Annotated in this window: 49 protein-coding genes, 1 tRNA gene, 3 pseudogenes and 1 riboswitch (1 of these 54 running past the window's edge); of the genes and pseudogenes, 41 read left to right on the forward strand and 12 right to left on the reverse strand. The window is 41.8% G+C overall.

Going from position 1 to position 57,671, the window contains the following annotated elements:
- The first annotated feature begins 187 nt into the window (after positions 1 to 187).
- Positions 188 to 763, forward strand: coding sequence for a flavin reductase family protein (locus HNQ56_RS10890; protein ID WP_429145661.1), 576 nt, complete (start codon positions 188 to 190; stop codon positions 761 to 763).
- A 19-nt stretch (positions 764 to 782) separates the two neighbouring features.
- On the opposite strand, the gene HNQ56_RS10895 is transcribed toward HNQ56_RS10890, so the two are convergent.
- Both HNQ56_RS10895 and HNQ56_RS10900 read right to left on the reverse strand, forming a co-directional pair.
- Positions 783 to 1,700, reverse strand: coding sequence for a metallophosphoesterase (locus HNQ56_RS10895; RefSeq protein WP_429145664.1), 918 nt, complete (start codon positions 1,698 to 1,700; stop codon positions 783 to 785).
- A gap of 84 nt (positions 1,701 to 1,784) precedes the next feature.
- The gene (locus HNQ56_RS10900; RefSeq protein ID WP_429145667.1) at positions 1,785 to 2,819 is read right to left on the reverse strand and encodes a DUF4474 domain-containing protein; all 1,035 of its coding nucleotides are present in this window, start codon (positions 2,817 to 2,819) and stop codon (positions 1,785 to 1,787) included.
- A gap of 165 nt (positions 2,820 to 2,984) precedes the next feature.
- Between HNQ56_RS10900 and HNQ56_RS10905 the strand changes: the two genes are divergently transcribed.
- The 8 genes from HNQ56_RS10905 (at position 2,985) to HNQ56_RS10940 (ending at position 11,620) form a co-directional block, all read left to right on the forward strand.
- Entirely contained in the window at positions 2,985 to 3,818 is an 834-nt protein-coding gene (locus HNQ56_RS10905) for a P-loop NTPase (RefSeq protein ID WP_429145669.1), read from the forward strand.
- Positions 3,819 to 3,881: 63 nt separating this feature from the next.
- Positions 3,882 to 4,250 carry a NusG domain II-containing protein gene (locus HNQ56_RS10910; RefSeq protein ID WP_429145671.1) on the forward strand — a complete coding sequence of 123 codons (369 nt, stop codon included), beginning with the start codon at positions 3,882 to 3,884 and terminating at the stop codon, positions 4,248 to 4,250.
- A gap of 24 nt (positions 4,251 to 4,274) precedes the next feature.
- Entirely contained in the window at positions 4,275 to 4,763 is a 489-nt protein-coding gene (locus tag HNQ56_RS10915; protein ID WP_429145674.1) for a Gx transporter family protein, read from the forward strand.
- Between the two features lie 148 nt (positions 4,764 to 4,911).
- The gene (locus HNQ56_RS10920; protein WP_429145677.1) at positions 4,912 to 5,688 is read left to right on the forward strand and encodes an ATP-binding protein; all 777 of its coding nucleotides are present in this window, start codon (positions 4,912 to 4,914) and stop codon (positions 5,686 to 5,688) included.
- Between the two features lie 420 nt (positions 5,689 to 6,108).
- Positions 6,109 to 7,197, forward strand: coding sequence for a glycoside hydrolase family 88/105 protein (locus tag HNQ56_RS10925; protein ID WP_429145680.1), 1,089 nt, complete (start codon positions 6,109 to 6,111; stop codon positions 7,195 to 7,197).
- 218 nt (positions 7,198 to 7,415) lie between these two features.
- A complete protein-coding gene (locus HNQ56_RS10930; protein ID WP_429145682.1) occupies positions 7,416 to 8,210 on the forward strand; it encodes a peroxiredoxin in 795 nt (264 codons plus the stop codon).
- Positions 8,211 to 8,291: 81 nt separating this feature from the next.
- A riboswitch (NiCo riboswitch) is annotated at positions 8,292 to 8,380 on the forward strand.
- Between the two features lie 88 nt (positions 8,381 to 8,468).
- Positions 8,469 to 11,087 carry a cation-translocating P-type ATPase gene (locus HNQ56_RS10935; RefSeq protein ID WP_429145685.1) on the forward strand — a complete coding sequence of 873 codons (2,619 nt, stop codon included), beginning with the start codon at positions 8,469 to 8,471 and terminating at the stop codon, positions 11,085 to 11,087.
- 98 nt (positions 11,088 to 11,185) lie between these two features.
- The gene (locus HNQ56_RS10940) at positions 11,186 to 11,620 is read left to right on the forward strand and encodes an RrF2 family transcriptional regulator (protein WP_429145687.1); all 435 of its coding nucleotides are present in this window, start codon (positions 11,186 to 11,188) and stop codon (positions 11,618 to 11,620) included.
- Positions 11,621 to 11,745: 125 nt separating this feature from the next.
- On the opposite strand, the gene HNQ56_RS10945 is transcribed toward HNQ56_RS10940, so the two are convergent.
- Entirely contained in the window at positions 11,746 to 11,940 is a 195-nt protein-coding gene (locus HNQ56_RS10945; RefSeq protein ID WP_429145690.1) for a hypothetical protein, read from the reverse strand.
- A gap of 253 nt (positions 11,941 to 12,193) precedes the next feature.
- On the opposite strand from HNQ56_RS10945, the gene HNQ56_RS10950 reads away from it, so the two are divergent.
- The 7 genes from HNQ56_RS10950 (at position 12,194) to HNQ56_RS10980 (ending at position 17,059) form a co-directional block, all read left to right on the forward strand.
- Complete coding sequence (locus tag HNQ56_RS10950; RefSeq protein WP_429145693.1) at positions 12,194 to 13,009, forward strand: N-acetylmuramoyl-L-alanine amidase; 816 nt, start codon at positions 12,194 to 12,196, stop codon at positions 13,007 to 13,009.
- A 146-nt stretch (positions 13,010 to 13,155) separates the two neighbouring features.
- Positions 13,156 to 14,034, forward strand: coding sequence for a YicC/YloC family endoribonuclease (locus tag HNQ56_RS10955; RefSeq protein ID WP_429145696.1), 879 nt, complete (start codon positions 13,156 to 13,158; stop codon positions 14,032 to 14,034).
- 24 nt (positions 14,035 to 14,058) lie between these two features.
- On the forward strand, positions 14,059 to 14,328 hold the full coding sequence (locus HNQ56_RS10960) for a DUF370 domain-containing protein (RefSeq protein WP_429145698.1): 270 nt from the start codon (positions 14,059 to 14,061) through the stop codon (positions 14,326 to 14,328).
- A 44-nt stretch (positions 14,329 to 14,372) separates the two neighbouring features.
- Entirely contained in the window at positions 14,373 to 14,630 is a 258-nt protein-coding gene (gene rpoZ, locus HNQ56_RS10965) for a DNA-directed RNA polymerase subunit omega (protein ID WP_429145701.1), read from the forward strand.
- Positions 14,631 to 14,824: 194 nt separating this feature from the next.
- Positions 14,825 to 15,490, forward strand: a complete 666-nt coding sequence (gene lepB, locus HNQ56_RS10970; protein WP_429145704.1) for a signal peptidase I — start codon at positions 14,825 to 14,827, stop codon at positions 15,488 to 15,490.
- Positions 15,491 to 15,726: 236 nt separating this feature from the next.
- On the forward strand, positions 15,727 to 16,701 hold the full coding sequence (gene holA / locus HNQ56_RS10975) for a DNA polymerase III subunit delta (RefSeq protein ID WP_429145707.1): 975 nt from the start codon (positions 15,727 to 15,729) through the stop codon (positions 16,699 to 16,701).
- Between the two features lie 273 nt (positions 16,702 to 16,974).
- Positions 16,975 to 17,059 (forward strand) — tRNA-Ser (locus tag HNQ56_RS10980).
- A 194-nt stretch (positions 17,060 to 17,253) separates the two neighbouring features.
- Here HNQ56_RS10980 and HNQ56_RS10985 read toward each other — a convergent pair.
- Together HNQ56_RS10985 and HNQ56_RS10990 are read right to left on the reverse strand one after the other, a co-directional pair.
- Positions 17,254 to 18,573: a tyrosine-type recombinase/integrase gene (locus tag HNQ56_RS10985; protein ID WP_429146424.1), complete on the reverse strand. Its 1,320-nt coding sequence runs from the start codon at positions 18,571 to 18,573 to the stop codon at positions 17,254 to 17,256.
- 118 nt (positions 18,574 to 18,691) lie between these two features.
- Positions 18,692 to 18,925 (reverse strand): helix-turn-helix domain-containing protein, encoded by a 234-nt coding sequence (locus HNQ56_RS10990; protein ID WP_429145710.1) that lies wholly within the window; start codon positions 18,923 to 18,925, stop codon positions 18,692 to 18,694.
- A 731-nt stretch (positions 18,926 to 19,656) separates the two neighbouring features.
- Between HNQ56_RS10990 and HNQ56_RS10995 the strand changes: the two genes are divergently transcribed.
- From HNQ56_RS10995 to HNQ56_RS11065, 15 genes and pseudogenes are all read left to right on the forward strand, one after another.
- Complete coding sequence (locus HNQ56_RS10995) at positions 19,657 to 20,640, forward strand: virulence RhuM family protein (protein ID WP_429145712.1); 984 nt, start codon at positions 19,657 to 19,659, stop codon at positions 20,638 to 20,640.
- Positions 20,641 to 20,832: 192 nt separating this feature from the next.
- Positions 20,833 to 22,860: an NACHT domain-containing protein gene (locus tag HNQ56_RS11000; RefSeq protein WP_429145714.1), complete on the forward strand. Its 2,028-nt coding sequence runs from the start codon at positions 20,833 to 20,835 to the stop codon at positions 22,858 to 22,860.
- 105 nt (positions 22,861 to 22,965) lie between these two features.
- Positions 22,966 to 25,446: a hypothetical protein gene (locus HNQ56_RS11005; RefSeq protein ID WP_429145717.1), complete on the forward strand. Its 2,481-nt coding sequence runs from the start codon at positions 22,966 to 22,968 to the stop codon at positions 25,444 to 25,446.
- Positions 25,447 to 25,617: 171 nt separating this feature from the next.
- Entirely contained in the window at positions 25,618 to 27,744 is a 2,127-nt protein-coding gene (locus HNQ56_RS11010; protein WP_429145720.1) for a P-loop NTPase, read from the forward strand.
- A gap of 14 nt (positions 27,745 to 27,758) precedes the next feature.
- Positions 27,759 to 28,283: a hypothetical protein gene (locus HNQ56_RS11015; protein WP_429145722.1), complete on the forward strand. Its 525-nt coding sequence runs from the start codon at positions 27,759 to 27,761 to the stop codon at positions 28,281 to 28,283.
- 414 nt (positions 28,284 to 28,697) lie between these two features.
- Positions 28,698 to 30,116: a hypothetical protein gene (locus tag HNQ56_RS11020; protein WP_429145725.1), complete on the forward strand. Its 1,419-nt coding sequence runs from the start codon at positions 28,698 to 28,700 to the stop codon at positions 30,114 to 30,116.
- A gap of 100 nt (positions 30,117 to 30,216) precedes the next feature.
- Positions 30,217 to 30,462 (forward strand): hypothetical protein, encoded by a 246-nt coding sequence (locus HNQ56_RS11025; RefSeq protein WP_429145727.1) that lies wholly within the window; start codon positions 30,217 to 30,219, stop codon positions 30,460 to 30,462.
- Positions 30,463 to 30,600: 138 nt separating this feature from the next.
- The gene (locus HNQ56_RS11030; protein WP_429145730.1) at positions 30,601 to 31,263 is read left to right on the forward strand and encodes a hypothetical protein; all 663 of its coding nucleotides are present in this window, start codon (positions 30,601 to 30,603) and stop codon (positions 31,261 to 31,263) included.
- Between the two features lie 91 nt (positions 31,264 to 31,354).
- Positions 31,355 to 31,480, forward strand: a pseudogene (gene rhuM, locus HNQ56_RS11035) (RhuM family protein); the annotation flags it as partial.
- 140 nt (positions 31,481 to 31,620) lie between these two features.
- On the forward strand, positions 31,621 to 33,501 hold the full coding sequence (locus HNQ56_RS11040) for a KAP family P-loop NTPase fold protein (RefSeq protein ID WP_429145733.1): 1,881 nt from the start codon (positions 31,621 to 31,623) through the stop codon (positions 33,499 to 33,501).
- Positions 33,502 to 33,515: 14 nt separating this feature from the next.
- Complete coding sequence (locus HNQ56_RS11045) at positions 33,516 to 34,217, forward strand: hypothetical protein (protein WP_429145735.1); 702 nt, start codon at positions 33,516 to 33,518, stop codon at positions 34,215 to 34,217.
- Entirely contained in the window at positions 34,201 to 35,640 is a 1,440-nt protein-coding gene (qatC, locus tag HNQ56_RS11050) for a Qat anti-phage system QueC-like protein QatC (protein ID WP_429145738.1), read from the forward strand. The genes HNQ56_RS11045 and qatC overlap by 17 nt, the downstream gene beginning before the upstream one ends.
- On the forward strand, positions 35,633 to 36,355 hold the full coding sequence (locus HNQ56_RS11055; protein ID WP_429145740.1) for a TatD family hydrolase: 723 nt from the start codon (positions 35,633 to 35,635) through the stop codon (positions 36,353 to 36,355). The genes qatC and HNQ56_RS11055 overlap by 8 nt, the downstream gene beginning before the upstream one ends.
- A 310-nt stretch (positions 36,356 to 36,665) precedes the next feature.
- Complete coding sequence (locus HNQ56_RS11060; protein WP_429145743.1) at positions 36,666 to 36,908, forward strand: AbrB/MazE/SpoVT family DNA-binding domain-containing protein; 243 nt, start codon at positions 36,666 to 36,668, stop codon at positions 36,906 to 36,908.
- Positions 36,909 to 36,914: 6 nt separating this feature from the next.
- Positions 36,915 to 37,229 carry a type II toxin-antitoxin system PemK/MazF family toxin gene (locus HNQ56_RS11065; RefSeq protein ID WP_429145745.1) on the forward strand — a complete coding sequence of 105 codons (315 nt, stop codon included), beginning with the start codon at positions 36,915 to 36,917 and terminating at the stop codon, positions 37,227 to 37,229.
- A 279-nt stretch (positions 37,230 to 37,508) separates the two neighbouring features.
- Here HNQ56_RS11065 and HNQ56_RS11070 read toward each other — a convergent pair whose 3' ends face one another.
- Positions 37,509 to 37,931, reverse strand: coding sequence for a tyrosine-type recombinase/integrase (locus tag HNQ56_RS11070; protein ID WP_429145748.1), 423 nt, complete (start codon positions 37,929 to 37,931; stop codon positions 37,509 to 37,511).
- 368 nt (positions 37,932 to 38,299) lie between these two features.
- The gene (locus HNQ56_RS11075; RefSeq protein WP_429145750.1) at positions 38,300 to 39,238 is read right to left on the reverse strand and encodes an Ig-like domain-containing protein; all 939 of its coding nucleotides are present in this window, start codon (positions 39,236 to 39,238) and stop codon (positions 38,300 to 38,302) included.
- A gap of 311 nt (positions 39,239 to 39,549) precedes the next feature.
- Here HNQ56_RS11075 and HNQ56_RS11085 point away from each other — a divergent pair.
- The 5 genes and pseudogenes from HNQ56_RS11085 to HNQ56_RS11105 all read left to right on the forward strand — a co-directional run bounded on the left by HNQ56_RS11085 (position 39,550) and on the right by HNQ56_RS11105 (position 44,954).
- Positions 39,550 to 40,123 (forward strand): annotated as a pseudogene (locus tag HNQ56_RS11085) (N-acetylmuramoyl-L-alanine amidase).
- A complete protein-coding gene (locus HNQ56_RS11090) occupies positions 40,116 to 40,274 on the forward strand; it encodes a peptidoglycan-binding domain-containing protein (protein ID WP_429145758.1) in 159 nt (52 codons plus the stop codon). Before HNQ56_RS11085 ends, HNQ56_RS11090 begins: the two are co-directional and overlap by 8 nt.
- A 508-nt stretch (positions 40,275 to 40,782) precedes the next feature.
- Positions 40,783 to 40,932: a hypothetical protein gene (locus HNQ56_RS11095; protein ID WP_429145761.1), complete on the forward strand. Its 150-nt coding sequence runs from the start codon at positions 40,783 to 40,785 to the stop codon at positions 40,930 to 40,932.
- Between the two features lie 93 nt (positions 40,933 to 41,025).
- Positions 41,026 to 43,389 (forward strand): SIR2 family protein, encoded by a 2,364-nt coding sequence (locus tag HNQ56_RS11100; protein WP_429145764.1) that lies wholly within the window; start codon positions 41,026 to 41,028, stop codon positions 43,387 to 43,389.
- A 347-nt stretch (positions 43,390 to 43,736) separates the two neighbouring features.
- Positions 43,737 to 44,954 (forward strand): annotated as a pseudogene (locus HNQ56_RS11105) (IS256 family transposase).
- Positions 44,955 to 45,029: 75 nt separating this feature from the next.
- On the opposite strand, the gene HNQ56_RS11110 reads toward HNQ56_RS11105, so the two are convergent.
- The 5 genes from HNQ56_RS11110 to HNQ56_RS11130 all read right to left on the reverse strand — a co-directional run bounded on the left by HNQ56_RS11110 (position 45,030) and on the right by HNQ56_RS11130 (position 52,377).
- Positions 45,030 to 46,439, reverse strand: a complete 1,410-nt coding sequence (locus tag HNQ56_RS11110) for a M56 family metallopeptidase (RefSeq protein ID WP_429145767.1) — start codon at positions 46,437 to 46,439, stop codon at positions 45,030 to 45,032.
- Positions 46,432 to 46,827, reverse strand: a complete 396-nt coding sequence (locus HNQ56_RS11115; protein ID WP_429145770.1) for a BlaI/MecI/CopY family transcriptional regulator — start codon at positions 46,825 to 46,827, stop codon at positions 46,432 to 46,434. The genes HNQ56_RS11110 and HNQ56_RS11115 overlap by 8 nt, the downstream gene beginning before the upstream one ends.
- A 706-nt stretch (positions 46,828 to 47,533) precedes the next feature.
- Complete coding sequence (locus HNQ56_RS11120) at positions 47,534 to 48,763, reverse strand: ATP-binding protein (protein WP_429145773.1); 1,230 nt, start codon at positions 48,761 to 48,763, stop codon at positions 47,534 to 47,536.
- Positions 48,764 to 49,048: 285 nt separating this feature from the next.
- The gene (locus HNQ56_RS11125; protein ID WP_429145776.1) at positions 49,049 to 50,575 is read right to left on the reverse strand and encodes a response regulator; all 1,527 of its coding nucleotides are present in this window, start codon (positions 50,573 to 50,575) and stop codon (positions 49,049 to 49,051) included.
- Positions 50,576 to 50,589: 14 nt separating this feature from the next.
- Positions 50,590 to 52,377: a cache domain-containing sensor histidine kinase gene (locus HNQ56_RS11130; protein ID WP_429145779.1), complete on the reverse strand. Its 1,788-nt coding sequence runs from the start codon at positions 52,375 to 52,377 to the stop codon at positions 50,590 to 50,592.
- Positions 52,378 to 52,703: 326 nt separating this feature from the next.
- On the opposite strand from HNQ56_RS11130, the gene HNQ56_RS11135 reads away from it, so the two are divergent.
- The 5 genes from HNQ56_RS11135 to HNQ56_RS11155 form a co-directional block, all read left to right on the forward strand.
- A complete protein-coding gene (locus tag HNQ56_RS11135) occupies positions 52,704 to 53,666 on the forward strand; it encodes an ABC transporter permease (RefSeq protein ID WP_429145782.1) in 963 nt (320 codons plus the stop codon).
- A gap of 14 nt (positions 53,667 to 53,680) precedes the next feature.
- Positions 53,681 to 54,598: a carbohydrate ABC transporter permease gene (locus HNQ56_RS11140; RefSeq protein WP_429145784.1), complete on the forward strand. Its 918-nt coding sequence runs from the start codon at positions 53,681 to 53,683 to the stop codon at positions 54,596 to 54,598.
- A gap of 73 nt (positions 54,599 to 54,671) precedes the next feature.
- Positions 54,672 to 56,471, forward strand: coding sequence for a type 2 periplasmic-binding domain-containing protein (locus HNQ56_RS11145; RefSeq protein WP_429145787.1), 1,800 nt, complete (start codon positions 54,672 to 54,674; stop codon positions 56,469 to 56,471).
- A gap of 292 nt (positions 56,472 to 56,763) precedes the next feature.
- Positions 56,764 to 57,231, forward strand: coding sequence for a metallophosphoesterase family protein (locus HNQ56_RS11150; RefSeq protein ID WP_429145789.1), 468 nt, complete (start codon positions 56,764 to 56,766; stop codon positions 57,229 to 57,231).
- A 221-nt stretch (positions 57,232 to 57,452) separates the two neighbouring features.
- Positions 57,453 to 57,671: the beginning of a hypothetical protein gene (locus HNQ56_RS11155; RefSeq protein ID WP_429145792.1), read on the forward strand. It continues 924 nt past the right edge of the window; 219 of the gene's 1,143 nt are visible here — the first part of the coding sequence; it begins with the start codon at positions 57,453 to 57,455; its stop codon lies beyond the right edge, outside the window.

Below are 57,671 nucleotides of genomic sequence, written 5' to 3' on the forward strand. Positions count from 1 at the left end.
GCAAGCTGCATAAAGTCTGAACATTGACAACTGAATAACTGCCAGGTATTGAATTTTCAAGGTGCATAGCTAAAATTTATGTGCGAAGTTTGAGTAAATAAATTTTAGCTTGACATACAGCCGGTACAGGATGTCATAATGATGTTAAGGCATTTAGATAAAAAAGATAGAATGGAGATAGAATTAAATGACAGAGAAAGAATTCTGGAAGCCCGGCAATATGCTGTATCCCATTCCGGCTGTTATGGTAAGCTGTGGCAGCCCGGAGCATAAGGCCAATATAATAACCATTGCATGGGCGGGGACGGTGTGCAGCAGTCCGGCCATGGTATCCATATCCATCCGCAAGGAACGGTATTCCTATGATATCATTAAGGAAAGCGGGGAATTTGTCATCAACCTGGTAACCAGGGAGCTGGCAAAAAAGGCGGATTATTGCGGGGTTCGTTCCGGAAGGGATGTGGACAAATTTCAGGAGATGAAGCTGACGCAGCTTCCCGGAACCGAGGTGTCGGCCCCGGGGATTGCTGAGAGCCCGGTCAATATTGAGTGCAGAGTGAAACAGATTATTCCTCTGGGAACCCACGATATGTTCCTTGCCGAGGTGGCGGGAGTGACGGTGGACAAGCGTTATATGGATGAGAAGGGGCGGTTCCACCTGAACAGTGCGGGGCTGGTGGTCTATTCCCATGGTGAGTACTACAGCCTTGGAGAGTTGCTGGGCACCTTTGGTTATTCGGTCAGAAAGAACCGGAAGCGTTAAAGGCCTTGCTGCTGTGTTGTTAATAATCTGATACAGCGGCCTTGAAATAATCGTTAAGGCGTACCGGAGCTTCTAAAACCTCACGTCCCACATACAGGGAGCGGTCGGGCTTGGTCATCACCGCCCATTTTACAAGGGATATGCTTCCGGCCCGGATCTCAAGGGCCGTGATGCATCTTGGATGAACGCAGCTTCCGTCATTAAAATACGGAATATCCCCGGGTTTGGGAAATACGGGGCGGTGGGTGTGACCGCAGATCAGCATCTGGCTGTGATCTCTGGCAAAGTTCATGAGATTTTTCTCGATGTTGTTCTTCCTCTTATTATTCTTGGAGGTACTGGTAGGGTCCTTGATCCCGATCAGTTCCAGGGGACGCCATAGATAACGCACGAGAAAGCGGGATATTTTCCACATGGTATCATTGAGAATATCGCCCTGATGTCCATGGGCCAGAAAAATCCGGTTGTTGTTAGGACGGTACTGGAGGAGTAGGCCTTCTGTAATCTCGATGCCGGGGAAAAGAGGAATTCTGGAATCGGTGCTGTCGCAATAGAAAGAATGACATTTTGTCTGGGTGTACCGGGGATCCCGTTTCACGACATCGTGATTTCCGTAAAGCATGAACAGACGGTTATCCTGATAAAACAGGGACATAAGCCAGAAGGCATCACTGTGAGCCTGGACAATATCCACCATGCTTCTGTTTTCCCACAGCTCATCACCGTCCCCCAGCTCGATGTAAGTATAGCCATTCTCATAATAGTGGTATAATGCGGCAAAGAACAGATTCTGGTTGTTGGAGAAATTATCTCCCCAGCTGCCGTTGCCCCGGTGACAGTCGCTCATGATTACAATCCGGGAGCTTTCATCAAAGGTAATGGTTCTGGCGGTAGCCAGGACTTGGGATAAACGTGTTGATGTGGACAAGAGATACACTTCCTTTTTATGATGGGATTTGCGGCGTTTTCGAGGAAGAGGCGGTGGGCATCCCCTTCCTCGCACGATGCCTCGCGTACGGTGTCAGGCACCGCCTTCACCGTTGTCAGTTGTGTCATGCTTCAGATATTTTTGAAGGGTAAGAAAGGAATCGAACACGCCTCTGGACTTACCCGGGTTTAAGAGCTGTCTGTACATGAAAGGTGCTTCCTTGCGTATGATCTCCAGCTTATCCGGGGTGTCGCTGTAGGCTTCTGTAAGAAGCTGGTAAGAAGAACAAAGGGATTCGTTGTTGCGCTGCATGATGAACTCGGTCAGAGCGGTTCTGGTCAGCGGTTGTTTTGTATGGGGCTGGTCAAAGCGTACAATTACCCGGCTGCCCTGTACAAGATATTCGTGATCCCGGTAACCGGCTCTAACCAGTGCCTTGACAAAGGCATTGGCCATCCGGCGGTCATATAAATCCAGTGTAATGTCCATGGACAGCTCCGAGGGATTGGAAAACTCGCCTAGTTTAAAGCCGGTGAGCCACCAGTGATAGCCGCTCCGGGTAAACAAAATATTGCCGTTTTTCTTAAATATAAAAGACATATTAATGCAATCCTCATCCTCCACACAGTAATAAAAGGTTCCGTTAAATATTCCGGGGATCTCCAGGTCAGGGCCGGTGGTGTAGTAGATTCCCACCTCTCCTCCGGTATTCATACCATACTGCCCTTTCCAGAATTCGATCAGCCAATGGCGGCCATTATATTCAAAACGGATCGGTTCGCAATCTATAATCATACTCATGGCTGCGCTGGCCTCATCATAAAGCCTGCAATAGCCCATTTCCCTTTGCCAGGGATACATCAGGGAATAGAAGATATCCTGGTAAGGTTCATAGGCAAAGCCGAAGGGCTTTAATTCCTGGTTCAATTCTGCGATGCGATCCGGGACATTTCCCAGAAGCTCGGTTACCGGGCGGGTTACTTCGCGGTTTCTGTTCCTCTGTATCCTGCGTACGCGGGAGATAACGGATATCAGCAGAACAAGAATTAAGCCGACGACGATAAGCGCCGCCGCATGCTCGGTCAGAAAAGTAACCATGCCGACAGCGGGGAGTAATGTAGCTTTCATCAATGGAATTTGCATATTTTCAGCTCCTTTTCTTAAGCTATATACCATCATATTCAGAAAACCCCCGCATGTTAAAGGAAATAAGGATTGACATCTGATTATTTAAGGGTATAATTACAAAGCAAACAAATAATGATTGAAGTTTATGGGAAAGGGTGATATAGAATGAGTGATTGTAACAATAATTGCAGCAGCTGCGCATCAAAATGCGGGGATCAGAAGCCGAAGAATGAGTTTGCCGTAGAGCCCCACGAGCTGAGTAGCATCAGAAAGGTCATCGGTGTAGTGAGCGGTAAGGGCGGAGTGGGAAAATCCCTGGTTACCTCCCTGATGTCGGTCAATATGAGCCGGAGGGGGTATCAGACCGCAATTCTGGATGCGGATATTACCGGACCCTCCATCCCGAAGGCCTTCGGTCTGAAGGAAAAGGCTTCCAGCAGCGAGATGGGTATCTTTCCGGTTAAGACGAAGACCGGCATTGAGGTAATGTCCATTAATCTGCTTCTGGCTAATGAGACGGATCCCGTGGTGTGGCGGGGACCGATTATTGCCGGAACGGTAAAGCAGTTCTGGTCGGATGTAATCTGGAATGATGTTGATTTCATGTTTGTGGATATGCCTCCGGGAACCGGGGATGTGCCGCTGACGGTATTCCAGTCCCTGCCCGTGGACGGCATCATCATCGTAACCTCACCCCAGGAGCTGGTATCCATGATCGTCTCCAAGGCGGTGAAAATGGCGGAAATGATGAATGTTCCGATTCTGGGACTGGTTGAGAATATGTCTTATTTTATATGCCCGGATTGCGATAAGCAGCATCCCATCTTCGGGGAGAGCCATATTGAGCAAATTGCGGCGGAGCATGGAATTGACCTGTGTGCCAAGCTGCCGGTGAATCCGAAGCTGGCTGCGGCCTGCGACCGCGGTATGATTGAGCTCTATGAAGGTGATTGGCTGGATGGTCTTGCGGACCGTCTGGAGCAGAGGTGGAAGCAGTAAGACAGGGCAGGATTGGCGAATCGCCCGGCAGGCGGGCATAAAGGGAAGGCATGTTTAGTCGGTATGATAAAAAGAAATGATTTTATTTTGATCGGTGTGGTCCTGGTTTTGGGACTGGCTATGATTGTATACCTGAATCTGACGAAGAAAGAGGGCAGTAAGGTTGTCATCACCGTGGACGGTAAGGTTTATGATACTCTGCCCCTGGAAGAAGATACTGTCTTCACAGTGACGGGAAAGGACGGAACTCGTAATACCTTTGAGATCAAGGATGGATATGTGGATATGCTGGATGCCAGCTGTCCGGATAAAATATGCGTTGACCACAGTAAGATCCACTATAATAATGAAACGATAGTATGCCTTCCCAACAGGGTGGTGCTGGAGATTACCGGTGCCGAGGAGAACGAGGTAGATGCGGTTACTAACTAGAGTGCGGAAGGAAGAGAGGGTATCATGAGATCAAAAAAGATAGCGACCTATGGTCTGCTTATAGCCCTTGCATTTATTCTGAGCTACATTGAAAGCCAGTTTCCGCTGTCAGGCATGGTCCAGGGAATGAAGCTGGGCCTGGCGAATCTGGTGGTGATTACCGCGCTGTATAAATTAGGGGCAAAGGAAGCGTTTGCTCTTTCCGTTCTGCGTATTGTGCTGGTCAGCTTCACCTTTGGCAGCCCCTCCACCTTAATGTTCAGTCTGGCGGGAGGGCTGCTCAGCTGGCTGCTCATGGTGATCTTCCAGAAAGGAAAGCTGTTCGGTATGGTTGGAGTAAGCATTCTGGGCGGAATCTCGCATAATATCGGGCAAATTGCAGTTGCAATCGTTGTTGTGGAGAATTTGAATATCGTTTATTATCTGCCGATTCTATTGGTGTCAGGGGTGGTTGCCGGCACCTTGATCGGAATTCTGGGAGCCATGCTGGTGAAACGGCTGGTTATCCTCTGAAAGAAAAAAGCTTGTTAAAATGTAGCTGTGGCTACACACTTATGTTCCAAACAGAGATATAATTCGTACAGCAGGAAAGAACGTAAGCGGTAAGAGCAAGCTTTTTGCAGATAGAAAAGTATTCTGATGTTTCAGAGGAGGATAATAAATGATACGTAAAATTATTAAAATTAATGAAGATTTGTGTAACGGCTGCGGTTTATGTGTGAATGCGTGCCACGAATCCGCAATTGCGCTGGTAGATGGAAAGGCGAAGCTCCTGAGAGATGATTATTGTGACGGCCTGGGCAATTGCCTGCCGGTATGCCCCACTAATGCCATCAGCTTTGAGGAAAGAGAAGCGCTGGAATATAATGAAGAAGAAGTCAATCGTAATATAGCCATAAAGAAAGCGGCTGAGGAAAAGCAAAGAGCAGCGCAGACGGGAAATGCGTCTAAGACTCCGGCTCATCCCCAGGGCGGCTGTCCTGGTTCCAGAGCCATGAGCCTGAACAGGGAATCAGCTCCTCTGGCATCTGCAGCATCGGCACAGGCAGCTGCGATGCCGGCAGAGATGCCTTCCATGCTTCGTCAGTGGCCGGTACAGATACAGCTGGTTCCGCCCAACGCACCCTATTTTCAAGGTGCCAACCTGCTTATTGCGGCAGATTGTACGGCCTATGCCTTCGGCAATTTCCATCAGTTTATGAAGAATAAGATTACACTGATCGGCTGTCCGAAGCTGGATGATGTGGACTATTCCGTAAAGCTGACCCAGATTCTCAGTGCAAATGATATTAAGAGTCTGACGGTAATCCGCATGGAGGTTCCTTGCTGCGGCGGTATCGTTCAGGCGGTGAAAACTGCCATGGTAAACAGCGAGGTAATGATCCCCTGGAGAGTGATTACCATCGGAACCGACGGCACGATTTTAGAGGATAATTAATTCCGGCGGGTTTCCCGAGCATTGTTGACAAGACATACCTTGACAGCAAGGTATACTTCCCAGAATTGGAGTCCGCGGGTTTTATGGTAGAAAAATTTGTTGAAATGGACATTAATTCGGCGATTCAATATTCAGCAAGTATATATGTCAGAAAACCTTAAAAGAAGGAGTTTTAGGGAAGGCAAACGGAATATGAGAATTAAGGGGCTGTTATAAAACGAAGTTTTGTAATGGCTTTTTTTCTGTGGCGTTTTCTGAATTATGGAAAAAACTACATATTTTGAAGCCGAATAGACAAGAATTCCGCGAGTTTTTATGATATGATTTATTCAAATAAAAGGAATTCTGAAAAGCTAAACGAGGAAAGAACGGTATGGTCTGCGTACATGGGAAGAATTTTGAAGCGGAGGAAGAGACAAGATGAAGAATAATAAGGAACCGATTGACTATGCGAAAGCATCCTGTGACACGATGATGAGAAAATTCAAGGCGGAGGAGCTGCCGCCGGCAGGGCGCTTTCATTACCACCAGGGCGTCTTTCTGTCAGGGGTCTGCAAGGCCTATGAATTATCCGGGGAAGAACGCTATTTTGACTATGTGAAAGCTTGGGTGGATTCCATTCTCGATGAAGACGGGGAGATCAAGAACTTTGACCGGGGGCAGCTGGATGATATCCAGCCGGGGATTCTCTTATACCCCCTGCTGGACAGAACGGGAGATAAGCGCTATCAGAAGGCATTGGATACGCTGCTGCCGATCATCTTGAATTTTCCCAGGAATTCTGCGGGCGGCTTCTGGCATAAGCAGGGATATCCCAACCAGATGTGGCTGGACGGACTCTATATGGCGGGTCCCATCAGCGCGGAGTATGCCAGGAGGTATCAGAAGAAGGAATATCGTGAACTGGTAGTGGAACAGGCGCTTCTTATGGAGGAAAAGACGAAGGATGCCCGAACCGGTCTGCTGTACCATGCCTGGGACTGCTCGGGGAAAACAAATTGGGCAGATCCGGTCACCGGGAGGTCGCCTGAATTCTGGGGACGTTCCATCGGCTGGGTGCCGGTAGCGGTGCTGGATGACCTGGACTTTATGAACAGCAGTGACCCTGGCTATGAGGAATTAGGTGCACTGGTTAGAAATCTGATGGAGTCGGTATGCCGCTATCAGGCGGACAATGGGCTGTGGTATCAGGTGGTCGATAAGGGAGGGGAAGCCGGGAACTGGCAGGAGGTATCCTGCAGCTGCCTCTTCACAGCGGCACTGTGCAAGGGGGTGCGAAAGGGTATCCTGGATAGCTCTTACCTGGAGCAGGCACAGAGAGGCTTTCAAGGTGTTATTGACAGCCTGGAATGGGACGGAGGGAATCTGATGGTAGGAAAGGTGTGCATCGGCACCGGAGTGGGGGATTATAAGCATTACTGCGATCGACCGGTATCCGTTAATGACCTTCATGGAGTGGGCGCATTTTTGATTATGTGTGCGGAGGCACAGCAGGCTCTTTGTTCATGATCTGCCATATGGTTTCCCTCCTGTGACACCTGGCGCCAAGAGAAGAATATCCTGTAAAGATTAGTTACGTGACGGTGTAGCAGATCGGCTCCCTTGTCATATCTTTATAGTACAGAAATGTAATATGTGCTTCTGCAATGGGTGTACAATGGGTGCGCGGCTTTTTATAATGCATTACAGAAGCATAATGCGTGTTCCTGTAATTGAGGAGGGATACTATGGAAATAGAAAAAATGAACCGTATGCCCTTAATCGGAGATACGGCCCCTGGATTTCATGCGGTCACAACCCAGGGTGAGATAGATTTTCCTGCGGATTACCGGGGGAGCTGGGTGATACTGTTCAGCCATCCGGCAGATTTTACGCCGGTATGCACCACGGAATTCATGACTTTTGCCTCTATGATGAATGAATTTAAGGAACTGAATACGGAACTGGTGGGATTGTCCATTGATTCTCTTTATTCCCATATTGCCTGGCTGAGGAAAATCAGAGAGCTAGTATGGAAGGATCTAAAGCATGTGGAGGTCACCTTTCCATTAATTGCGGATATTTCTATGGATATAGCGAAGCAGTACGGGATGCTGCATCCCGGCAGTTCCGCCACAGCCACCGTTCGGGCGGTCTATATCATCGATCCCAGCAGCGTGATACGCGCGATTCTATATTATCCGGCATCCACCGGACGGAATATGCAGGAGCTGAAAAGAATTATAATCGCTCTTCAAAAGGCGGACTGTGAGCAGATTGCAACTCCCGCAAACTGGCAGCCCTGCGATGATGTCATTCTGCCCCCTCCGGGGACCTGCGGTGCGGCAAGGGACAGGGTGGCACAGGTCTATGAAGATCAGTACTGTCTGGATTGGTTCTTGTGCTTCCGGCAGTCGGGGTGTGCCCCCTGTGAGGGAAGACAGCCAATGGCAGGCAGCACTTCCTATGCTGCTCCTAAGCTGGAAGGAGCGCCTTACCCTTCCGCCTATTCAAATCATACCAGAAGTTACCGTGTTCCGTAATAAATACCGGAAGATGAGGTAACCATGTGCCGCCATCTGCATAAGATGAAGCAGAGGAAAAAATCACCTTGCACTGCAAAGGCAGTACAATCTGATCAGGCGGCGATCCAAATATGGCGTGCAGCCGGGCTGAAATTCAGCAGCAGGAATAATAGACCTGTGGGACAGAGTGTGTAATAAAGACATGTGTCCCACAGGTATTTTTCTGCCCTGGAACAATGCTGCCTATGCTTTGTCCTAAGCTGGGAGGTAACGTAAATGACGGATCAGACCGGATTAACGGAACAGGAAGCAGAGGAACGAAGGAAGCGCTTTGGTAAAAATGAAATTACCGCAAGACAGGGGAGAAGACTTCTTAAGCAAATAAAGTATCTGTGTTCGGAACCGATTTATTTATTGCTGGCCGGTTCTGCTATCCTCTATTTCCTTCTGGGAGAGACAGCAGACGGGATTATTATGATATTCTTTGTTGTCTTCGTAATTGGAATCAATCTGTTTCAGGATATAAGAACGGGAAATGCACTAAAGAAGCTGAAGGCGGTTACGGAGCCCCGGGCGGAAGTGATCCGGGGCGGACAAAAATGCCTGATACCGCGGGAGGAACTGGTCCCCGGTGATCTTGTGCTATTATATGAAGGAGTAAAGATACCGGCGGATGGATATCTGGTGCACTGCGCCGGACTGACGGTAAATGAGAGCCTGCTGACAGGGGAATCCAGTCCGGTACGGAAGGAGGTTCCCCAAGGCCGTGTGGATGAACTCTCGGAAGAGACTTCTCGAATTCGATGCTATGCGGGAACCTGTGTAATGCTTGGTACCGGCAGGATGATTGTAGAACAGACCGGGAACAGCACGGAATACGGCAGACTGGCCCAGGAGCTGGCGTATGGGAACCAGGAACGCTCCCTGCTGCAGCGGCAGCTGAGGACTTTGGCACGGCAGTGCTCTTATTTTGCAGCGGTTATGTTCTTCCTTGTGGGTGGAATCACATTCTGGAATCTGGCCCAGTATCCGCCTGCTCAGCGGCTGATACACAGCATACTGGCGGGAGCGGTGCTGGCGCTGTCCCTGGTGCCGGGAGAATTTCCTGTGATATTGTCGGTATACTTTTCCCTGGGAGCCCTGAGACTGGCCCGAAGGAAGGCGCTGATCCGGAGGCTGTCTGCAATCGAGAGCCTGGGAGCAGTATCCGTATTGTGTCTGGATAAGACAGGAACCATAACGCAGAATTCCCTGTCTGTATCGGAAGCGTACGTTGCCGACAAGGTATCCTCTGCCGGCAGCGAGTACGCTGACAATAATACAGCGGTTTCTGAGTATAGGGGAAATCGATTTTGTAAGGTACTGGCCCTGGCCTGCAAGAAGGACAGCCGGGATCCGGTAGAGCATGCTTTGCTAAGCTACGGGGAAGAATTATGCAGGTGCTGTAATCATGGGCATTGGAATAAGATGCCCTCCGCTTCCGAACGGGTGATGGCTTGTTCCGGGCCGGAGGAAGGGAGCAGGCTTCTGAGGGAATATCCGTTTTCCAATGAAACCAGGGCTATGGGGCAGCTTTGGATGCAGGAGGGTCGATACATTCTGGCGGCCAAGGGAAGCCCGGAAGCAATTCTCGCCAGGTGTACGCTCACCAGGGCGGAACGTCATCAATTGGAGCAGAGGCTGGTACAGTATTCCGGGCAGGGATTAAAAGTGATTGCTCTGGCAGAGGCAGTAATGGAGGGAGAAGAGCTTCCGGAGAACTTGCCGAAACGCGGTCTGCATTTTTGCGGTCTTCTGGCTTTGGCCGATCCTCCCAGGGAAACCATAGCCGATGGAGTTGCCGCCTGTTATCATGCCGGTGTAAGGATTCTTATGATCACCGGTGATCATCCGGTGACTGCCTCTTCGGTGGCCAAAAAGGTAGGGATCCGTAATTTCGCCCGGGTTATCACCGGAGATGAGCTGGATCAGATGACGGATGAGGAGATGGGAGAGAAGGTAAAAAGCTGCAATGTCTATGCCCGGGTTCTCCCGCTGCATAAGGTGCGTATTGTAAAAGCTTTGAGAAACCAGGGTGAAATAGTGGCCATGGCCGGAGATGGGATCAATGATGCGGCCGCACAGATGGCGGCGGACATTGGAATTGCCATGGGACAGAATGGAAGCGAGGTTACCAGGGAGGCGGCGGATATTATTCTGCTGGATGATCATTTCCCCACCATTCTGGATACTATCCGTGATGGAAGAAGAATCTATCAGAATATCCTCAAGACCATCGCCTATGTGCTGGCATTTCATATACCGATTGCCTTGATCTGCCTGGCTGCACCGCTGGCGGGCATCGGACCGGAGGATCTTCTGCTGATGCCCCTGCACATCGTGTTACTGGAGCTGGTAATGAACCCGACGGTATCCGTCACCCTGGAACGGCTGCCGGCAGAGCCTGATATTATGAAAAAATCAGCTGGGGTATCAGCTCGGAGGTTGGTGTCTTTCGGGACCTTTCTTAAATGTCTTGTCCAAGGGGGGATGATCTTCTGCGCGGCATTTTGTCTGCATTTTAGTATGCTTAACAGAGGATATCCGGCAAAGGAGGCAAGAACCTGCGGCTTCACGGTGCTGGTTCTTTCCAGCATTCTTCTGGTGCTAGTTAATTGCTCGGAACAGGAGTCTATTTTTAAGATCCTCGGAAGATTGTGGCGGGATAAGGGGATTTGCATCATTAATCTGGGAATTCCGGTCATATTACTCCTGCTGATTTATACACCGCTGCACGGGAGGGTGGGCTTCGCGCCGGTAAGCATTACCCAGCTGCTTATTTCAACGGTACTTTCCATGGCGGCAGTCCTATGGTATGAGGTGGTAAAGGCTTTCAAAAGATTGTTAAGAGAATAACAGAATCTGAAAAGCCGGCATTGAATTCCTACAAATCCTATGTTAATATAAGCATATAAGCGATAGTGACCCGAGTGGGATACGAAGGAGGTTTTGCCATGAAGATATCAACCAAGGGAAGGTATGCCCTGCGGCTTATGTTGGATCTGGCTTTAAATAATACAGGTGAATATATTGCTATCAAAACCATTGCGGCCCGGCAGGAGATTTCCGAGAAGTATCTGGAACAGATTATTTCTTCCCTGAGCAGGGCTGGTTATGTGAAAAGCGTACGCGGAGCCCAGGGAGGCTATCGCCTTGCTAAGGATCCGGCAGAGTATACGGTGGGGATGATCCTGCGCCTGACCGAGGGGAGTCTTTTCCCCATTGATTGTCTGGAGGATGAGTCGGAGTGCAGCCGTAAGAGCGCCTGTGTTACAAGGGAAGTATGGCAGGAAGTATATGATGCCGTCTGTTCCGTGGTAGACAGGATTACGCTTCAGGATCTGGTAGAACGTCATGAGAACCTTGTATCCTATGATTATTTCATATAGAGGAAAGAGAAGCGAATAGAGGCCAACGATATACTGATATGAGAAGGGACTGTTCCGGTATTTGGCCGTACGGTCCCTTTTTAAACAGCAATGAGCCGGAATAAACCCTTGCCTTGTCCGGTGAATTACCGTACATGACGGTTCGAGGTCAGGTACATGGCCTCTTCATAATCCCTTTGGTGGACATAGAGAATATATTCTGCGGTCCCCTTTGTTTTATACTCATATTTAATGTCGGCAGTCGCCAGTGCATTCTTAAGCTCGGAGAATTCCTGCAAGGAATTGCCGCGGTATATTTCAACACGATTCCAAAATAACATTTTCATTACTCCTTTGTTTTTTTGCCCCTCAAAAGGTGCTGCGTACATTTTCAGATACAAGAGATTTTGATGTTTTAATCATATTATTTTATTATATGCCGTGTAGCAGTATAATTCAAATTAAGATTTTATTAGAAAACAGAACTGAGGAGATGGAAAAGTGCCATAGGATAATCATTTACGGCTATCTTATCATATAATGGCATCATAGAGTGAAGAAGCAGCAGATGTTTGTGCAGGGAGCGGATAGAATATGGCGAAGGTGATACTGGACCCGGGACACGGGGGAACAGATATAGGGGATTATTACGGAAGAAGAAGTGAGAAGGATGACAATCTGGTGCTGGCGCTGAAGGTGGGGAAGCTTTTGAGAGACCGGGGAGTAGAGGTGGAATATACCAGAACCACTGATAGATATCTGCCGATGCTGAAACGGGTGGATGCGGCAAATAAAATCGGAGGGGATCTGCTGGTATCCATACATCGCAGTATGGAGCAAACCTTTAATCGATATCCAAGCATGGATTTTTATGTGGGAGAAGATGATCCGGTAGCGGTAGAAGCAGCAGAAAATATCAGAGACAGTCTTTCGCCAGTCGGTTTTAGGAATTATCATCTTATTACACGGACGGATCTTTCACTGCTGAATGATACGGATATGCCTTCTCTGATGCTGGCAATCGGGTATTTCCGGTCGGATGAGGCCAACCGGTATTATGATGAGCATCTGGATGAAATTGCAAAGGGAATTGCGGATGGGATCTACCAGACATTGATGCAGACCAGTGCGGCCGAGATACAGGGAGCCGGAATGCAGGCCGGGGAAGGTGGGGGACGGACGGAATGCCGGTATTGCATTCTGACAGGATATTATCCAAGCTATGAGGTGGCCGAGGAGCACCGGAAGAGATTGGATTCCATGGGCTGCAGCAATACAAGGATCAGCGGAGAAACGGATCATTATAGGATTTATGCCGGAGAGTTCACGGAACTGGACAGGGCGGCCGAGTGGGAATTATTCTTAAGAAGGTGCGGTTATTATGCGATGGTGGTAGATATTGAACTATAACGAAAAAGCGTTTATAAATTTTCCTGTGTATTGACTTGCCATCATATTTCATTTATAATAAATTGAATAAGTTATCAGAAGTTGCTCGGGTTATGGTTGGGAACGGCGCCGTAATCAATACAAATCATGAAAGAATGTGTGTAGCTATGTTAAAGAGTATGACAGGCTTTGGGCGTTGTGAGATAGCCGGGGAGGATCGGAAGATCACTGTCGAGATGAAGGCGGTGAATCACAGATACTGTGACATATCCGTCAAGATGCCGAAGAAGCTCAGCTTTTTTGAAGCAGGTATCCGCAATGTACTGAAGCAATATGTTGGCAGGGGCAAGATTGATGTCTATATAACCTATGAAGATTATACGGAGAATAATGTCTGTGTCAAATATAATGCGGATCTTGCCAGAGAGTATTACAGGAATCTGGAGAGTATGAGCCGGGAGTTCGGCATTGAGAATGATATCCGGGTTTCTTCTCTTTCCCGATATCCGGAGGTCTTCACTCTGGAGGAGCAGACTATTGATGAGAAGGAATTATGGGCACTGGTGGAAGAGGCGGTCAGGACTGCGGCAGAGCGGTTTGTAGATACCCGGATTCAAGAAGGGGAGCAGCTGAAGCAGGATATTATGGCGAAGCTGGATGCCATGCTGAAGCTGGTGGAATTTGTTGAGAAGAGATCCCCGGAAATTGTGGCGGAATACCGTAATAAACTGATGGCAAAGGTAACGGAATTGCTGGGCGATACCAGAGTGGAGGAAAGTATTCTTGTAACCGAGATCACTGTATTCGCCGATAAGATATGTGTTGATGAAGAGACGGTAAGGCTGCGTGCTCATATCATTAACATGAAGGAAGCCCTGGGAGAGAGTGATAATGTGGGAAGAAAGCTGGATTTTATTGCCCAGGAGATGAATCGTGAGGCCAATACCATTCTGTCCAAGGCCAATGACCTTGAGGTAGCCAACAAGGCAATCGATCTGAAAACGGAAATTGAGAAAGTAAGGGAACAGATTCAAAATATTGAATAGAAGCTGCAGAAATGAGGAATAACTTTGAATAAGTTAGTGAATGTAGGCTTTGGTAATGTTGTGAATTCCAGTAAGATCATCAGTATTATCCGTCCGGAGGCGGCACCGGTGAAGAGAATGGTTCAAACCGCCAAGGATACGGGGATGGCCATTGATGCCACCTGCGGCAGGCGGACCAAGGCGGTGATTGTGACGGAGAGCGGACACTTGATCCTGTCTTCCCTGCTTCCCGATACAATTGCAGGAAGGGTAAATCAGAAGGAACTGACAGACAGTCCGGAGACCTCGGATTGATCCGGAAGAGACAGGCATAGGCCATTAGGAAGGAGATATAATTTATGTTACATCCATCATATACGGATTTAATGAGAGTAGTAAACAGTGAGGTAGAACCGGGAGAGCAGCCGGTAGTAAACAGCCGTTATTCCATCGTTATTGCCACGGCCAGAAGGGCCAGACAGATCATTGACGGGGCGACCCCTCTTGTAGATGTCACTTATCCCAAGCCCTTATCTATTGCAGTAGAGGAACTCAACTGTTCCAAGGTGAAAATTGTTGGTGATGATGAAGTGACCGATGAGGATAATCAACAATAGGCTGCTATGAAAGAATGGCTCCGGCAGTGAAGCATTTTTCATAACAAATTCATCAGCACTTTCATATGATAGCAGTATGAAGGTGCTTTGTTGTCGTATGGATAGACGGAATCAAGGAATGTTTGGAAAGGGAGATTACCGTGTCTGGTATGCCCTGAAATAAGGTTAAGGCAGAGACGAATCGAGGGGATGTTATGGAAGCGATTGAAAATAAGAGCTATCGGGAAGATGCGGATTATAAAATGGGTATTTCACAGGAGAAGGACGCCGCTCCCGGCGAAGGGGAGAGCTTTCCGCAGCCCGAAGAAGGACAGGAGAACAAGGAAAAGACCGGAGCCAGAGGTTTTTTATACGATATCATTTTCTATGCGGTATTGATTTTTATATGTATCTATATTCTTCCCAATTTTGTAATACAAAGGACCATTGTGGATGGTTCCTCCATGGCGGATACGCTGCTGGACGGGGAGCATCTGTATGTGGAGAAATTGTCCTATCGGTTTGATGCGCTGGACCGTTTTGATATTATTGTATTTTATCCCTACGGCCGGGAAAATGAAGAATATTATGTCAAGAGAATCATCGGTATGCCCGGTGAGACCATACAGATTATAGGAAGCGAGATCTATATTAACGGCGAGGCGCTGGAGGAGCATTACGGCAAGGACCCCATTGCAGATCCCGGGAGGGCTGCGGTACCCATTACCCTGGGAGAGGACGAATATTTTGTCATGGGGGATAACCGGAGCATCAGCAAGGACAGCCGGACCAATGAAGTGGGAAATGTGAAAAAAGAGAATATCGGCGGACGTGCGGTCTTTCGTATTAAGCCGCTGAGCCGGTTCGGTCCTATTGATTGAGAGTTACAGTTCAGCCTGCGGTATTATGATACGACATTTTTACGCAGACTGGCTGAGTGCATCATGTGAAGCAGCGCGTTCTGAACGCACGAAGGAAAAGCAAGTAAAAATGTCGTATCATAATACCGCAGGCTAAACTGTAATGAAAAAATCTATTTTATGGCTTGCAATTTACATAAGAATTGAGTAGAATAGATAGGCGAGCTTCTGTGAATTGTCATCCATGAGGAAGGTATATGAAGAACATCAAGGAACATATCAAGTCGGGAAGCTTTAAGAAATTTTATTTGCTTTATGGGAGTGAGGATTATCTCAAGAAGCTTTATCGGGATAAATTAAAGGCGGCAGTCCTGGCGGACAGCGATGAGATGAATTATTCCTATTTTGAAGGGAAGAGCGCAGAGCCCAGGCAGATCCATGACGCGGCGCAGACCCTGCCCTTCTTCAGTGACCGTCGTCTGATTGTCATTGAGAACAGCGGATTGTTCAAGTCCCAGAGTGAGCTGAGCGAGCTGCTGGCCGATACTCCGGACAGCACGGTGATTGTCTTCGTGGAGGCTGAGATTGACAAGCGGGGCAAGTTGTATAAGCTGGTGAAGGATCACGGAACCGTATCGGAGATGAACGGCCTGGACGAACGGAATTTGAAGCTCTTTGTTGCCTCCATGCTGGAGCAGGAGGGGAAGAAGATTACCGAAGCCTCGGTTGCTTTTATTCTGGATAAAACCGGATCGGATATGGTGAATATCTGCAACGAGGTGGAGAAGCTGGTCAGCTATACCTATGGCAGAGAGATTATAAGGAATGAGGATATTGAAGCCGTCATTACCACACAGATCACAGGGAAGATATTTCTCATGATCGATGCCATTGGGTCAAAGCAGCCGCGGAAAGCCCTGGATTTGTACTATGATTTGCTTTCGGTGAGAGAGAAGCCGATGTCAATTCTGTTTCTGATTACGCGGCATTTTAATATATTGCTGCAGGCGAAGAATTTACAGGCGCTGAACTATCCATCCTCCTCTATGAGCGAGATGCTGGGAGTACCGCCCTTTGCAGTGAACAAATATTTGGGACAGGCAAGGAATTTTTCTTCTGCCCGTCTGAGGGAAGCCCTGGAGTTTGCCGCGGATATGGAAGAACAGGTGAAAACCGGGCGGATGCTGGAGAAAATAGGCGTTGAGCTGTTTATCACTGCCTTTAGTAAGTAATTTGGTTTTTCTGCACTATGCTTTATAGTTGTAGGGGCTGTGTGCATTAAAATATAATAGGGAAGCGTATCGAAGTGGTCATAACGGCCCTGACTCGAAAGGTAATAGATTTCGTGGAACTTTGGTAGCTCTAGTACCGCATGAATACTGGATTTTTGGTTTTGACTGAAACATTTTCTTTCATGTTTCTTTCCAGTTTTCTTTCTTACTTCCTGGACTTGGATGGAATGTGGTACCATCGTCTAGATGAGTCCGGTTGATTAAAATTAATATGGAGAGTTGTCCGAGTGGCCTAAGGAGCTGGTCTCGAAAACCAGTGTACCTACCGGTACCTAGGGTTCGAATCCCTAACTCTCCGTCAGTCTTTTCCAATGGGTCAGCTTTGAGAAGGTTGAAACCCATTGTTATGGAGGGAGTTGTCAGTTGCGACTGACAACTCCTTTTTACGTTTCCCCGTTGATGTCCCTCCGGGCATCGTACTCTTTCTGTGAAGTGAATTCAAACCCCTTCATTCTTCTTAATTATACGGTTATGAAATGCAACGGAGTTACGCTATCCTACGTAACCATTTCTTTTTTTTTCGGTACTTTGATTAGGCTTTCCAGAGTCAGGGTTTGCCGATTCGGGTAATGTCTCGAACAGACCGGTGCTCAGCCGCTCTGCGGATATCAGCATAGACTCCTCCATATCCAGATGTGCATAAAGGTTTGCAGTGGTACCATAGTCGCTATGACCCAACCAGGCTTGGATTTCCTTCATGGAGACACCATTTCGCAGTAATAGGCTCGCACAGCTGTGCCGGGTATCATGGAACCGGATATGCCGCAAGACATTCTTCTTCAGGAACTTTGAGAAAGTCGATGAGATATAGTCCGGCTTAATAAGTTCGCCGATTTCATTGACATAAACATACCCCAGATACTGACGGTTGTAGGAATTGCCAAAGAGCTGGCGGTGTTCCTTTTGCTGCTCCTTCAAGGCCAGCAGCTTTTCCCGGAATAAGGGGATAAGCGGAAGCGTTCTCATACTGGATTTATTTTTCGCCTTGTCTTTTGCATAGCATACTCTCTTTTGACCTTTGCGCTGGTATGTGGTGACAGTATGGGCTATCGTAAACAGGTTTCGTTCAAAATCAAAATTCTGCCATTTCAAGCCAACAATCTCACTTCTGCGAAGCCCATAGAACAGACCGAACAGAATGGCAAGTTCCAGCCAGGTACCCTCTGCCAGACGTATACACTCCAGTGCCTCTTCCGGAAGATAAAAACTGCCAATGAATTTATCCGTCTTGGGGCGCTGCTTATGGGCAGCGTTCTTTCCAACCAATCCGTCTTCCATAGCCACTTCCAACGCATTATGGATATTGCAATGGTAGCGCACAACGGTAGTTCCTTTTTTACCGTCTTTCCCGTGTTCAGGGTCTCCAATACGTTCAAATCTGTAGAATTCACGTAGGTGTTTCGGCTCTAGTTGAGACAGCGTTAGGCCAAGTTTTTTGAAATACGGGTAAATATGATTTTCAACTGAATCACAATATCCGGCATAGGTTACCGGATCAACCTCTGTTTCCTTATAAGAAAGCCAGTACAGCATATAATCCGCAAACAGCATATCTGCGGTGTTGGATACAACAGTTCTGCTTTTCTCCGGAATTGGAGGAGAAACTATTTTCTCTGTTTCTGAAATAAGTTCACCATATTCATTGTAAAGGTTTCGGAATTCATCAAGCTTTTTCTCAGCCAGCCGTTTGTTCCCTTTTTTCACCGGTAAATCGGTTGGAATCCATTTAGGGAAGCGTTTACCGTCATGGTGCTTGCAATTCAAAACGGCATAATATTTTCCGCCTTTTTCTTGTAGATGTCCCGCTAACATAATCAATCATTACTCCTTTCAGCGGTTATTCCACCTACCATTGACATATAATACTATACTACTTTTCGCCAACAAACTACAACAACTTATGCCAAATTCACACCACGAGATGGGGTTGCTATTTTTTGTTTTCAATGTCAAGGTAGGCAATAATATAACTTTTAGGGATGCGGAAAAGACGTCCGACATTTTGCTTCTTCAGATCGCCCTTTTTGATCATCTTGTAAACCGTCTTAGTGCATACCCCCAAGATCTCACTTGTTTCTTCGACGGTCAGGACATCAGGATAGTCACTAATCCGTTTGATAGACTGCTTACTGTATAAAGATTGTCTTTTCATTTTTTTCTCCATTCTGCATTTTTTTAAAAGCCGATATACTAAGCTTTCTGAACATACGCACCCATACCGGCTCATTTCCTGCGCTCATTTTGACCGCGTCTTTTCAGGCCGCGCTATGCGCTGTTTTATACGTGGGCGTGCTCTGCCGATTCAGCATCTTGGCACACTGTCCGCGAAACCTGTATAACTTCCGGTGGGTGCTATGAAATTGTCAAGGTACATAATGGGTGTAAGGTCAGCTTTGAGCTTGTCCTTACACCTGATAAACATAGCATTATGTATGTAATTTCTGCAAAGATGGAAAAATTTATAATTTTATTTTGGACATGCAACTCAACACTGCCAATTGAAGCATTCAGAGAACGTCACTTTCCAGTTGCCCTAATGTGCATATTTTACTTTAATAGCGTATCCATTTTTTTGAAATGGAAAGGTGTTTCGCTTTAGACAGCATGAAAAGTTGTTGATATTTTTGAAAAAATAAACATTGTGCTTGATGTATCACTGGATATACAAAATAAATGAACTCAGTGTAAAGAGACATCATGTATTTACTATCAAGTACCCCATTATACGGCATACTGGAATAATCGAATAATGAGTCAAACTGTAATTATTTGATTGAATTATTTTACAATTTATCATAAAATGATGTTAAGGTTTTAAATAAAAAGATGGTAGAACATGCAAATTAAATAAAACATGAGAGAAGATGGGAAAATAAAATGAATTCTGAAATAATCATGTATCAGACCGAAGACGGGTTAACAAAAATGGAAGTTACTTTTGATGATGATACAGTATGGCTTTCTATTGACCAAATGGCAGAGCTATTTCAGCGTAATAAGTCTACGATTTCGCGTCATATAAAAAATATATTTGAAGAAGGCGAACTGGCTAGGAATTCAGTTGTTGCAAATTATGCAACAACTGCTTCTGACGGCAAGACATATAAGATTGATTATTATAATTTAGATGTTATTATATCTGTTGGCTACCGGGTAAAATCATTAAGGGGAACACAATTCAGGATATGGGCGAGCAGCGTATTAAAAGAGTATATGCGAAAAGGCTTTGCAATGAATGATGATTTGCTGAAAAATAATGGTGGCGGAATATTTTTTGATGAGTTATTGGAAAGAATCAGAGACATCCGTTCCTCTGAAAAGGTATTTTGGAGAAAAGTATTGGATATCTATGCTACAAGTATTGATTACGATCCAAGAACAGAAGTGTCAATGATGTTTTTTAAAACCGTTCAAAATAAAATGCATTGGGCTGCACATGGACAGACTGCAGCAGAGAAAATATATTATTCAGCGGATGCACAAAAGCCATATATGGGTATGTTCAGTTTTAAAGGAGAAATACCCACTCAGGCGGATGCATTGGTAGCAAAAAAATATTGTACGGAAGAAGAATTATCCGCACTTAACAGTGTTGTTTCTGCTTATCTTGAGTTCGCAGAGATGCAGGCTCGTAGAAGAATCCCCATGTATATGTCTGATTGGATTGAGACGCTGGATGGCTTTTTGAAACTGTCCAAACATGAAATACTGACTCATGCCGGAAAGATCAGTGCAAAGGCAGCGGAGTTAAAAGCGAAAGAAGAATATAAGAAATTTAAAACATTGAATTTGGACGAAATTTCCAAAGTGGAGAAGGATTATATAAAAGCATTGGAAGATATGGAAATGAAGTTGCTGGGTGAGGGTAAAAAAGAGTAGGGAATTAGTTATGCAAAACGAAATTCCACCTCTGGTGTACAATTATTAGTCTATATTCAAGATTATTTATATAAGAAATATAAGTGGAGTAAATTTTTACCCTACTTATATTTGGAGTAATCATTTTACAGAAAGGGACATCTATGCCTGTTATATAATTTATGATTAACTTTAAAACAGGAGAAAATGCACATGATGGTTAATATTGATTTTAAGAGTATAAGAGAGTGCGATGGCAGCCAACAAAATGGCTTTGAAGAATTGGTATGCCAACTCGCAAGATTGAATCCACCAAAGAACGCAAAATCCTTTATTAGAAAAGAGGGCGCTGGAGGAGATGCGGGTGTAGAGTGTTTTTGGATCTGTTCTGACGGAACAGAATGGGCATGGCAGGCAAAATATTTTACCGAAGCATTAGATTTAAGTCAGTGGAGCCAGATTGATGAATCCGTACAAAGTGCGATAGAAAAGCACCCTAATATGAGAAAATACTATGTATGCGTGCCAAGAGACAGAACAGATAGCAGAAGAAAAAATAAAAAGGGAGAGCAAGTAGTAACTGCTCTGGACACATGGAATTCATATAAGGGAAAACGGGAAAAGATGGCTTTTGAAAAGGGGAGTAAAATTGAATTCATATATTGGGGAAAGAGCGAATTAATTGACATTCTTCAGAAAGATGATCCGGTTTATACTGGTAAGATACTTTATTGGTTTAATGCGGCGGTAGTTACAAGTGAGAAATTGAAAAACATTGCTAAGAATGCTAAAGCATGTTTAGGAGAGCGTTTTACCCCTGAAAATCACGTAGAACTTCCTATTGTGAAGATGCTTACGTGCATTGATAGAGCAGCCGAATGGAAAGATGAAATTAGAAACATTGTATCTGAGGTCTATCAGTGTAGAAAAGATGTTGAATCTATTACTAAATGCAATGTCTTTAAGCCTGAAAAGGAGCAGGCTCTCATAGATCTTATAGAAAAATATGATGGATTTGTTGCTGATGTAATAGAATTTAAAGATGATGATGATATTTTGTTTTCTAGACTTTCTGATTATTGTGACCAAATTAAGGCGTTGATTGATATCTTAAATGATTTAAGTGACTTTGTTTATAATATGAATGTTAAGGAACCAGAAACTCGAAATGATAGGGCAGATATCAATCGTCAAATAAATAGTGTTAGTAGAGTTCTCGATCAATACGATCAATTATTAAAAAACGAGAAAATTCAAGCTGGGAAATTGAGACGATTATTGATTACTGGAGAAGCTGGTAGTGGGAAATCACACTTGTTATGTGATTTTGTATTGAGGAGAATTGATAATGCACTACCTACGATTTTTTTGTTAGGGGAGCATTACCATGGCGGGGATCCAATTCGTTTTCTGGCTGAAGCATTAGATTTGACAAACCATAGTAATTCGAGTATTCTAGGTGCCCTGGAAACGTTAGGGGTAACATATAAAACCAATACTCTTATTGTAATTGATGCAATTAATGAAGGAAATTATAGAAGAGACTGGTATTCATACATAAATAAATTTATTTTGGAGTTGCAGCCATTTAAACATATTGCAATTATTTTTAGTTGCCGCAATACCTATACCGATTTTATTATCCCTGATGTAGTATTGAATAACATTCCAGAAATAGTACACAGAGGTTTTGCAGGATATGAGAAAAGAGCTGCTTTAAAATACCTGAGTAAGCAGGATATAAGTATACCTGCAGTCCCCTTTTTGGCACCAGAATTTAGTAATCCGCTATTTCTTAAAATAATCTGTAAGGCACTGAAAGAAAGTGGGTTAAAAGAATTTCCAAAAGGTCTGCGAGGGTATAATAATCTGTTTGGATTCTATCTTGATAGTATTCAAGATGTGGTAAGAAGGATTAAAGGAACATATAGAACGGACACAGTACGCAGTGTAGTATCTGCAATGGTGAAAAAACTATATCCAGATCGTCTTTGGGGTATCCCTGTTAATGAGGCGGAAAGAATAATCAATCAATTTGATAGCGGAAGCAATGGAGAGCGAGCCTTATTTGATATTTTAATTAGTGAGGGACTTTTCTCATTTGATGTTGATGTAGATAGTGATGGGATTAAAACTGAAATACTACGATTTACATATGAAAGATTTAGTGATTTTGCTATTGCAAATGCTATTGTTGCAACATGCCAGAATGAGGATGAATTTCAAAAATTAATTAATTAGGACTCAGCCCTAAAAGCAATAATTGATAAATATCAATACTGGGGGATTGTAAAGGCTCTTGGTATCGCTGTACCTGAAAAGTTTCATAAAGAGCTACTTGATTTTTTGATATTTGATGAAGATAATGAGTGGAAATATGAGCAGTACTTGGATGATACATTTCTTGAAGGGATATTACTACGTTCGAAAGATTCGATTAGTGATAATTCCTTAAGTTATTTGAATAAAGTGCACTCTGCTTTTTTTGGTAATATGGCATTGGATACATTGTTATCGCTATCTACAGAGCCAGGCCATCCTTGGAATGCGGATTTTCTGGATAAAAATTTATTGAAGTTATCATTGGCAGAACGAGATCGTTTTTGGACTACATATATATCTACACATGATTATTCAGAAAGTGATGGCGAGAAGGAGTCGCCAATCAGGACAATTATTAATTGGGTTAATCATGAAAATCTGGGGAATGTGGAGCATGAGCGGCTACGTTTGGTTGCTATTGTGTTACTTTGGACAAGCTCATCCTCGAAGCGAATGTTAAGGCAGTCAGCAATAAAAGCACTGGCAAAAGTTTTTTCACGCATACCTTATGAGATACCTGATTTTTTAAGTAAATATTCCGGGTTAGATGATTCATATGTAGTAAATGGACTATATGCAGCAGTATATGGAGCAGTGGTAAATTTACCGAACGAGGTTAGTTTTGACGAGATTGTTAGAAGTGTAATTGAACATCAATTCACTGAGAAAGTTGAAAATCCGCATATGTTGATTCGGGATTATGCCAGAGGTATTATTGAATATGCTCATAATAAAAAGGGATATGTGATTGGAAATATTGAAGAATTTCGTCCGCCATATAAAAGTACCTGGCCGTTGGAGAATCCATTACCTTCTGACATCAATGCGCTGGAAGGAGAGTGTTCATCAATAAAAAGCTCGGTTCAAGGGTTTTTAAATGATTTTGGAAAGTACACCATGAAAGATGTTACGGATTGGACAGCAACCAATCTATCAGAGCCTAGACCAAAAACCTGCTATGAGTTTAATGTTGATTTTGCTGAAAGTCTGCCAGAAGAACTGAAAAACAAGTATATGGAAATCTTGAATAAAAGAGTATCCGAGGAAGAGACAAGGAAGATAAATGCAAAAGCATGGATAAATAGCCTGATTGGAGACAAAGCGGATTTATTAAGTTTATATCAGGAAAGTGAAGACGAATTTGATGATCAAGAGATGGGTTTTGAAGCTCAAGAGGATTTTGATGATGACAATATTTCTGAAGAAAAATTTCAAGAAAAAAGCGATGAAGAATCCTATTTTGACACATTAAGCAAGAAGCTTGATGAAACACAGCGAGAATATCTAAAATGGCTACACCATGAAGGTGTTTCAGAATGTAATGCCAAAGTTGATTTAGAATGGGCTAAGCGATGGGTAATTAAGAGAGCTTATGCATTAGGATGGACCTCGAAACTGTTTGAAGAATTTGAAAGAATTTATTGTGGAGATTCGTATAGGAGAAATGGAGGCCTAATAGAAAGGATTGGAAAGAAGTATCAGTGGATTGCTTATTATGAATTGCTAGGACATTTATCTAATAACTTATATTTTGATGATAGAGGTTATGCTGACATGGATGATAGTAAGTTTTGGGGACCATGGCAAATTGATGTGAGGGAAATGGATCCTACCTATTGGTTTGAAGCTAAAAAGGATATTTGCTATGATGATAAAGTATATCGCTGGTGGCGGCCATACCATTTTAAATTTGATTCTGAGGATTTAGCAGAGCAAAAAAGGTGGCTATGGGATGAAACGACATTGCCAGACTTTCGGAAGATTATTTGTACAACCGAACCGGAAACAGGGGAACAATGGTTAACCTTACGTTCTTTTTGTGATTGGAAAATAAAAACTATAATTGATGATGATAAACATGGAGAACCTGAATTATGGTACAGAATCAATACCTGCATAATTAACCAGCGAGATTTTGACGCATATAAAACTTATTTTTCTGGCAAACGGTTAGGGAGCCCAGACTGGATTTATGTACCGAACACAGGTAATCAGCGGTTTTGGGGAGAATATCCTTGGCATCCATGCTATGATAATATTACCGATTGGTCTGTAAAAGAAGTATACGATAAAGGTCCAGAATGTGAATATCATGTTCCATTATACGAATATGAGTTTTCAACAAGTAGCTTTGATCACATGGAGGATGAAAACTCATCATTTTATATGCCTTCCAAAAAGATAATCGAAGAAGTGGGACTAACAAACAATAAAGAAAATCCTGGAGAATGGATGAAGAATAATGTCGTTGTTTTTAGAGACCCAGGTTTGAATATTAATACCCAGTCATGTGCATTGTTTAAAAAGAAAGTCTTTTGTGAATGGCTAAAGAATAACAATTATGTATTAATATGGCTTATTGGCGGAGAAAAACAGTTATTCACTCCACATGTTACGCACTTCTTTGGTCGATTGAACTATAATTGTTTGTATTATATGGATGGCGAAGGAAATATTAAAGGCGAGACTTGGACCGAACAGGAAAAACCACGAGGAGATCGGTAAAGGTGTGGTGGTTTTATTAGAGTGATTATAAGAGATGGTACTAGAATGGAGGAATGGTGCATGTTTCATCCATATAGAAAAGACAGTTCGTATTTGCGGACAGCCATATTTGTCTCCTATAAAGAGAAGTGCGTTTACTGTGGTCGTACGATACAGCAGCGCGATATGCATGTGGATCACATTATTCCATCCAACATGGGAGAGTGCTATGATGACGAGGTCAAGCAATATCTTTTGGAGCTGGAGAAAGCCGGATTTATCGTAGATTCTATTGAAAACTATCTTCCGTCTTGCCCAGCGTGCAACATTGTCAAGAACAACCGTGTTTACACGTCTGCTAATTTGCGTTTCTTCCATGAAAAGGCAAGAGTACATGTCGATGAAATATTAAAGAGAATTGATGCGTTGAAAGCAGAAACGAAGGAGTCCTTCTATGAGCCGGTAGATACAGAACTTTGGGAAGAGCTGGATTTTTCGTACCAACGTAACATATCGCATGCTATCATGGGTTACCGTTTGACGCCAGCAGATGTGGAAGCGTGTCCCAAGTTTCCGCAAGTAGAAAGAATTGAAAAACAGTTGATGATTGTGGATCATGTAGTGGTACAAGGCGAGACCGGTTGTGGAAAATCCATCTCTGTTTATCAGGCGGCTTATGACCTCCATCGAAAAGGCTGGAAAGTCTACCGCTATAAGGCAATAGAAAATCTAAATGTTCCAATGATTCCATACAACACGGAGCCTTCGCTCTATATCATTGATGATGCACAGCGGCTTTCGGAAAAAGCAATTGAGGTAATCACTGAACAGACACGTCTAAACACAAAAATTCTATTTGCAAAGACAATTTCACCTGCTGTACAGCACGATACAATCCTGCTGACAAATAAGGATGCCGTAAAAATTTTGCATGACAACTTTCTTGCAAGGAAGAAGGAAATTACACCCATTGTACATCAGTGTGATAACCAGATCGGTATTAATTTTATGGATTCACCAATTGAAAGGCGTCTGGAGGGGGCTGAAAAAGCGGCCACACCATGGCAGTTCAACTACATCCTTCGCGGCGGTTGGCAGACTATGAAAGAACAGTATCAAACGATTTGCTCACATCACGACTGCGGTCTGCTGGCTGCGGCAATTGCAGTATTTCAAATTGTGCAGTTGGATAATTGCGTAAATTATCGCTGGCTGTGCAACTGCCTGCGGCGTGTTGACAGTTCTCTGGCATGGGATGATGGTGATTTGCAATATCTGGTGAGTCAAAAAATCGTACTATCTGTAGATGATGTGCGCATTGTCCATATGGAAAGCGCAAAGGTAATTATTGCACAATTTCTCCAAGATGCCTCAACGGAAAAGAAAAAGATGTTATATACGGCTATCGAGACATCTTTTGTGGAAAAGGAGATTATGCCGCTAGGCCTTGTGTGGCTGTGCAATGGACTGCTGGGTTACACTTTCGCTTATCGTCATGAGGAGACCTTTATCAATGAAAAGATGATATCTTCGGCGTTAGAGTGCCTAAAGGATGTGGAAACCTCTCATGCACGTGCTGGTATTGCGTTCTTCATGGAAAAAGTGTTTACAGTGCGATACGAAAAGAACGGGCAATGGTATTTGGATAAACATGAGACCTTGCTCCTTGACTGGATCGCCCATGCCGACAGTGAGACAGCCTACGCGTATTCTCATCTTATTAACACGCTTTTTAACACCGACAAAAAGCGATCTCCACGGTTCACACAAAAGGTTGATTGGGCACAAATGATACAATCCATGATGCAGGAGAGAAGACCCAACCTATATGCATGGGGGCAATTGTTTAACCGCTTGATATGCTCTCTCCCCAAGCAGGGGGATGCGCGGATTCGAGAGATGCTATGTCCGATGATAGTGGAGATGCGCTCCAAAACAGTCGTGTCAAATATAGCTGAACTGTCAGATTTCCTATGTTCCATAGCACATCTCGCCCCAACATGTGTACACGAAACAGTACGGAAACTACTGCCTATTTATAGAGAATATTTTAAAAAAGATATGATACATGCAATATATCTCTTCAATTTTAAGTTTTTTCTGTACATATGCGGAATGAGTTTGTTGGGCGGACATCGAGCCACAAAAGAGGAGAGAGAAACGGCGGCAGCTTTGGTGGAGGTGCTACCGGTAGCAGAATTTGCACCGCAATTTCAAATAGTCTTCCGCGGGATTGGCAAAGCATTCATGAAATCATGTGTCTTGTGGGACAATATGACAGACAGAAAGCTAAGGAAATTGTCGCCTCAGTTGACATAGTTAGACTTTCAGATATGGCAAAAGACAGTTGGTGTAGATATAGCGAGATTGTAGACATCTGTATTGGACTCCATATTGGCGATTGGAAAATAGCGCGTCGGTTTGTGGAATACAATCAGGATAGGATACAGGTCATGTACTCACCTCTTGCGATGATTGCGCCGCAATGTGCCGTCAGTGTATTCAAAGATGGAATCCCTGCGGAGTTGCTGACTGGACATTGGTGGAAAATCAGTTTTTATGCCTTGAGGGAGCTGATTAAGACGGATGGAGCGGTGGCAAAAGAGATCCTTTCCTCAAATGTACCAGCAATCATCAAGCAACTGAATGCTTCTTCTGCAATAGACTTTGATGATGACGGTTGCTTGGTGTTTTTGCAGTTGGCACGTGAGTGCGATGAGAATATCTTTGAAAAAATAATTGCCATACTGGATCCCCAAGCAATTTCCGATAGTTGGAAAAGATCGTATATAAATCCGCGGCAGAAAAAACAAGTGCAAGAAAGATACCGCCGATTTTTAGACATGATCAAGCCGTGACCACAGCTATCAATCGTGTGTTATGAACTTCATCTGAACGGCCAGTTATAATTAAGAAACCATAATGTTCAGCTGAATATCATGGATAACGGATTTGCATTGACGACAACCTGCAGCTGACTGTCATCTATATGAGTATATATTTCGTGTAGGCTTTTTCGGCAGAATGGAAAAAACTTATTAAATGTTATTCTGTGGCGAAAATTTATTTCTTTCAATTGTTGAATTTGGAATAATGCAAGGACATTACTACGCTGAGATAGAATAAACACTTTAAAATTTGTGGAAATAAAAACAAACGTTAGGATAACCTCATTTTCTGTAATTGTACTACAGACGATGGGCTTAATCCACAATATGATGGTTTTGTTGTAATAAGAAAATATAAAAAATAGAAGAAGGAAGAGACGGGGAATGAGAAGGGCAATTATAGATAATTCTACATTAACGGCTATTCAACGATTGTTAGGAAACATTGAGGTTTGTAATAAGCATACTATGGATGGAGATATTCTTGCATTCGAGACGTTAATACAAGCTATATTATTTTTCGACGATGTTTGTTATATTGATGATTATAAACAACAATATAGAGAAGAGAGGGCAAGTTTTTTCCCTTTTTTAGGACAAGTAAATATTGACGAAAAGAACTATGAAGTATTACTTCGAGAAACCGATAAACTTTCCAACAATATAATTCCGCGTGTAGAGGGCGGGGTCTTCACAGATAATGATTTTAAGCCTTTTTTTGAATTGCTCAAAATGCACAATATTTTTACTTGGGATATGTCTTCAAGCGTATATTATCTTACTCAAAAAATGCTGGCGGGTAACCACAATGAAATTGATATTGAAAAATATAGCAAGTTGACACAAATGATTTTTAGCGAATTACAAGATAATTCTGCAAAAAAACAAGTTAATACGTCGGTTATTCTAGATTCTCGCGGAAAGCCAATTACATCAGATTATACTGTTATTGATAAAGAAGGTAATGTTCGAGAGGCACATATAGGCAGGCAAACAGAACTTTTTATGGCAAATTTAAGTTGGTTGGCATATCGAACCATATTTTATACATTAGTAGCAAAACAAATGGGAGGTACTCTGATTTTACATCCGATCAGAGATGCATTCCAAATTAACTATTTTCAAAGGTTATTTCCACAAAAACCAAATTGGTGTCAAACACTTATTAAAGCAATGAATGTACCGGTAGAGGAAACTGTTAAATTAGTATTTGCCTCAACTCAACCTGTAATTACAAAATATACAATGCCTTTATTTTCTGCTGCGATCACAGAAAAGTCTGGAAATCCCAAAGATGCAATTAATGTAGCCTTGCATATGAAAGAGGAAGGGGCATTTGTTGAAGCTAGAAGAAAATTATTAGAAATTGATGAACTTTTCTCAGAAGATAAATCACAAAAAGCTATTCGTGAAGCCAACAAACTTGTAAATCACGTAGAAATATTAATGAAACAGATTTGTGAAAAATATTATGTTTCTACTCCACAAGGAGTAACATTGTCACCGATTATTCAAGCATATAATATTGGATCTTTGTTTTCTCAAGGAGTGTTACCATCAATCCCAAACTTTTCTGCTAAAATCGGTGTACTTGGAAAGTTAAAGGACTGGATTCCGCAAACTGGATTCAATGCAATATATAAATCATTAATTAATGATCTCACTAGCATTGGAAAATTGGGAAAATATCATGAACTGCTGACGTCGCAGGTGGTTTATAATGAGGATGCTAATTACTATGATTCCAAAATGGAAGATAAAAAATATATGAAGTTAAAAAGTAACTGGAAGATACCAATGTAGAAACCACATTTTATCAATAATTTGACGAATTGACAATATTGAATACTCATCTGCTGATATATGGTGGGTGTAGGCAGAAACCAAATCCTTATTTATACATTTGAGATATAAAAATAGAGTAATTATGAGAGCACATACAGTTATTTTGGGTGCCGGTGTAACGATTGCTGCAATCCAAAACGGAGACAAATACAGAAATAAATCTTTTGTCATGAATGGGTTGATTGAGAAACTTCATTTGGATGATGTTCTGTCTAGAATAGAGTTGAAATCCCAAAGTGATAACCTCGTGTACTCAAGACTTGAAGGTAAGGAGGCTGTTAATCAATTAGAAAAGCGTTTATAGATTACTTTGGATCTCTTGTACTTCCTGATAATTTAGATGGTAGGATTTCAAAGACAATTATGCTAAGGAAAATTGTGTTATTATAAATATACAATAGTTACTATTGTATTATATAATAATTACAAAGGTGGTGAGAAAATGGAACAAGCGGGCTATGGACAATATATAGAGGATAATATCCGCAGATTCCCTTTCGGCGTTCCCATTTATACGGACGAAATTGTCCGCGAGGTGGCAGGACAATTTCAAATCGAACTTGATCAGGCAAAAATACTTGTCAATGTGAATCTGAAACGTATTGCGGATAACAATGGCCTGGAACGTTATCAAAAAGGAATCTATTATAAAGCACAGGAAACACCCTTTGGAAAAACGAAATTGAATCCTGAGCAGATTATGCGGGATATGTATCTGGTCAAGGACGGACAGAGGATTGGTTATGAAACGGGTCCATTCTTCTTTAATAGAATTGGACTTACCACACAGCTGCCGAAGTACAAAACTTATGCCACCAATGCATTCAGGCAAAAGGGCAACCGAGTGGAGGAAAAGCTGGGAGTTATCCTGCGTAGGCCGCCATCTGAGGTTACCAATGATAATTATCGTTATTTGCAGTTGCTAGATGTAATTGAAAATAAAGAGAAGCTGGCCATGGACGCTCTGGAGCCGGATCAAATTCTTTTGGAGTATATACAGAAAAATGAATTGGACTATGATAGACTAGCAGGATATGCCAGCCAATACTACCGGAAAGAGGTATTGTTGCGGCTCGGAGAGCTTGCTGCAGTTACATTGAAATGAAATTACATACAGAGTCTTTAAATAAAAGAGAGCCAAGCCGGGCAGTTACCGCATAGGCTTACGACTGTTGTTTACCCAAATTAAGATTTATTATTATAATTTGTATGCTATTATATCTGTTGGCTACTGGGTAAAATCATTAAGGGGAGCACAATTCAGGATATGGGCGAGTAGCGTATTAAAAGAATATATGCAAAAAGGCTTTGCAATGAATGATTGCGGTGATGTATGACATTGGTTTTGAACGGGTGTTTGTATTGCTAGGTGGAACAAGAATAAATGGTAAAATAAATATAAAGATTTGAAGGTGGCTTATAGCATAAATTTAATATTTAGCGAGATAAGAGGAGGAGAAAAATGTGGTTAGATAGAGAATCTCATATTGATTTATTAGCATATGAACCGTTTGCAGAACTGATTACGGATATTACAGCGAATAAGAGATTGAATCCTTTGACAATTGGGCTTTTTGGTCGTTGGGGTGCTGGAAAATCTACATTGCTAAAATTAGTAGAAAAGAATATTGAAGAACGCGACAAGACAAAGACAAGACTGGTTTGTATATCATTAAACTCGTGGATTTTTGAGGGGTATGATGATGCTAAAAGTGCGATTATGGAAAGTTTACTGCGTACACTGATGGATAATCAACCTGCTTTTGCAGGATTAAAAGATGAAATTAAAAATTTAATTGGGCGCATTAACTTTTTGAAATTAGGGGCAACGGCTATTAAGCATGGTGTACCCTTGATCATGAGTGCAGTCAATCCAGCAATTGCTACATTGTCTGTAGCCCAGTATTTCACAAAAAATAAGAGAAAAGAAATATTAGATGATTTGAAAGAAGTTTGGACTGATAAGGAATTAAAAGACAATCAAAATACAACGGTAGAAAATATTAGGTTATTTCGGGCAGAATTTACTGAATTAATTAATAAATCTGAAATTGATAATTTGATAGTTATGATTGATGATTTAGATAGATGTACTCCTGAGCGAGTAATAGAGACACTTGAAGCAATAAAATTATTTTTATCGGTGCCAAAGACTACATTTGTTATAGCTGTTGATAATCAAGTAATTAAATATTCTATTGAAAACAAATATCCTAAGATAACAGAGGACTCAGACGATTTTTCTGATAGCTATATCGAAAAGATTATACAGTTGCCGATTCATATACCAGAATTATCAGAAGTGGATATTAAAAATTATTTGTTACTGTTAATTTGTGAGTTGTATTTATCAAGAAAAACTGCCATAAAAGAAGAAGATTGTTTGGAAATATTGCTTAGATATGCGCAGGCAAAAAATGTTTTTGTTATTGGAGAAAAAATCAACTTGGAATTTGTGAAGTCTGCTTTTGAACAGTATGATTATACTATTATTAATGGCTACGAATTAGATGAATTTGAAGAAATATTTGAGATAATATATAAAACCAGTGATGTTATAGCAAGCACCCTGAAAGGTAATCCAAGGCAGGCGAAACGTTTTTTAAATTCATTTTTGATTAGGAAAAGATTGGCTGAAATTTATTATAAAGCAGATAAGACCTTTAACTTTTCAATATTGGCAAAATTGATGGCATTAGAATATATTGACACTCAACGATTTAAGGAATTATACAAATGGTCGGTAGAAGACCAGGGCAATTCTAAAATTCATGAATTGGAGGAAATAACAAATAGTGCAATAAATAATGAGGAAATACCAGAACAGTATCGCAAATGGTCAGATGATAAAATTATCAGATGGCTAAGATCTGACCCAATTAATTTATATGAGAAAAATTTACTTAAATATTTTTACTTAACAAGAGAATCGTTGGATATCAATGTAAGTGTATCTGATTCCTTGAGTAAAATAGAACTTGCAGCTTTTAATAAGATATTACAGTCTAAACGAGCAACTGAGTTTAGCAGACTGATAAAGGAATTAAAGGATAACAAAGAGATCAAATATACGAAAGTAATAGATGCCCTTATTGAGAAATTCAAAGAAAATAAAGATATTCTTGAAAAAATACAAATGATTTATATTATCTATCCAGATTATCGTTCTGAAATCAGGGATATTATTAAAAAGATGAAAAGTTCAGAAATCAACCTGCCAGTTGTTACAATATTAAGCTCGATGTTTCAAGCGGATAAGAAAGGATTTACAGAAGTAATAAGTGAATTAGAGAAAAATGGTGTTAGTGAAGATACTATTAAAACAATTACAGCGGATAAATAGATTAGGAGACGAATATGGGGACTTCAAAAGGATATATTCCACCTAAAAATGAACAGTGGAAACGAGCAAAAGGGGCAGTAACCAGAATGGCTAAAGGAACTAACGGTAATACAGGAGTTGGTAAAGCAATTTCTAAATACGCAGATGCATATATGTCTACACATTTAGGAAAAAGTAATGTTGCTGTAGTAGCGGGCAATGTTATGAATTTTATTAATTCTGTACAGCGAAATGGTATAATAAGTGCTGCAGAGAATATTGGCATAGATACATTATTAAACAAAACAGGACAAGAACTTTACAAAGGGCTTATTGATTATTTTGCGCGTGATATTAATACTACAGATATGCAGATAATTAGAAAAAGTCTATCAGATACGTTGAAACGGTTGGAGATTAATCAGTTTAAGGATTTAGAAGAGATAGATAGTGAAGAATTTTTGCTAGAATTTATAATTCAATTTGCTATTCAAAATTTTGAAACTTGTTTTTCTGAGAAAATATTTTCAAACCAAAGCTTATCGGATAACTATGACAGACTAATGAGTCAGGTGAGTTCTGCAATTGAAAATAGAATTGTAGCAGATGTGCAATTGGAGAAAAAATTAGATTTGGATTACGCAAGCCCAGAGGGGCAGAAGTATATTTCCTCTGTATGCAGGGAATGTTATGATAAATTAAAAAAGATGGAGGGGCAATATGAAGATTTGGATTAACAAAGGAGAAATAGAGAATCTGAGTTCTTTATTTGATGACTCTATAATATTTGATATGCTGGATGAGAGTCCAAAGTCAAATTTAAAAGTAGATTTTGAGGCAATTTGGAGAAGGTTTGGTAAAGATAATTTAGATGAAATTTATGAAGACTTGATTACAATAGCTGCCAGTGTTTATGTGGCAGACAAACGAGTACCGAGGAGTAGTGCTGTTTTAGCGGAGACAGGAGATAATTGGACAAGACATATACATATTTCGATACCGGTTTTAGAATTAGATAAGTGGAAATACGTAAAAAAAGAATTAGAAGAGGTCTTGGACTTTCTCAGTGGAGATCTATGGGAATTGGATTTCCGTAAGGCAGAAACAAAATTCAGAAATTTTTCTACGGATAAAAAGTATAATATGATTGAGGGAAAGTTCGATGCTGTTTCCTTATTTTCTGGAGGATTAGATTCATTTTCTGGTGCTATAGATTTATTAGAAAAGGGTAAAGATATCTGCTTTGTGGGATGCAGGGAGTATTTTGCATTAGGCAAAAGAATAGACAACTTGTTTCAAATATTGAAAGAAGATTATCCGGAAAATAATATGGATATAATAATTTTTAAAGCAGATCCGGGTGTTCCTCGAAATATAAACGAGGATATGAGAAGCGTATATAATGAAAATACAAGTAGAAGCAGATCATTGCTGTTTCTTTCCATTGCTTTAGCTGTGGCTTCTCTAGTGGGGCATGAGGTACCCGTATATATTCCGGAGAATGGTTTCATTGGTCTAAACATTCCATTGACACCAAGTCGTATGGGAAGTTGTAGCACAAGAACAACACATGTGCATTTTATAAAATGTCTCAATGATATTTTGCAGAAGTTAGGGATTCCCCATAAGGTGGAGAATTTTTTTGCCTATAAAACAAAAGGTGAAATTGTTCAAAGCGTAAAAGAAACAAAAGCATTTAAACGTGGAGCAGGAGAAACAATTTCTTGTTCTCATCCAATGCGTGCTGATAAAGGAATTCCAGGGAGACCGAGAAATTGTGGTTATTGCTATCCGTGCCTAATCAGAAGGGCATCTTTAAATGGGATACTTGTGCAGGAAGAATATCTGGAAAAGTTCAAGGAAGAGTATAGAATTGGACTACCATTTATTGAGAATGAGAGATTTTCTAATTCTGATACAGGAAAAACGGCGGATTTAAAGGCTGTATTATTTTCTTTACATAACTACTTAAAGCATAGAAATAGAGAGTATTATATTGAAAGATTAATTGTATTAGGTGGAATGAACCTAGAAGAAATTGAAAAGTTTGTAGATGTTTATATGAAATCTATGGAAGAATTGCATGGATTTATAAGAACTCAAGCTGAATCTAATGGAATGGAATTGTTAGAATTTATAGGGGATATTGAGGATGAATAAACTGATTGATATGCATTTTCATCTTGATTTTTATGCAAACCATTCGGAAACATATAAGAGAATTAACTCTTTGGAGCAACATACATTATGCGTTACAAATCAGCCTGAGATTTTTGAGTCTTGCATAGATTTGTATAGACCAACACAATATGTCCAATTTGCATTAGGTTATCATCCACAGAATGCAGGAAAAATATCCTTTAGCAATAGTTCGTTTATAAATAATCTCTATAAAACAAAGTATGTTGGGGAGGTGGGATTGGATTTTTCAAAAGAATATGCCGCCTTTTCTGATATACAGCTTAGAGTGTTTGATTTCATTTGTGGGAGGGCGGTTGACAAAATAATGACTATCCATTGCAAAAAAGCAGAGGAAGATGTGTATAGGATAATAAAAAAGAATGGTAATCATAAGGTTATTATGCATTGGTATTCAGGAAACGAGTATTGGCTGGATAAACTAATTGATTTAGGATGTTATTTTTCTGTTAATTCTAATATGCTTAGCAGTACTAAAGGTATAATGATTATAGATCATATACCTTTGGAAAGGTTATTTATTGAAAGTGATGGGCCATTTACAAAAGTTGATGGGAAAAGATATACAATTGAAAAATTAAAAACGGTATATGAACAGACTGCTCAGATGAGGAAACTAAGTGACGAAGTATTAAGGCGTCAGATAACAAAAAATTATATGGAGCTGATACAATAGAATTAGGAGATTTGTTATATGAGTTGTGATTGATGGATATCTTCCAAAACGAATAAATCACAAAATGTTACCGATATAATATGATTCAAGCATCAAAAGGTAGGAGCAACTGTTTAGAGCTTGAGTAAACTATGAAAAGTCAAATAAGAAAACAATATTTTACTTATATCATTTTACACTATTTTTCTGATGGCAGTAAAATGGCGTGAAAAGAAAAGTACTTTGAATTTATATGTACAAAGATTTGTAAAGTAATTGATATTTCAGAGGTAATGGTATATACTATGTATATACGAAAGGAGGCGGAATTATGATAGCACAGGTAAAAGCGTGGGGAAATGGGCAAGGTGTAAGATTTTCAAAAGAATTGTTAGATACAATTGGAGTCCGTGTTAACGAGTTTCTTGATATTCAGATTAAGGATGGAAGTATAATTCTATCTAAGACATTCAAGCATAAGACATTAGAGGAGAGAACTGCAGAATTCCAGGGAAAACTTGGCCCCTATGAAGAAGTTTCGTGGGGAGAAGCAGAAGGAAGGGAGCAATGGTAACATAAGATGAATGCGATTGCACAAGGAGATATTCTTTCAGTTGAAAGAATTAATACTCCAATACTGGTTGTGAGTAAAGCATATTTTAATCGAACAGAACAGATTATTGCATGCCCTGTCTTGAAAAATGCATCTGAGGATCCGTTACACATACCGGTTATTGCAACGGATATGCAAGGAATTGTTTTATGTGAACAAATGAAATTACTAGATTTACGGGTTCGAGGATATAAAAAATTAACAGAATTAAAAATCGAAGACGTTATGAATATAGCAGATGCTATACAGAGTATTTTTGATTATTATCCGTTTGAAAGGTAATATATTTTAGTGAAATGAAATCCAATTTGTAAAGATGCATTGATTTGTCATTTTATTCCACAGTGAATTTCCTTTTATGTTTATAACAAGAAGTTCACAAATCGAAAAAGAAAATTATATGGTATTAAAGTGTCTGCAGAAATATAATATTTTTGAAGTCCGCAAAGTGGTATCAAGTTCTTCATAATTCCACGAAGGGCATTGCATCTCGAAATCAGGTAGTCTTCACGGGCTCGTGGGTTCGAATCCCACCGCTTCCGCTCTAAACCCCTTGATTTATCAGGGGGTTTTTGTTTTGTGTTGCATTTCGTGTTGCATAAACCTCTTAAATTCATCCATGGCCGCTGCAGTATGAACCTTTTCGTACAGGGTCAGCCAGGCATTGTATTTTTGAATATCAATATTTTCATTGCTGATTCCAATGGCCTCTTCAAAATAATTATCTATAGCCTCATCCGCCTTTTTCCGAGTTTTAGAGAACGTGTGCGTATAAATCCTTTTCATCACGTCATCGGTTTTCCAGCCTCCTCGTTCCAGGGCATATTTCTCTGCAATTTGAAGCTCAGACATTACTGATGCATTTACGTGCCTCAGTTCGTGAAAGGTCATGTGCGGGAGGTTATTTTTCTTAAGTATCCTGCGGAAGCGATCGTATAAGGCGTGGCCGCTCATTTCTACTAAGCGATCTTGCCCTTCTGGCAATTGATCTATTAAATCTTTTATGTAAGCCGGTAGTCTAAGCACTCTTTTTCTGGTTTCTGTTTTGGCAATATCTTTTCTATGCTCAGCGCCATCTGCATAAACAACAACTTCCTCAATACATATATACTTACCTCTTTCTAATAGTGATTTTGATTTTGTTAGTCCGCACCCCCTTGATTTTGGTAAGTAGAATTTGGTTTTTCATTTAACGTAAAAAATACACCCAACCTATTTTTGTTATGATTTTATGTGAAAGGTGTTATAATAGGCTTGTTGAGGGCGATATTATAATCACCTGATTATTATATTGCAGAAACCGTCTCTGTTTGCAGCAGGGGCGTTTTTTATTTTATATATTGTGAGTAGAATTATTTGATAATTTTTAAATCCCTCAAGTCTTGAGTATAGAATTCAACAGTATTAGATTTGATGAATTTATATCGTAAACCTTTGTGACTGTATTCTTTATTTAATTCCTTTTCTTCAATTGGAATTGAAAAAGATTTCTTAGTAGTACCTGACTCAACATTGGGAATTAAATATATGGCATTACTCTCTATAATTGGTGTTATACCATATACGCTCCATAGGTCGTCATCGTTTATCCATGCGCTATTGTCAAATCCTACGTATACTGTTACCTTGATTGGATCATATGTTATATAAGGTGAAGCGAATCTGGTTATATATTCTCTTTCAGCTAATTCATAGGAAGTATCGCTATCTTCAGTGTCGGAATTTTTAGATGAAGGAAGCGTATCGTACTTTCCTATACTGAGTGTGATTGTAGATATCCCCTTTTCAACTGGCGTAACATATAAGGAAACAATATTATTTTCCGCATCACCATCACCGAACTCTATTTCTACATTATAATTGTCTACTTTCGCAGTCAAAAACTCTCCGTCTCTGGGTTTAGCAAATGTTATTAAAATCTCTTGATATTCATCCATGGGAGTGTAAAGGGAAGCGTCCTTTATATTTGTTGATAAGCGCCCTTTTACGGTTATTGTACAGGTTAATTTTGTATTATTGCTTCCTGCGCCAATAGTAGCCGTAATTGTAGCTTTGCCTTTTGCGAGAGCAGTCACTTTTCCGGATTTATTTACTTCGGCAACTTCTGTATTACTGGATTTCCACATTATTTTTTTTGTTGTATTATTTACTTTCAAAGTATATTTGTCATTAACATACATCGTCTTTTTTGTAGTATTTAACTTTAATGGTTCAGCAGCCATTATACTTTTACCTGGACAAAGCATAGTGCTTATAAAGATAAATAAAAATAATGAAAAAAATTTCTTCATAGTAAAATCCTCCCTTGTTGTATTTAACATCATTTACCATTATAACAAATAATCAGGGAGAAAGCTACAATAAATCACAAGCCACCATACAACCAATAATTTTCTGCTGCCAGCAGCTCGGGCTGATAATGCTGGCATCCCAGGTATGTTAAATTGGGGGCGTTAATGCAGGCCCTGGGGCTAACACAGCAGGGAAGAGGACCCCTCCGTTTCCGGTAGCAATTGATATCGATCAGGATGGAACGAATGATATCAAAAAAGGGGAACAGTACCGAGAACATTACGCCAATGTAGGTGTGGCCTTCCAGCTGGTGAAGGAGTTGCAGCGCTGTGGATTTGATGTGATGCAGACGGGTTTTAACGATGATAACGCCACGGATGACCCTGATACCGCCCTGGCAGAGATAGCGAAGGCAAATTGTGAATATAGCATATCCGTCCACTTCGACGCTTATGGTGACGGTGCAAACTTTAACAGCGCCCAGGGCATGGGAATATATATCCATGACAAAATATGCAGGCCAATCTGATAAGCTGGCCCAGACGGTGCTAAAACACCTGGCGGGAGGCACAAAGCAGACCGACCGGGGCGTAACGAAGCAGTCCATGGCAATGTGCAACTGCAATGCCATGGATGTCAAGGCAGCCGTCCTGTGTGAGGTCGCTTTTATGACTAACCTTAACGAGGCCACAACCATGATGGCCAGTAAAGCCTTCGGGTTGGAAAGCGCGCAGGAAATTGCAAGGGGAGTATGTGAGTACACTGGTGTTAAATATGCGCCTGAGGACAGCGCACCCTACATCCCTGCTAAAACAATTACGCCGGAGGACATCAAATGGGCCGAGGAGCGGCTGAATACGGTTATTCCAGATTTGGTTGTCTAAATTGACAATAGACGGCTCCTTCGGTCCGAAGACGCGCATTGCAGTACTGGTCTATTGGGACCAGTTGGGCTGGGGAAAGCATATGCAGGATGATGGAATCAGGATCGGCACGGCTACCCGGGAAGCTCTGGCAGCAGGGCGAGTAAAATAATTATAAATGGCATAGAATGGCATACAACGTATATGGTATTGTGTAAGCGGGAAGGTTGTCAATAGGCACTCTCTAAACGACTGCCAGATGTCGTAGCACAGTGGCCGACTTTCCTTGTTTTATATGGAATCAAAATGGAAAACATCAATTCTTTATAATGTCCTGTATATACCTGATGTGCAAATCATACAAATATGCAATGTTGTATTGGATAGGGTAAAAAAGATTGTGAAATGAAAACGGAGGTTAATAAATGCAGCGTTATTTAAGCATCCTTCGTGATGCTTTTCTTCTGCATAGTAAAGAATAAAGATGCCCTGGTCAGTAATGGCCATTGTATTCTTAGAAATCATAGAATTCACAAATAATTTATGCTATTAATAAAACACAAAACCATTAAATTATTTCCATTGACTTTGTCTTACGGAAAGTTGATTGTGGTATAGAATTGAAGAAGTATGGAACACTCATGTTATAGAACAGAATTTTTCTAGAAAAGGAGAACAATATGAAAAAAGTTTATGTAAAAATTACAATTAATGAAGCAATAAGGATTATAAAAGATAAATTAGGCGTCGGTGATGAAGTTATACATTATTTGTATAACTATAAGGATGGGGAAGAACTGATAAAATGTATAGCAGATAATATAAAATAAAGTAATATATTGAAAATCATTCTAGAATATGGTATTATTATGTAAAACTATAAGGTGTGTGATAAAGTGCGATTTGATAACGAAAGTTTATTTATGGAGATGGTTGGGCAGTATGGATTAAATATGTTTTTAGGTGCAGGTTTTTCTGCTTATGCAAAAAATAATGAAAATGAGAAATTACCGCTAGGAAATAAAATATGTGAGCAACTTATTAAAACTTTTGAGGTTGAGAATCATAGGAATTTAAATTTGAGCCAAGTTTGCCAAAAAATTAAATCTAGAAATAAAGATGCACTTAATATGTTTCTTCGTAATAAATACAAAGTTAAAGAGTTTGATTCAGATTATTTGAAAATATATAAATTACCATTAAAGAATATTTTTACAATAAATATTGATGACTTGATTGAAAAAATATATAGTGATGCAAATGCCACAATTGATATATCGGATGTTAAAATCAATGGCTTAATTGATAAAAATAATATAGTAAATTTATACAAATTACATGGTTCAGTTACATATCCGGTTGATACGAGGTTATCTTTTACGGAAAAGGAACTTCATGATTTATTTATAATTGATCATACATTATTTAATGCAGTAACATATAAACTAGCAGCATGTCCTACAATATTTTGGGGTACAAGCCTATACGATAGTAATAGTATTCAATTACTTTGTAACGCAGAAACTATTAACTCACTAAAAATGCCTAAGTGGATAGTTGTATACCCTGAAGGAAATTATAATGATTTAATTGAAGATTTAAAAGAACTAGATTTTAATATAATTGTTGCTGATACTAAAGAGCTTATAAATTATTTATATAATATGCCCTTTGTCAATAAAAATGAGGGAAACCCTTATATATATGAAAAATATAGGAATGCTTTTCCTAATAATTTTATTACAAAGGAATTAATAAAAAAGGCACCAGTTAGACCTATATCCGATTTCTTCTTTGGAGCGGAACCCCAAATATCCGACATACTTTCTAAAAGCTTAGTAAGAACATCTTATTTCAACAAAATATATGATACTATTTTGAAATTTAATGTAACGTTAATAACAGGGATACCGGGATGTGGTAAATCTACATTATTAATGCAGCTGGCTTTTGCATCGGAAATTAGCGGTCGAAAATTCTGGTTTAATAATATGATAGAAGCAGAAGCAAATCGCCTAGTAAATCTTGTTAAACATGATAATAATGTTATAGTATTTTTGGATAATCTTTATAACAATTTGGATGCGTTTTCTGTTTTGAAACAATGCAATAATATTAAAATTGTTACTACTGAAAGAGCAATTAATTATGAATTTATAAAAAAGTCTTTAAATATTACTATCAATTCAATTATTGATGTGAGTAATTTAGAATCTAGCGATATTCAGAGTATATGTCAGTCGATGAATAGAGAAAGCTATGCGGCTTTAGAAATGTTAAAGAAAAATCAAAATGTGTCATTATTGGAGATTGTTTTTTTTGTTTACAAAAGTATAACAGTAAAAAGTCGAGTTAAGGAATATATATTATCATTAGAGCACTATAAAGATACAATATTAAAAATTGATCTATTAGAGTTGTATGTATTAGTAAATTATATAAGTTATTGTGGAATTCCAGCATCTATGGATATGTTGATATTTTACTTTAGTGAAAATAAGGTTAATTATGATGAAATTATGTATGCAATAAAAAAAATGAACAGTATAATTGTTGATGTTGATGTTGCAGAAAAGTATTTATCAACATCTCAGGATTATGTATCAATGAGAAGTAAACTATATGGTGAAATATCAATAAACGTAATATCAAGAAAAACATTATGTTATGTTTTAAATAAATTTCTTAAAAATGTTAATCCAATGATAATTTACAGATATGATATTTTTAAGAAGAGAGCATATGACGCTGATATTACAAATAGAGCATTTATAACGGAAGAAGGTATAACGTATTATGAGAATGTATTAACTCAGAATACATCTCCATATATAAGGCATCAGTACGCTTTATTCTTACAAAGAAAAGGTGACATAACTAAAGCATGGGAGCAAATAGATAAAGCTTATTCTGATTGTAATAAAAAAATATTTACTATTGCAAATACTCATGCAATGATTATGTTTGAAAAGAATATTGATGTCAAACTTAATAATGAAAAAGAAATAACTGATTTAAAGGAAATTTTATCACGTACATTTGAGACACTTAAATACTGCATTGATAAAGACATGAGAGTTAATTATCATGTATTAATTTATTCAAGAAATGCAGTAAAATATTATGAGAAGTTTGGTATAGACGATAAAGGAAGGGATTACTTAGAGTTTGCAGGTAAACAATTAAATGGAATAATGAATTCTCGTGATTATATATACGGGAGACTCTATTCAGAATTAAAATCATTATACAATGAAATTAAAGGCATATTAAAGATTGCCGATTAAAATCAATTATATAAATATATGCTTCTGCCTATGTGTATTTTATTCTGCGTATTCTTATGCTATGACTCAGTGGTTACTGCGCTTGAGGTAAATGTAACAATAAACAATTACATTATTCCGATTATTAATAAAACTGATGAAGAAATAAAAGAAGAAGCCTGGAAGAAGAAAGATAGTGAGTATGAGGGTTTAAAACAACAACTACAGAAAATAAATCATGAAATCAACCAAATAAAGATAACATATAATTAATTTCGCAAATTCAATTTCATAAAAATGGACATGCTCCATAGCCGCTTGGTAAAATAAAGTTACCACACCAATCTCACTAAGGAGGCTATGAAACTATGTCCAAGCTATCTAAAGATAGCATTAACATTATACAATTAAACGAAGAAATAATCAAAACCGAATTAAAGGATTTAGTACGTTCTAGTGTTGAGGAAACCCTCAATGCCCTGCTTGACAAGGAAGCCGATGAACTCGTCAATGCCGAAAAATATGAGCGTTCCGGTGATCGTCAGGGTTACCGGTCAGGTCATTACCAGAGGAATCTTGTTACCACTTCAGGAGAAGTAAAGCTGAATGTGCCAAAACTCAAAGGGATTCCTTTTGAAACAGCCATCATAGAGCGCTACCGCAGACGGGAATGCTCTGTGGAAGAGGCACTCATTGAGATGTATCTGGCCGGTGTTTCCGTTCGCCGGGTTGAGGATATCACGGAGGCACTTTGGGGCACGAAGGTATCTCCCGGAACAATCAGCAACTTAAACAAGAAAGCCTACGAGCACATCGAGGTTTGGCGTAATCGGCCTCTGAATGGCGGAAACTATCCCTATGTCTTTGTCGATGGCATCTTCCTGAAACGCTGCTGGGGCGGCGAATATGAGAATGTATCAATCCTGATAGCTATCGGTGTAAATGAAGATGGCTACCGTGAAATAATCGGAGCCTCCGAAGGCATGAAGGAAGACCGGGAAAGCTGGAAAAACTTCCTCACCGGATTAAAAGAGCGGGGCCTCAAAGGTGTCCAATTGATTATAGGGGATAAAAATCTCGGTATGCTGGAGTCTATTCCACAAGTGTTTCCCGAAGCGAAATATCAGCGTTGCACGGTACATTTCTACAGAAATATTTTTTCAGTAACACCACGCAGCCGTATGAAATTCGTGGCAAAAATGCTGAAAGCAATTCACGCCCAGGAAAGCAAGGAAGCAGCCTGTGAAAAGGCAAGGCAGGTAGCGGGTGAGCTACGGAACATGAAGCTGAAGGAAGCGGCCAAGAAGCTCGAAGATGGCATTGAAGAAACCTTAGCATACATGAATTTTCCCTATGAGCACTGGAATCGGATTCGGACAAACAACGCGATTGAGCGCTTGAACCGTGAAATCAAGCGTCGGATAAAAGTAGTTGGCACATTTCCGGATGGACAGTGAGCTCTTATGCTGGTATGTGCCCGACTTCGTCATATAGCGGGAACCCAGTGGGGAGCAAAACTCTACATGAACATGAAGCATCTTGATCAAATGCAATCTGCTGACGAAGCAGCTTACATAGTCGGCTAACTACCGGTAACCAAACGGCTAATTATGATTTTGCGAAAAATACTTGACGGTATTCGGTTTTATACTGTGTTGTTACTATTCAGCCTCGCCCCTAATTTCTCCGCTTTCAATCTTTTTCAAGATGTCCTGCCACTGCTCCGGTGTAAACTTGCTCTCGTCGGAGAGCTTGACGGAAATTAACGTTTCCATCTCCAAATCCATTTTAATCGCTCCCGCAATTTCCTCTGCCGACAAGATTGTTACTTGTTCAGTGACAGACTCCTTAACCATTGCAATTTCCTCTATCTTTTTTGTAAATGGTTTCGAAAATCGATCAACACCGAAGCTCATACTTGTATTTTCCAATATTTCTAGTTCCCCGTATGATACAGCTTTAGGTAGTGGCTGCTGATTTTGCCCTTTGTTATTATCAGATGGCTGTTCATGCTTTAAGGGTTCTGTTCCTTTACTTAAAAGTTGGACATCATCCAAGTTGGGGGTATTTTCTGCGGCTAAAGCAGCGACGGTTGCTCCAACACCTGCGATTGTTACCATTGCGACAACAGCAAAAGCCGCAATATGTTTCTTTGTTTTCTTAACGTTTAACAACAGGGTTAATCTCCTTTCAATGTGCTTTCTGCTCTCACATAGAGAAGAACAAAAAGCCGTGTTCATGCCGGATTGATTATCCAGCGTGTTCAAGATAGCTTCGCCATAAAGTTTTCTTTCCTCATGGGACATTTCACATGCCAATGCCTCGTCGCAGGATAACTCGCCCCATGTGCTTATATCCTTGCGTAGAACATGGACAAGGGGGTTAAACCAATGCACGGTTCCTGCAAGTAGGGCAAGCATTTTTACCCATAAATCCTTGCGTTTCAAGTGCATTAGCTCATGGGTCAAGACAAATTTCAAGTCATGTTCCCGCATGTTTGAGGTTGGCAGCAATATCATAGGGCGGCACAACCCCACAAGCATAGGACTTTTGATTTTTGGGTTCATCATAAGTTTTACTTCGCTATGGATACCTAACGCCGCTTTGCATGAGGAAAGAAGGACGGCGGTTGCGCTATCCTCCGATACGGGAAAGCAGTCAGTCCGAAGTTGTTTAGAAAATCTGCGGTAGCAATAGAAATGCCATCCGGCAAATACCATCGTACCCATAAACCAAATGAGCAAAATGGTTTGTGTCAATTCAACCGTCAAATGCTTCTCCACCAGAGTATCCATTGTGTCTATAAAACCGTTTGACGGTAGTGTTGGTAGTGATTTCTGAATGAGAGACGGTTCGGCAGGATAGTTTTCCGCGATAGGGTGAACTAAAGGGAGGCTTCCGGTAAAGAGAAAAACGGGTAAGAGAAAAAAAGCGATTGCCATTTTTCCAATTCCGTATTGCCACTTTGCAGGAAAGATTTTCGCCGTTACAGGTCGAAGCAACAGCATTAGCCCGACAACCACACTTCCCGCAATAGACATGGCAAGGAGATTTGAAAACAGATTACTCATTCTTATCACCTGCCTTTTCTGCGAACCAGCGTCTTAATTCGGTCATTTCATCTTTCGTCAGTTCTTTACCGTCATAGAGCGTTGTCAAGAAGTTTTTAACTGAACCCTCATACAAAGTTTCCAATAGGCTCTTTGCTTCATGGCTCCGATATTCTTCCGGCGATATGCGAGGCTCGTAGATATTCGCCCGACCTTGTTTTATGGAAGTCAGGACACCCTTTTCAACCAGCCTTGCAAGAAAGGTTGCTATTGTTTGTCCTTTCCACTCCTTGCCCTTTTGCAGTGCAAAAATGTCAAGCAGTTCGCCGGATGTAATGGGATGGTCGGAAGCCCAGATAATCTGCATCACTTCCATTTCCGTTTCTGATAGTTTTTGAAAATTAATCATGGGTATACATCCTCCATTCATTGCCGCACGTCTGCGACAATTCTACTACATTTATGTAGTGGTTCTATTCTACTACATGAATGTAGTAGCGTCAAGATAAATTTCAAAACAATGTAAATGTAAGGTGGGTTTCATAAGCTGCAGAAAGGGGGCGCGGATTGTTTAGCTCAAACCTCGAACGAAAGGGCAGCCCGCATGAGTTTTGACCGCAAGCGGTCGCGTGTGTCTATCAGCTTCTTTATAAACCCCAATACAAAAAATATCTGAAGTACCAGAGTTTTGTTAAAATACAAAAAAGCCTGGCTGAAAAATACAGCCGGGCATGATTGGAAAAATTAATAAATTAAATAAAAGACACGGAGGCAATCTCATATTGCTGCCGAACCTGCTAAAATTTATTATCAATCAAGCATTTATTAAGAAAAACAGAAAATATTGTAACAAATCAAAATAGTCAAGATAATCCTTTTGATTATCTGAAAAATATGTGTCCTGAATTTGCTCCTGCCATTGACCTAATTATAGAATTTTGAAGCCGATTTTATCAAATATAAAGGTAAGCCATTGTATGAAGAAATTGAAGAGTTTCGCAAAGGAAAATGGTAAATACATCGTTGACAAAATTAAAAGCACCACTCCATTTTAGTCCCAAAACTTCTTCACGGCGAAGACCGTAAAATGCGGCCAGTATGACTGCGTTATCTTTCTATATCCCCCAAATGGGAACAATTAAATTCTGGCTATCAAACGCCGATAACCGATCTGTGGTGCACAGCACAGCCCCTGTCCCACGTTCCAATGAAGCTTTATCTATGACCCCGAATACTCGGGTAAGCTGGCTCTGCGGAGTGGCTGTTTTCTTGATTTCCATAGGGTACAGCTTTCCACTGTCCTCCAGCAAAATGTCTATCTCCTTGGTATCCTTATCCCGATAGTAATAAATAAAGGCTTCTCGGCCGCAGTTCTGATAGCTCTTGACAATCTCCGACACTACAAAATTTTCAAGAATTGCACCGCTCATTGCACCATTCATCAGAGTATCACTATCGCTCCATTTGGTCAGATATGCTGCCAACCCACAGTCATAGAAATAAAGTTTTGGTTTCGTTACCATGCGCTTAAGCATATTATTTGAATATGGATGGAGATAAAACACAATTCCCAGCCTCTCCAAAATCCCAAGCCAGTTTTTAGCGGTAACCTGGTCAATCCCGGCAGCATCAGAGATAGTCTTATAATTCACCATCTGTCCACACAGAGCAGCTGCTGATGTGATAAAGTCCATAAATTTAAGCGAATCAATGGCACCGGATGTCTCTTTTACATCCCGGTCAACATAGGTGCTGATATAGCTGGAATAAACAGCCCGATAATCACTGTATTGCCCACTGATAAGGGCAGGCATACCACCTCTGAAAATACGCTCATAAAGTGCAGGAGTATCAACAGGTGTCCTCTCCTTTATCCGCTGTGACAGTTGTTCCAAATCCAGCACAAAAGGTGTTGAAGCAGTACCGTAGATTTCAGCCTGTGACATGGGTGCCATATGGAGCAGGCAAACGCGCCCAGCCAGAGATTCCTGTATTCCCTCCATCAGTTTGAACACCTGTGAACCTGTCAGCCAAAAATCACCGGCACGATGGTTTTGGTCGACATGTATTTTAATATAAGTGAATAGCTCCGGTGCATACTGCACCTCATCGATAAACACCGGCGGCTTATGAATTTGCAGGAACATCTTCGGGTCATTCTTTGCCATCTGGCGCTCTGTCAAATCGTCCAGCGTAACATACTCCCGTCCTATGTTCTCCTCTGCAGCCAGCTTTTGCAGCATGGTGGTTTTTCCTGCCTGCCTCGGACCGGTAAGCAACAAAGCAGGAAATTCTTTGGAAAGGCGGAGAAAGGTATCCTCCATTGCTCTGTGTATATAATTCATAAAATCACCTCTTCGTCTAAATTTGTCTTTTACTACATTATAGCCGATATGTTGTATCGGATCAATATGATTTCGGCTATTATATGTATTTATTATCTTCTCTGACCATTTTCAGGCCTCAAAACGGGTTTTCGCCAAACATGGTATCGCTATGCCCCATATCGCGGAATTTGATGAGATCAGCCCGGATATCCAATGCTTCTAGTATTTTCTATGCCCTTTTTCCCTATTTGGAGAAGAAATCAATTTAGAGGATGCCGAACCTGCTTAATGTGAAGCAGTTACTCATCTTTTCTTCTTATACTGGGAAGGGGAAACCTTCTCGTATTTCTTAAATTTGATATTAAAATAATCCACATTTTTATAGCCTACCATTTCGGCGGCCTGATAGACCAGGTATCCTTTCTCCAGGAGCTCCTTTGCCTTCTCCACCCGAAGCCTGTCCAGATAATCGGTAAAGGATTCTCCTGTGGAACTTTTGAACTTGCGGCCCAGATAGGTTCTGCTGTAATGCAGGGACTGGGCCATGGAGGTGATGGAAATATCCTTGTTATAATTGTTTTTCATATAACGGATGAGCTTTTCCACGATGTTATCAGGAGGAAGGGCTTCGAATTCACTGGAGATATTAACCAGTAAGGCCTTTAATTCACTGTTCAGCTCCATGATGCTGTCCTTTAGGTAGGCGCTTTCAATAAAACCCTGCCGATCGAAGAGATCCTTCTCCCTGTCAGGAAATAAGGTTCTGAAATAATCTACCAGGTTGATAAACAGGTTGATATATTCTGTCTTTACCTCCATTTCGGAGGCATCCCGCTCAATAAAAGAATTCATCCATCGCTCCAGGCACCGGTTAATATCCTCCAGGGAATGATACTCAATGGCCGGAGCGAGCCGCTTTATCATGTCCTCCAGGGCAATGGGTGCCTGCTCCCTTAAGTGGGGAAGGCTCTCGGCAGAAACCAGACCCTTGTAGCCGTAGAGAAAGAGCTTGTCAAACAACTGATCGGCGGACTCATAGGACTGGGGAAGATTCGCAAAGGAAGCTACCTTCTTTCCGATGGAAATAAACAGGTTGATATGGAATTCCGCAAAAATATCCTTCTGCAGCTTGTTAAAAACCAGGGTGTTGGTCTTGGAGCGATTGATGGAAAGGATCGCATAGGACTTGTTGGTGGAGTACAGATACTGGCAGGACTGCTTCGCAATAAACCGCTGCAGGGCAAGGTGGAAATCCTCCAGGGTCTTACCCTCCTGATTGGTAAGGGAAAAAGAAATCAATATAATCTGGAGGGAATTACCGTTCTTCTCCCAGGTGGGGATATCCGGAAGTACAGAGAGCGTCTCATAGGAGGAGATGCCTGTAATGAACTGCTCCAGCAGCTTTTCCCTGGTCAGTACAGAAAAGGTGTCCTGCCTGTCGATGACCAGGGAGGAAGCCTCCAGCTCCTTCCGGATGGAATAAAGTTCTCCCGCAAGAGCCCGTTCGTCAATGGGCTTTAACAGATAGGACTTAACGCCGTAGCGGATAGCTGTCTGGGCGTAGGTAAAGTCGGCGAATCCGGTAATCAGAATGAAAAAGCCGGAATAACCGGTCAGGCGCAGTTGTCTTATCATATCAAGTCCGTTCATTTCAGGCATTTTAATATCCGTAATTACCAGATCTGGCTTAAGCCGCTCCGTTAAATTCAGAGCCTGCCCGCCGTTGGAGGCTTCGGCAAGGATTTCAAAACCAAAGGTGCTCCAGTCGATAATATTCCTTAAACCCTGGCGGATGTGCTCTTCATCATCTACAATCAATACACGGTACATAAAGGCATCTCCTTTCAGATACAAGTTATGATAGGAAGGCGGATCGTAACAATGGTGCCCCTGTCTTTCTCGCTGGTAAGGGAGAGTCCGTAATCTGACCCATATACCAGCTGTATCCGCTGATGAACATTGAGGATTCCGATGTGTTCAGTGGGGGATGCCCCGGGAGGAGACTCCAGCTTCTCTTTCAGATCCTTTAGAACCTCCGCCTTCATTCCCGCGCCGTTATCGGCTACGCGGATAATCAGGATATCCTCCTCTCGGGTAACTGTCACGGAGATAAAGCCGCCGGAGCGTTTGCCCTCCCTCTCCTCAATTCCGTGACGGAAGGCGTTCTCTACAATGGGCTGGGTAAGGAAGGGAAGAATCTTCTGGTTATCAATGGGACAATAGACGTTGATTTTATAGTGAAAGAGGCTTTCGAACCGGAATTTCTGAAGCTCCAGGTAGCTGGTGACCAGCTCCAGCTCATGGGAGAGGAAAACCGGCTCATTTTTTGTGAACAGGCTTTTTCTCAGAATATTGGATAGCATCCGGATAGCGGAAGCAATCTCCGTCTCGCTGTTGGTAACGGCCTTCATACGGATGCTTTCCAGGATATTGAAGAGAAAATGGGGATTAATCTGGCTGTTCAATACCTGGAGCTGGATCTCCTTCTGGCTGGTTTCCAGCTGCTGCTTCTGGATCTGTGCCAGATATACCTCCTGTATCAGGTTATGGATGTTGGTAAGCATCCTTCCCAGATGCATGGTCAGATCCCCGATCTCATCCCTGCCATCCACCACGGGGACGAAATCCAGATCCCCTCCCATAGCCCGGCGTATATCCTTGTCCAGTCTGGATAGGCGCTTAGTAAGAAGCTTGGAGAATAAGATCAGCCCGGTAAAGGATACTATGATGCCAATGAGTACGATGAGGTTGGACAGGTGTATAATCTGGGAGGTCTTTTCCAGGATACTGGCTTCCGGCACCAGGGAGATGATATGGAAGACGCCTTCGGAATGACTGACAGTAAGGGGAAGGGAAAGCACAATGAGGGAAGACTTGGCTCCTCCTTCTGTGATTTCCAGATAGTGCTCCCCTTCCTGTTTCAGTCCGGCCTCTCCAAGGCTCCTGCCTGTCAGCTCCGGTCTGCTGGAACTGACAATGGTTTTGTCAGGATCCAGCAACAGGGTCTGGACGCTCTCCTGGCTCAGGATTTCCTGCAATCTGGAGGAAGTGACGGCGGCAGTCAGCACGCCGAAGAATTTGCCCCGCATGTAGATGGGGCGGCAAAGCGTCAGATCCTTTGTATCCTTCTCCAAAAAGGAGGGATTGTCAATATAGTGCCAGAAGGCCGAGGATTTGCCGGCGGCCTCCTGGTACCAGGAGGAAGCGGCAATATTTTTGGGAGTATTCTTAATATACCCGTTGTCCAGGACATGTTGGGAATCGATATAATAATTCAAGTACTTGAGATTACCGTCGGAGCGGTCAATGTAGGGAGAAAGATTCCCCTGTTCCCAGAGAAAGCGGACAAACTCATAGTTGGAGCGGTAATTGGAGGTAATGGCCGTAGAAAGGGAGGCGTCGTAGGCAATATTATAGGAGGCGGAGGAAACGGTTTCAAGGCTTTGGGAAATACGCAGGATGACGCGCTCCATACTGTTGTTCACTTCCTTTATGGCATTTTCCATGACGACATTGCGCATGGAGTTCATCAAAAAGAAAGAGACCCCTATGGGAATGGAGATGACAAAAAGGTAGGAGAGGGTAATTTTCTTCCACATGGGCAGATTATTTAAAAAAGATATCCGATTCATCTTCATATACCTCGTATCATAAATGGGTAACCAAAGAAATGGCTGCCCGCACAATAATGGTAGTGTGATTATAGCATTGTTTTACAAAGACCGCAACAATGGCACGGGGTATGGAAGTAAATGTTTTATTTTATAGGGAAAAAGTGCACGAATTTATGGTATGGGGAAAGCGCTTTTTCTGTTCCTTATCCTTTCCCATGGCGCAGGTTGCAAAAGTATGGGATAAAAAGTACTGTTTCCCGGGTATTATGAAAAAACACCCTGGGCTATAATAAATCCATAATCAAAGACATACCAGTTGACTAAGTTCAGAGGAGCAAAATAAAATGACAGCAGAATCAACCAAGATCAAACCAAAGAAAAAAGGCAGGAAGAGAAAATCCCTGCTATATCGGATATATCAGCAAAAATATCTTTTTATCATGTCGGTGCCCATTGTAATATGGCTGGTCATATTTGCTTATATACCACTGTTTGGGTGGTCCTATGCCTTTATCAAGTTTGTACCCGGCAAGCCGGTATTCCAGTCCCAGTTCGTCGGTTTTAAGTATTTTATAGAGATGTTTCAGGATGGGAAGTTCTACAATGCACTGCTGAATACCGTTATCATGGCCTCCCTGTCCATTGTGCTTACCTGCTTTATCCTACCCATTATCTTTGCCCTGCTGCTCAACGAGGTAAAGGGAGTCGCCTTTAAGAGAATTGTTCAGACCGTATCCTATCTGCCCCATTTTGTATCCTGGGTGGTGGTAGCCGGCATGTTCATACAGTTTCTCTCTCCCCAGAGCGGTATTTTTAATGATTTTCTGAAATCCATGAATTTGATTAAGGAACCCATCAACTTCATGGGAGTGCCCAAGTACTTCTACGCCATTATTACCAGTGCCACTGTCTGGAAGACCCTTGGCTGGAACGCCATTATCTATATCTCCGCCATGGCCGGGGTGGATCAGGAGCTTTATGAGGCTGCCGCCGTGGACGGAGCCGGACGTATGAGAAAGATCTGGAATGTCACCCTTCCCGGCATTCGCCCCACGGTGGTCATCCTTCTGGTCATGAACATCGGAGGGCTGATCAACGGCGGCTTTGAATCCCAGATGCTCTTCTCCAATGGGTTGAATCAGGAAAAGGCACAGGTATTAAGCCTCTATGTTCTGAATTACGGCATTGGGCTGATGCGCTTCAGCTTCGGTACGGCGGTGGGAATCTTCACATCCTTTGTTTCTTTTGCACTTGTTCTGATTGCCAACTTCATATCGAAGAAAACCACGGAGCAGGCATTATTTTAGGAGGAGAAAAACCAATGAATAAAAAAGCTTATAAAACCAGAAAAACAATGGATTATATCATAGAAGGGATTATTGTGACTGTCCTTCTGCTGATTGCTCTGATTACAGTATATCCCTTTCTGAACGTACTGGCACTGTCCTTTAACGATGCGGGAGATTCCGTAAAGGGAGGGATTACCCTATGGCCCAGGAAATTTACCCTGAATAATTATGCCGAGGTCATGGCCTATCCAAGCCTTATCAACGGGGCGTTAATATCGGTGCTGCGTACGGTAATCGGTGCGGGGCTCAGCACCTTCTTTACCGCTGTCATGGCCTACACCTTGAGCCGCAAGGATTTTATGGCCAGGAAGTTCTTCAATATCCTGTTCATGGTGACCATGTATGTCAGCGGCGGGATGGTGCCAGGCTATCTGCTGATACGGGATCTTCACCTGTTCAACAGCTTTCTGGTCTATATTCTGCCGGGACTGGTGGGAGCCTTCTATGTCTTCCTGATGCGTTCCTATATCGAGGGCCTGCCTTACAGCCTTCAGGAGTCCGCCATGTTAGACGGAGCCAATGACATTCGGATATTCAGGTCCATTATCCTTCCTCTTTCCAAGCCGAGCATTGCCACCGTTACCTTATTCTATGCGGTAAACCAGTGGAACAGCTGGTTCGATACATACCTGTACAACTCTTCCAATATTAAGCTTACTACACTCCAATACGAGCTTCAGAAGATTATACAGAATGTGTCGGCGGCAGCAGCGGCAGCTAAGGACGGAGCTTCCCCGAGCATGATGGATGCCGCCAAAAGCGCGGCGGTTACCCCCCAGTCCATCCAGATGGCAATTACCATTGTGGTTATTGTGCCCATCATATTGGTATATCCTTTCTTACAGAAATACTTCGTGGGAGGTATGACGGTAGGGGCAGTTAAGGGCTAAACAGTATCATACAGGCGGAGCAGATGCCGTGCCTGTTCATGATAGAAAATAATTATCAGGAGGAGATTTATTTATGAAGCATGCAGCAAAAAAGATACTATGCCTGTTACTGGTGGGAGCTTTTGTGGTTTCCATGGTAAGCGGATGCGGCAAGAAGGGCAGTGACACGAAGGACAGTGATACGAGCCAACCGGTGGTTACCAAGACACCGGATGCCACAGGCGATGCCGATGGGGCTGCCCCGGATACCGCAGACACCCCGGAGCCGATTGACACCTCGAAGGTGGATACGATTACGGTATTTGTGAACACTGCCGAATATAACTGGGATAATCCCGTGGCCGAGGAGATTACCAGGAAGACCGGTATTAAGCTCCAGTTCGACGTAGCCATAGATGATCCCGGCAAGAAGCTGGCATTGATGCAGGCCAGCGGCCAGTATGCCGATATGATCCTTAAGGTTGACGATGCCTCTTTTACCTCTTTATATGAAGGGGGAGCGTTGCTGAGGCTGGATGATTTGATCGATCAATACGGGCCGGATATTAAGAAGCATTTTGGGGATCAGTATGACCGAATCCGCATGGATAATGAAGAAAGAGGAATCTATTCCTTCGGCGTGGGATCCAGCAGCCCTGCTGCCATTGCTCCCGGACAGTACTGGGATGATGCTTTCTGGGCACAGATACAGGGTGTAAAGGATCAGGGATATCCCCAAATTAAGACCTTGGATGACTATGGGAATTTTCTTAAGACCGAGCTTGCCAAGAATCCTGTTACGGCCGACGGACAGAAGAGGTACGGCTTAAGCTTGCTTACCTCCGATGGCTGGCGTTACCAGTTCTCCCTGCTTCGGCCTGCCAATTTCATTAACGGCTATCCCTGGGATGGAGATTATATCCTGAATAAGGATACCAAACAGATTGAGCTTGCAATGCAGCAAAATTATGTGAAAGAATTCATGAGGTGGTACAACAAGCTCTATAACGAAGGATTGATTGATCCTGAGAGCTTTACCCAAAACTATGATACCTACCTGTCCAAGATTGCCAACGGCCGTGTCGTGGGTGTGATTGACGGTTTCTGGCAGTTCAGCACGGCTGTTACACAGCTTCGCAGCGAAAATAAGGGAGACCTTACCTATATGCCCTTTACACCCTTTGCAGAACCCGGCGTTACCGACTGGAATGTATACCAGTCCGGCGGTCCCGCCAGTACGGGCGGCTTCTCCTTGACCACCTCCTGCAAGGTTCCCGAGAAGGTCGTGAATTTCTTTAACTACTTATGCACAGAGGAAGGACAGATATTGTTAGAATGGGGTATTGAAGGGGTCAACTATACCATTGATGCCGATGGAAACAGGGTAAGAAATCCCGAGGATGTGAAGGCGGATGACGCGGATCCCCAAGGTTTTGTGAAGAAGACCGGCGTAAAGCAATATAACCATGGCTACGGTCAGTGGCTCAATGAGCCTTATGGCTATAAGACCTCCAACGGACAGCTCCTTAACAGTGCGGATGAGAGTGCCTTAGATGCTTCCTTTAGCCCAGTGGAGAAGGATGTCCTGGCAGAATACAATATGAAGTATTTTTCCGATGTTGCTCCGGGTGCTGCCGACCTGCCCCTAAAACCCTACGGTGGCCTTAGCAATCTGAAAACCGGTGAGAATACGGAGGAGCTATCCGTTATTCAGAAGATCTTCGATGATTCCAAGCTCGCTAATTTGGCCAATGCGATTATGTGTAAGCCCGATGAATTTGATGGAGTATGGGAGAAATACATGGGCGATTTAAAGGATATGGGAGTTGATAAGCTGGTAGCTGATAAGAATAAGGCTCTGGAAATTCGTAAGAAGCTATGGGGCCGTGAGTAATAAATAGGAACAGTAAGACAAAGAATAATAGGAAACCAGGAAGGGCTGCCGCTTTGGCAGTCCTTCCTGCAAGTGATATAATATGAGGTAATGTCAGTAAGTTAAGCCGGTGGAACTCCAACAAGTCACTTTTACTTGCCTTTCCTTCGTGCGTTCAGGACGCTCCGCTTCACAAGATGCACAAATGTTACATTCTGTATTACAGAATGTAACATTAACCGGTCAGCGTAAAAGTGACTTGTTGGAGTTCCACCGGCTTAACTTACTGACATTGTAATATGAGGAGGAACCGATGAAACACATTGCCATCCTATCTGATACCCATGGTCTGCTGCGAGAGCAGGTCAGGGCTGAACTGGCTGCGGCTGATTGTATCATCCACGCCGGCGATATCAATACCCCATATATTGCCGAGTCCATGCGGCAGGTCGGTGAGACCTATATGGTGCGCGGCAACAACGACAAGGATTGGGCAGAATATCTGCCTGAAAGCATTGCTGTCACAATAGAAGACGTGCGCTTCTTCCTTGTTCATAACAAGAAAGATATCCCTAAATATTTGACTAATGTGGATGTGGTAGTCTATGGGCACTCCCACAAATATTGTGCGGAAGTTATGAATGGAGTGCTGTTTCTCAACCCCGGCAGCTGCGGCCCGCGGCGTTTTGATTTGGAGATCACCATGTGCCGCATGATTGTGGACGCAGGGAACTATCAGTATGAAAAGGTGATGATTTCCCATGATATCCTCAAAGCATGAATGTAAGCTCCATAGGCAACGCCGGGTGTCTGTTATTTTATAATAAGTGGAACTTTCTGTTAAGCTTAATGTTATGTTCGATTGTACCTATTGGAACTATGTGGTAAGATAAATTTAGGAGTAATCAAGATAGGGTGTGTTAGCTTACGACTATGGTATAATGAATTCAAAAAATATCACATCACACAAATACTATGGAGAAATGGGGGCGGGATGAAGCTATGAATCTAAATAAATCGATTGATTTCTTGTTGGATAATGCCGGACCAGTAATACAATACAGGCTTAGGAAAGAAATTCTTAACAATATCAATAAAGCAGAAGAAGAAGAACTATGGTTGGAAAAAATATATCAATTATCCTATTTTAAGTTATCGCTGAAATATGGGAAAGAAAATGGCTATATAGGCAGGGGTATGCATAGCTGGGATAACTGGCGA

The organism is Anaerotaenia torta (assembly GCF_050433395.1).
Classification (GTDB): Bacteria; Bacillota; Clostridia; order Lachnospirales; family Lachnospiraceae; genus Mobilitalea; species Mobilitalea torta.

Bases quoted from the DNA above. Each gene is read 5' to 3' on its own strand.
- HNQ56_RS10890 (WP_429145661.1), top strand. From the start codon at position 188: ATGACAGAGAAAGAATTCTGGAAGCCCGGCAATATGCTGTATCCCATT.
- HNQ56_RS10900 (WP_429145667.1), bottom strand. From the start codon at position 2,819: ATGAAAGCTACATTACTCCCCGCTGTCGGCATGGTTACTTTTCTGACC.
- HNQ56_RS10905 (WP_429145669.1), top strand. From the start codon at position 2,985: ATGAGTGATTGTAACAATAATTGCAGCAGCTGCGCATCAAAATGCGGG.
- HNQ56_RS10910 (WP_429145671.1), top strand. From the start codon at position 3,882: ATGATAAAAAGAAATGATTTTATTTTGATCGGTGTGGTCCTGGTTTTG.
- HNQ56_RS10915 (WP_429145674.1), top strand. From the start codon at position 4,275: ATGAGATCAAAAAAGATAGCGACCTATGGTCTGCTTATAGCCCTTGCA.
- HNQ56_RS10920 (WP_429145677.1), top strand. From the start codon at position 4,912: ATGATACGTAAAATTATTAAAATTAATGAAGATTTGTGTAACGGCTGC.
- HNQ56_RS10925 (WP_429145680.1), top strand. From the start codon at position 6,109: ATGAAGAATAATAAGGAACCGATTGACTATGCGAAAGCATCCTGTGAC.
- HNQ56_RS10930 (WP_429145682.1), top strand. From the start codon at position 7,416: ATGGAAATAGAAAAAATGAACCGTATGCCCTTAATCGGAGATACGGCC.
- HNQ56_RS10935 (WP_429145685.1), top strand. From the start codon at position 8,469: ATGACGGATCAGACCGGATTAACGGAACAGGAAGCAGAGGAACGAAGG.
- HNQ56_RS10940 (WP_429145687.1), top strand. From the start codon at position 11,186: ATGAAGATATCAACCAAGGGAAGGTATGCCCTGCGGCTTATGTTGGAT.
- HNQ56_RS10945 (WP_429145690.1), bottom strand. From the start codon at position 11,940: ATGTTATTTTGGAATCGTGTTGAAATATACCGCGGCAATTCCTTGCAG.
- HNQ56_RS10950 (WP_429145693.1), top strand. From the start codon at position 12,194: ATGGCGAAGGTGATACTGGACCCGGGACACGGGGGAACAGATATAGGG.
- HNQ56_RS10955 (WP_429145696.1), top strand. From the start codon at position 13,156: ATGTTAAAGAGTATGACAGGCTTTGGGCGTTGTGAGATAGCCGGGGAG.
- rpoZ (WP_429145701.1), top strand. From the start codon at position 14,373: ATGTTACATCCATCATATACGGATTTAATGAGAGTAGTAAACAGTGAG.
- lepB (WP_429145704.1), top strand. From the start codon at position 14,825: ATGGAAGCGATTGAAAATAAGAGCTATCGGGAAGATGCGGATTATAAA.
- holA (WP_429145707.1), top strand. From the start codon at position 15,727: ATGAAGAACATCAAGGAACATATCAAGTCGGGAAGCTTTAAGAAATTT.
- HNQ56_RS10985 (WP_429146424.1), bottom strand. From the start codon at position 18,573: ATGTTAGCGGGACATCTACAAGAAAAAGGCGGAAAATATTATGCCGTT.
- HNQ56_RS10990 (WP_429145710.1), bottom strand. From the start codon at position 18,925: ATGGAGAAAAAAATGAAAAGACAATCTTTATACAGTAAGCAGTCTATC.
- HNQ56_RS10995 (WP_429145712.1), top strand. From the start codon at position 19,657: ATGTATCAGACCGAAGACGGGTTAACAAAAATGGAAGTTACTTTTGAT.
- HNQ56_RS11000 (WP_429145714.1), top strand. From the start codon at position 20,833: ATGATGGTTAATATTGATTTTAAGAGTATAAGAGAGTGCGATGGCAGC.
- HNQ56_RS11015 (WP_429145722.1), top strand. From the start codon at position 27,759: ATGGCAAAAGACAGTTGGTGTAGATATAGCGAGATTGTAGACATCTGT.
- HNQ56_RS11020 (WP_429145725.1), top strand. From the start codon at position 28,698: ATGAGAAGGGCAATTATAGATAATTCTACATTAACGGCTATTCAACGA.
- HNQ56_RS11030 (WP_429145730.1), top strand. From the start codon at position 30,601: ATGGAACAAGCGGGCTATGGACAATATATAGAGGATAATATCCGCAGA.
- HNQ56_RS11040 (WP_429145733.1), top strand. From the start codon at position 31,621: ATGTGGTTAGATAGAGAATCTCATATTGATTTATTAGCATATGAACCG.
- HNQ56_RS11045 (WP_429145735.1), top strand. From the start codon at position 33,516: ATGGGGACTTCAAAAGGATATATTCCACCTAAAAATGAACAGTGGAAA.
- qatC (WP_429145738.1), top strand. From the start codon at position 34,201: ATGAAGATTTGGATTAACAAAGGAGAAATAGAGAATCTGAGTTCTTTA.
- HNQ56_RS11055 (WP_429145740.1), top strand. From the start codon at position 35,633: ATGAATAAACTGATTGATATGCATTTTCATCTTGATTTTTATGCAAAC.
- HNQ56_RS11060 (WP_429145743.1), top strand. From the start codon at position 36,666: ATGATAGCACAGGTAAAAGCGTGGGGAAATGGGCAAGGTGTAAGATTT.
- HNQ56_RS11065 (WP_429145745.1), top strand. From the start codon at position 36,915: ATGAATGCGATTGCACAAGGAGATATTCTTTCAGTTGAAAGAATTAAT.
- HNQ56_RS11075 (WP_429145750.1), bottom strand. From the start codon at position 39,238: ATGAAGAAATTTTTTTCATTATTTTTATTTATCTTTATAAGCACTATG.
- HNQ56_RS11095 (WP_429145761.1), top strand. From the start codon at position 40,783: ATGAAAAAAGTTTATGTAAAAATTACAATTAATGAAGCAATAAGGATT.
- HNQ56_RS11100 (WP_429145764.1), top strand. From the start codon at position 41,026: ATGGAGATGGTTGGGCAGTATGGATTAAATATGTTTTTAGGTGCAGGT.
- HNQ56_RS11110 (WP_429145767.1), bottom strand. From the start codon at position 46,439: ATGAGTAATCTGTTTTCAAATCTCCTTGCCATGTCTATTGCGGGAAGT.
- HNQ56_RS11115 (WP_429145770.1), bottom strand. From the start codon at position 46,827: ATGATTAATTTTCAAAAACTATCAGAAACGGAAATGGAAGTGATGCAG.
- HNQ56_RS11120 (WP_429145773.1), bottom strand. From the start codon at position 48,763: ATGAATTATATACACAGAGCAATGGAGGATACCTTTCTCCGCCTTTCC.
- HNQ56_RS11125 (WP_429145776.1), bottom strand. From the start codon at position 50,575: ATGTACCGTGTATTGATTGTAGATGATGAAGAGCACATCCGCCAGGGT.
- HNQ56_RS11130 (WP_429145779.1), bottom strand. From the start codon at position 52,377: ATGAATCGGATATCTTTTTTAAATAATCTGCCCATGTGGAAGAAAATT.
- HNQ56_RS11135 (WP_429145782.1), top strand. From the start codon at position 52,704: ATGACAGCAGAATCAACCAAGATCAAACCAAAGAAAAAAGGCAGGAAG.
- HNQ56_RS11140 (WP_429145784.1), top strand. From the start codon at position 53,681: ATGAATAAAAAAGCTTATAAAACCAGAAAAACAATGGATTATATCATA.
- HNQ56_RS11145 (WP_429145787.1), top strand. From the start codon at position 54,672: ATGAAGCATGCAGCAAAAAAGATACTATGCCTGTTACTGGTGGGAGCT.
- HNQ56_RS11150 (WP_429145789.1), top strand. From the start codon at position 56,764: ATGAAACACATTGCCATCCTATCTGATACCCATGGTCTGCTGCGAGAG.